Source organism: Bradyrhizobium erythrophlei (assembly GCF_042430365.1).
GTDB lineage: Bacteria > Pseudomonadota > Alphaproteobacteria > Rhizobiales > Xanthobacteraceae > Bradyrhizobium > Bradyrhizobium erythrophlei.
This window is the reverse complement of record NZ_JBHMET010000002.1, coordinates 1-43,514: the sequence shown is the minus strand read 5'-3', so window position 1 is coordinate 43,514 and position 43,514 is coordinate 1. Positions and strand designations below refer to the sequence as shown.

At 62.5% G+C, this 43,514-nt stretch carries 48 protein-coding genes and 1 pseudogene; 24 read left to right on the top strand and 25 right to left on the bottom strand.

Translation table 11 applies throughout. From position 1 onward, the window contains the following. Positions 1-826: 826 nt before the first annotated feature. A complete protein-coding gene (locus ACFFWD_RS00250) occupies positions 827-1,096 on the bottom strand; it encodes a hypothetical protein (RefSeq protein ID WP_376960274.1) in 270 nt (89 codons plus the stop codon). 112 nt (positions 1,097-1,208) lie between these two features. Then, a complete protein-coding gene (locus tag ACFFWD_RS00245) occupies positions 1,209-1,364 on the bottom strand; it encodes a hypothetical protein (protein WP_376960272.1) in 156 nt (51 codons plus the stop codon). Between the two features lie 153 nt (positions 1,365-1,517). Between ACFFWD_RS00245 and ACFFWD_RS00240 the strand changes: the two genes are divergently transcribed. The 6 genes from ACFFWD_RS00240 (at position 1,518) to ACFFWD_RS00215 (ending at position 7,089) form a co-directional block, all read left to right on the top strand. After that, positions 1,518-2,087, top strand: a complete 570-nt coding sequence (locus ACFFWD_RS00240; protein WP_376960270.1) for a cytochrome c oxidase subunit 3 family protein — start codon at positions 1,518-1,520, stop codon at positions 2,085-2,087. Position 2,088: 1 nt separating this feature from the next. Continuing rightward, a complete protein-coding gene (locus tag ACFFWD_RS00235; RefSeq protein WP_376960268.1) occupies positions 2,089-2,355 on the top strand; it encodes a cytochrome C oxidase subunit IV family protein in 267 nt (88 codons plus the stop codon). Between the two features lie 102 nt (positions 2,356-2,457). Further along, positions 2,458-2,910 carry a c-type cytochrome gene (locus ACFFWD_RS00230; RefSeq protein WP_376960266.1) on the top strand — a complete coding sequence of 151 codons (453 nt, stop codon included), beginning with the start codon at positions 2,458-2,460 and terminating at the stop codon, positions 2,908-2,910. A gap of 40 nt (positions 2,911-2,950) precedes the next feature. After that, complete coding sequence (locus tag ACFFWD_RS00225; protein ID WP_376960264.1) at positions 2,951-4,297, top strand: cbb3-type cytochrome c oxidase subunit I; 1,347 nt, start codon at positions 2,951-2,953, stop codon at positions 4,295-4,297. Between the two features lie 62 nt (positions 4,298-4,359). Beyond that, entirely contained in the window at positions 4,360-5,172 is an 813-nt protein-coding gene (locus ACFFWD_RS00220) for a CbbQ/NirQ/NorQ/GpvN family protein (protein WP_376960262.1), read from the top strand. A gap of 3 nt (positions 5,173-5,175) precedes the next feature. Continuing rightward, a complete protein-coding gene (locus tag ACFFWD_RS00215; RefSeq protein WP_376960260.1) occupies positions 5,176-7,089 on the top strand; it encodes a nitric oxide reductase activation protein NorD in 1,914 nt (637 codons plus the stop codon). A 271-nt stretch (positions 7,090-7,360) separates the two neighbouring features. Here ACFFWD_RS00215 and hemN read toward each other — a convergent pair whose 3' ends face one another. The 4 genes from hemN to ACFFWD_RS00195 form a co-directional block, all read right to left on the bottom strand. After that, a complete protein-coding gene (hemN, locus tag ACFFWD_RS00210; RefSeq protein ID WP_376960258.1) occupies positions 7,361-8,713 on the bottom strand; it encodes an oxygen-independent coproporphyrinogen III oxidase in 1,353 nt (450 codons plus the stop codon). A 193-nt stretch (positions 8,714-8,906) separates the two neighbouring features. Beyond that, entirely contained in the window at positions 8,907-9,767 is an 861-nt protein-coding gene (locus tag ACFFWD_RS00205) for an SUMF1/EgtB/PvdO family nonheme iron enzyme (RefSeq protein ID WP_376960256.1), read from the bottom strand. A 63-nt stretch (positions 9,768-9,830) separates the two neighbouring features. Next, on the bottom strand, positions 9,831-10,958 hold the full coding sequence (gene nirK / locus ACFFWD_RS00200; RefSeq protein ID WP_376960254.1) for a copper-containing nitrite reductase: 1,128 nt from the start codon (positions 10,956-10,958) through the stop codon (positions 9,831-9,833). A gap of 217 nt (positions 10,959-11,175) precedes the next feature. Further along, positions 11,176-11,898, bottom strand: a complete 723-nt coding sequence (locus tag ACFFWD_RS00195; protein WP_376960252.1) for a Crp/Fnr family transcriptional regulator — start codon at positions 11,896-11,898, stop codon at positions 11,176-11,178. A 183-nt stretch (positions 11,899-12,081) separates the two neighbouring features. Between ACFFWD_RS00195 and ACFFWD_RS00190 the strand changes: the two genes are divergently transcribed. Next, positions 12,082-12,543: a pseudoazurin gene (locus ACFFWD_RS00190; RefSeq protein WP_376960250.1), complete on the top strand. Its 462-nt coding sequence runs from the start codon at positions 12,082-12,084 to the stop codon at positions 12,541-12,543. A 4-nt stretch (positions 12,544-12,547) separates the two neighbouring features. Here the strand turns inward: ACFFWD_RS00190 and ACFFWD_RS00185 are convergent, their stop codons facing one another. Next, entirely contained in the window at positions 12,548-12,742 is a 195-nt protein-coding gene (locus ACFFWD_RS00185) for a hypothetical protein (protein ID WP_376960248.1), read from the bottom strand. A gap of 373 nt (positions 12,743-13,115) precedes the next feature. Here ACFFWD_RS00185 and ACFFWD_RS00180 point away from each other — a divergent pair, with 373 nt between their 5' ends. The 5 genes from ACFFWD_RS00180 to ccoG are packed head-to-tail and all read left to right on the top strand — an operon-like array spanning position 13,116 to position 17,909. Then, positions 13,116-14,294, top strand: coding sequence for an NnrS family protein (locus tag ACFFWD_RS00180; RefSeq protein ID WP_376960246.1), 1,179 nt, complete (start codon positions 13,116-13,118; stop codon positions 14,292-14,294). A 7-nt stretch (positions 14,295-14,301) separates the two neighbouring features. After that, a complete protein-coding gene (locus ACFFWD_RS00175; RefSeq protein ID WP_376960244.1) occupies positions 14,302-15,639 on the top strand; it encodes a hypothetical protein in 1,338 nt (445 codons plus the stop codon). A gap of 11 nt (positions 15,640-15,650) precedes the next feature. Then, entirely contained in the window at positions 15,651-16,160 is a 510-nt protein-coding gene (locus ACFFWD_RS00170) for a DUF2249 domain-containing protein (protein ID WP_376960242.1), read from the top strand. Next, positions 16,157-16,471 (top strand): metal-sulfur cluster assembly factor, encoded by a 315-nt coding sequence (locus ACFFWD_RS00165; protein WP_376960240.1) that lies wholly within the window; start codon positions 16,157-16,159, stop codon positions 16,469-16,471. Before ACFFWD_RS00170 ends, ACFFWD_RS00165 begins: the two co-directional genes overlap by 4 nt. Before the next feature lie 10 nt (positions 16,472-16,481). Next, positions 16,482-17,909 (top strand): cytochrome c oxidase accessory protein CcoG, encoded by a 1,428-nt coding sequence (ccoG, locus tag ACFFWD_RS00160; RefSeq protein ID WP_376960238.1) that lies wholly within the window; start codon positions 16,482-16,484, stop codon positions 17,907-17,909. A gap of 1,317 nt (positions 17,910-19,226) precedes the next feature. Here the strand turns inward: ccoG and ACFFWD_RS00155 are convergent. Next, complete coding sequence (locus ACFFWD_RS00155; RefSeq protein ID WP_376960236.1) at positions 19,227-19,673, bottom strand: c-type cytochrome; 447 nt, start codon at positions 19,671-19,673, stop codon at positions 19,227-19,229. Positions 19,674-19,732: 59 nt separating this feature from the next. On the opposite strand from ACFFWD_RS00155, the gene ACFFWD_RS00150 reads away from it, so the two are divergent. After that, on the top strand, positions 19,733-20,254 hold the full coding sequence (locus tag ACFFWD_RS00150) for a hypothetical protein (protein ID WP_376960234.1): 522 nt from the start codon (positions 19,733-19,735) through the stop codon (positions 20,252-20,254). A gap of 182 nt (positions 20,255-20,436) precedes the next feature. After that, positions 20,437-20,595 carry a hypothetical protein gene (locus ACFFWD_RS00145; RefSeq protein WP_376960232.1) on the top strand — a complete coding sequence of 53 codons (159 nt, stop codon included), beginning with the start codon at positions 20,437-20,439 and terminating at the stop codon, positions 20,593-20,595. Between the two features lie 319 nt (positions 20,596-20,914). Here the strand turns inward: ACFFWD_RS00145 and ACFFWD_RS00140 are convergent, their stop codons facing one another. The 8 genes from ACFFWD_RS00140 to ACFFWD_RS00105 form a co-directional block, all read right to left on the bottom strand. Then, a complete protein-coding gene (locus ACFFWD_RS00140; protein WP_376960230.1) occupies positions 20,915-21,094 on the bottom strand; it encodes a hypothetical protein in 180 nt (59 codons plus the stop codon). 10 nt (positions 21,095-21,104) lie between these two features. After that, a complete protein-coding gene (locus ACFFWD_RS00135; protein ID WP_376960228.1) occupies positions 21,105-21,338 on the bottom strand; it encodes a DUF6894 family protein in 234 nt (77 codons plus the stop codon). Between the two features lie 285 nt (positions 21,339-21,623). Then, positions 21,624-23,183, bottom strand: a complete 1,560-nt coding sequence (locus ACFFWD_RS00130; RefSeq protein ID WP_376960278.1) for an oleate hydratase — start codon at positions 23,181-23,183, stop codon at positions 21,624-21,626. Positions 23,184-23,388: 205 nt separating this feature from the next. Beyond that, on the bottom strand, positions 23,389-24,066 hold the full coding sequence (locus ACFFWD_RS00125) for a helix-turn-helix domain-containing protein (protein WP_376960226.1): 678 nt from the start codon (positions 24,064-24,066) through the stop codon (positions 23,389-23,391). A gap of 171 nt (positions 24,067-24,237) precedes the next feature. Continuing rightward, the gene (locus ACFFWD_RS00120; protein ID WP_376960225.1) at positions 24,238-24,405 is read right to left on the bottom strand and encodes a hypothetical protein; all 168 of its coding nucleotides are present in this window, start codon (positions 24,403-24,405) and stop codon (positions 24,238-24,240) included. A 21-nt stretch (positions 24,406-24,426) separates the two neighbouring features. Then, positions 24,427-25,149 carry a CBS domain-containing protein gene (locus ACFFWD_RS00115; protein WP_376960223.1) on the bottom strand — a complete coding sequence of 241 codons (723 nt, stop codon included), beginning with the start codon at positions 25,147-25,149 and terminating at the stop codon, positions 24,427-24,429. 56 nt (positions 25,150-25,205) lie between these two features. Continuing rightward, positions 25,206-25,562, bottom strand: coding sequence for a c-type cytochrome (locus ACFFWD_RS00110; protein WP_376960221.1), 357 nt, complete (start codon positions 25,560-25,562; stop codon positions 25,206-25,208). Positions 25,563-25,578: 16 nt separating this feature from the next. Then, entirely contained in the window at positions 25,579-26,409 is an 831-nt protein-coding gene (locus ACFFWD_RS00105) for a universal stress protein (protein WP_376960219.1), read from the bottom strand. A gap of 163 nt (positions 26,410-26,572) precedes the next feature. On the opposite strand from ACFFWD_RS00105, the gene phbB reads away from it, so the two are divergent. The 4 genes from phbB (at position 26,573) to ACFFWD_RS00085 (ending at position 30,086) form a co-directional block, all read left to right on the top strand. After that, positions 26,573-27,298 carry an acetoacetyl-CoA reductase gene (phbB, locus tag ACFFWD_RS00100; protein ID WP_376960217.1) on the top strand — a complete coding sequence of 242 codons (726 nt, stop codon included), beginning with the start codon at positions 26,573-26,575 and terminating at the stop codon, positions 27,296-27,298. A 6-nt stretch (positions 27,299-27,304) separates the two neighbouring features. After that, entirely contained in the window at positions 27,305-27,793 is a 489-nt protein-coding gene (locus tag ACFFWD_RS00095) for a CBS domain-containing protein (protein WP_376960215.1), read from the top strand. Beyond that, positions 27,790-28,056 carry a hypothetical protein gene (locus tag ACFFWD_RS00090; protein WP_376960213.1) on the top strand — a complete coding sequence of 89 codons (267 nt, stop codon included), beginning with the start codon at positions 27,790-27,792 and terminating at the stop codon, positions 28,054-28,056. The genes ACFFWD_RS00095 and ACFFWD_RS00090 overlap by 4 nt, the downstream gene beginning before the upstream one ends. 284 nt (positions 28,057-28,340) lie before the next feature. Beyond that, positions 28,341-30,086, top strand: coding sequence for a PHA/PHB synthase family protein (locus ACFFWD_RS00085; RefSeq protein ID WP_376960276.1), 1,746 nt, complete (start codon positions 28,341-28,343; stop codon positions 30,084-30,086). A gap of 72 nt (positions 30,087-30,158) precedes the next feature. On the opposite strand, the gene ACFFWD_RS00080 is transcribed toward ACFFWD_RS00085, so the two are convergent. The 4 genes and pseudogenes from ACFFWD_RS00080 to ACFFWD_RS00065 all read right to left on the bottom strand — a co-directional run bounded on the left by ACFFWD_RS00080 (position 30,159) and on the right by ACFFWD_RS00065 (position 33,586). Next, on the bottom strand, positions 30,159-30,410 hold the full coding sequence (locus ACFFWD_RS00080; RefSeq protein WP_376960211.1) for a hypothetical protein: 252 nt from the start codon (positions 30,408-30,410) through the stop codon (positions 30,159-30,161). 75 nt (positions 30,411-30,485) lie between these two features. Next, positions 30,486-32,060, bottom strand: coding sequence for a bifunctional aminoglycoside phosphotransferase/ATP-binding protein (locus ACFFWD_RS00075; protein ID WP_376960209.1), 1,575 nt, complete (start codon positions 32,058-32,060; stop codon positions 30,486-30,488). Next, positions 32,054-33,039: pseudogene (locus ACFFWD_RS00070) on the bottom strand (zinc-dependent alcohol dehydrogenase family protein). The gene ACFFWD_RS00075 and the pseudogene ACFFWD_RS00070 overlap by 7 nt, the downstream one beginning before the upstream one ends. Positions 33,040-33,175: 136 nt before the next feature. Further along, complete coding sequence (locus ACFFWD_RS00065; RefSeq protein WP_376960207.1) at positions 33,176-33,586, bottom strand: hypothetical protein; 411 nt, start codon at positions 33,584-33,586, stop codon at positions 33,176-33,178. A 171-nt stretch (positions 33,587-33,757) separates the two neighbouring features. On the opposite strand from ACFFWD_RS00065, the gene ACFFWD_RS00060 reads away from it, so the two are divergent. From ACFFWD_RS00060 to ACFFWD_RS00050, 3 genes are read left to right on the top strand one after another with little or no spacing between them, the layout of a single operon-like run. Further along, the gene (locus ACFFWD_RS00060; RefSeq protein WP_376960205.1) at positions 33,758-34,879 is read left to right on the top strand and encodes an MlaE family ABC transporter permease; all 1,122 of its coding nucleotides are present in this window, start codon (positions 33,758-33,760) and stop codon (positions 34,877-34,879) included. A gap of 2 nt (positions 34,880-34,881) precedes the next feature. After that, positions 34,882-35,619: an ABC transporter ATP-binding protein gene (locus ACFFWD_RS00055; protein WP_376960203.1), complete on the top strand. Its 738-nt coding sequence runs from the start codon at positions 34,882-34,884 to the stop codon at positions 35,617-35,619. Between the two features lie 15 nt (positions 35,620-35,634). After that, positions 35,635-36,741: an ABC-type transport auxiliary lipoprotein family protein gene (locus tag ACFFWD_RS00050; RefSeq protein WP_376960201.1), complete on the top strand. Its 1,107-nt coding sequence runs from the start codon at positions 35,635-35,637 to the stop codon at positions 36,739-36,741. A gap of 20 nt (positions 36,742-36,761) precedes the next feature. On the opposite strand, the gene fixJ is transcribed toward ACFFWD_RS00050, so the two are convergent. From fixJ to ACFFWD_RS00035, 3 genes are all read right to left on the bottom strand, one after another. After that, on the bottom strand, positions 36,762-37,370 hold the full coding sequence (gene fixJ / locus ACFFWD_RS00045) for a response regulator FixJ (RefSeq protein WP_376960199.1): 609 nt from the start codon (positions 37,368-37,370) through the stop codon (positions 36,762-36,764). Beyond that, positions 37,367-38,797 (bottom strand): PAS domain S-box protein, encoded by a 1,431-nt coding sequence (locus tag ACFFWD_RS00040; protein WP_376960197.1) that lies wholly within the window; start codon positions 38,795-38,797, stop codon positions 37,367-37,369. Before ACFFWD_RS00040 ends, fixJ begins: the two co-directional genes overlap by 4 nt. 338 nt (positions 38,798-39,135) lie before the next feature. Continuing rightward, positions 39,136-39,504 (bottom strand): hypothetical protein, encoded by a 369-nt coding sequence (locus ACFFWD_RS00035; protein WP_376960195.1) that lies wholly within the window; start codon positions 39,502-39,504, stop codon positions 39,136-39,138. Positions 39,505-39,714: 210 nt separating this feature from the next. On the opposite strand from ACFFWD_RS00035, the gene ACFFWD_RS00030 reads away from it, so the two are divergent. Together ACFFWD_RS00030 and ACFFWD_RS00025 are read left to right on the top strand one after the other, a co-directional pair. Further along, positions 39,715-40,464: a CBS domain-containing protein gene (locus ACFFWD_RS00030; protein ID WP_376960193.1), complete on the top strand. Its 750-nt coding sequence runs from the start codon at positions 39,715-39,717 to the stop codon at positions 40,462-40,464. A 170-nt stretch (positions 40,465-40,634) separates the two neighbouring features. Further along, positions 40,635-40,934 carry a PilZ domain-containing protein gene (locus tag ACFFWD_RS00025; protein ID WP_376960191.1) on the top strand — a complete coding sequence of 100 codons (300 nt, stop codon included), beginning with the start codon at positions 40,635-40,637 and terminating at the stop codon, positions 40,932-40,934. Positions 40,935-41,080: 146 nt separating this feature from the next. On the opposite strand, the gene ACFFWD_RS00020 is transcribed toward ACFFWD_RS00025, so the two are convergent. Next, positions 41,081-41,230, bottom strand: a complete 150-nt coding sequence (locus tag ACFFWD_RS00020) for a hypothetical protein (protein ID WP_376960189.1) — start codon at positions 41,228-41,230, stop codon at positions 41,081-41,083. A 309-nt stretch (positions 41,231-41,539) separates the two neighbouring features. Between ACFFWD_RS00020 and ACFFWD_RS00015 the strand changes: the two genes are divergently transcribed. Next, a complete protein-coding gene (locus ACFFWD_RS00015) occupies positions 41,540-43,009 on the top strand; it encodes an NRAMP family divalent metal transporter (RefSeq protein WP_376960187.1) in 1,470 nt (489 codons plus the stop codon). A 93-nt stretch (positions 43,010-43,102) separates the two neighbouring features. Here the strand turns inward: ACFFWD_RS00015 and ACFFWD_RS00010 are convergent. After that, on the bottom strand, positions 43,103-43,514 hold a 412-nt coding region (locus ACFFWD_RS00010; RefSeq protein WP_376960185.1), incomplete at its 5' end, for an ABC transporter ATP-binding protein.

The window sequence follows — 43,514 nt, the reverse complement described above, 5'->3', positions numbered from 1 at the left end:
CAGCGCCACCCTGCTCCAAAGCTCCACAGGAACCCGAAAGCATCACAAGCTCTCAGGGTGGATTGGAATCGATGTTTCCTCCTTTATCAACACTGAAATGCGTCCGTCAGGCCAAATCTCGACGCGCGCAACTTTACCGCCGCTGTCGAGGACGCCTCTAACAGCGCGCTTAACGTCTGCCTCGGTAAATCGGGCTCTCGACATCCAAGCCGGTGGGTACGCGATCGAAAGAGCATTCGGCCGTTCATTCAATCATGACGTTCAGTGGTCACTCCACTGAAAGTAGAAGAAGCTTAGTGCATGTTGGGGTACCTAGAAGGCCCGAGGATCGGAGCAAGACAGCGAGATCACAGAAGAGGATAGCGATCATTTTTCCTTGAAATCGTGCCGGGGGGCAGCCTGAAGTTGGACCTAGTCGTCGTTGCGTGGCTGGAGCTAGCTCGAACTTCCCAATGATGGATTGGAGCGAGAGTTCAATTCTTTCAGGCAGTTAGAAGGCCGCGTGTGCACGACGTGTGCACCGGGAAATCAAGAAAAATCTATCGACGGCAAGTCTGAACGGTCGGTTCGAGGCGCGACGCAGACGCGGGGCTCGACGCGATCGAACTGACGAAAGCAGAGAAGCTGATTTAGCTTGTCGGCATTCCGAACCGACCTTGGTAGGGGGCTGCTATTCAAGGCAAGGACGAGAACGCTGATGTCGGGGGGTCGAGTCGCTCCCCCGCTACCAAACCTGCGATTTTCCGCGCCAATCTACGATTTTCTGCGACTCCTTACGCTCAATGGCAGCGGTTGGCGCACGACGCTCTTCAGTATCGGATTGACGCTAGGGCAGGAAGAGTGAACCTAGCGCGAAATGGGCGTCGGTCGCTCCCAGGCTAGACGACTGCTCCCCGGCGTCGGCGACGCCGAACTCGTCGGTGGCCGAGATGTCGGCCACCCGTGCGGTCACGCGGAGGATGCGCTCAAGGCCAGGGCGAACTCGCGCGAGGGCAACGGCGACATCGCGATCCTTCTGCGCGCTGCGGATCCAGGCGAAGCTACTATACTCGCGGTCCTGCAGTCTCGGCTTGCCATTCGGTTGGAGCCAGGACACGAGCCGGAAGCTCCGCCACGAACACGCGCACTGCCTTCTCGAAGAAAGGCATCGCATAAACCGAATAGCGGACATCCTTCGCGTTCGTGGCCATCGCCTGGGCTTCGCAGATCTACTGGGTCGTAAACAGCAGCACGGCAATCGCGACCGAGAACGCGACCGCCGAGACGGTCGCGACAGTGGACAGGACGCCCATCGCTCTTAGCGCGCCTGCGAAGAGGACAATCAAGGGCGTCGCGGTGAGCAGGCCTATCTGCGCTTCGCTCATGAATGCTTCCCTGTTTGGCAACATGTTCGCCTACGCGCCTACGACACGCGGTCCCGGACTCTAGCGGACGGAACCCTTCCGTCTTTGCGCGGCGACAATGATCGCAACCGTTGCCCTTTGTAGTGATGGCTCGGCGAGCAGCCGGGAGGATCGATGCCAGCTCAAGAATTCGAAACCGAGAGCTGGGGCGTCCTCGCCGGGCTCCCCGGCGAGCCGATGATCTGGGTCCTGATCTTCAGCGAATTCGCCGTATTCGGCCTGCTGCTTGGTGCGTTCGCGGTCGCCCGGTTCATCAACCCGTCCGTATTCTCCGCTGGACAGGCGGTGCTCGATCCGAGTTTGGCGGGCCTGAATACGCTGGCACTGGTGACGAGCGGCTGGGCTGCCGCACACGGGGCTCTGGCCGCGCGCCAAGACCGGCGTCATGCCTGCCGTCGCTGGCTGGCGCTCGCAATCGGGCTCGGCGGCGCATTCGTCGCGATCAAGATCCTGGAATATATCAACGAGGTCGCCGCCGGTGCGGGACTCGAGACCAGCACATTCTTCACGGTGTACTTTCTTCTGACTGGCTTCCATCTGCTGCATGTCCATCTCGGCATGGTGATCCTAACCCTGGTTGCGCGGGGAGCGGACGCTGCCGCGGTCGAGACCGGCACCTCGTTTTGGCACATGGTCGATCTCGTCTGGATCGTGATGTTCCCCATCATCTATCTGGTGCGCTGACATGATGGACCGGCATCCCCTCGAAACCACACTCATCGTTCTGATCGGCCTTGCGATTGCGACGCTTCTCGCGTCCCGGCACCTGATGGCAGGTCCTTTCGGCAGTGCCGTCTTGCTCGGGTTCGCGGCTCTGAAGGGGCGCCGGATCGTGCTTGACTTTCTCGGCCTTCGCGCGGCGCCCGCCGTCTGGCGCGGGCTGGTCACCGCCTGGGTGCTTGGAGTGGCATCGTTCGCCTGGGCAGCCTCAGCCGCAAGGCTGTTGATCTGACGGGGCAACCGCTCTTGTGCTTGCTCCAGCACAAAGAAGCATTCGGCCCGCCCGAGTACGCTGACGTCACCCTCGCACCAACAATAACGGAAAGGACGGGTGATGGCTGAACGCCTCACGAAAACGGCCGCTCGGAACATCTTCTACGGCGGATCCGCCTTCTTCTTCGTGATCTTCCTCGCTCTGACGGCCCACAGTCACTACTACATGGTGAGATCTTCAACGAACACCGCGACGCTGACGGATTCCGTGGCCCGCGGCAAACACGTCTGGGAAAAAAACTCATGCATCAACTGCCACACGCTGCTCGGCGAGGGCGCCTATTTCGCGCCTGAAGTCGGCAACGTGTGGGATCGCTGGGGCGGCAGGGAAGACCCCGCCTCCGCGCGCGAGACCTTGAAGGCGTGGATGCAGGCGCAGCCGAGCAGCGCGCCCGGACGGCGGCAGATGCCGCAGTTCAACCTGACCGATCAGGAGCTCAACGATCTCGCCGACTTCCTGCAATGGACCGACACCATCAAGCGCCAGAACTGGCCGCCGAACAAGGCCGGTTGAGCGCCGCGTCCCGACAGCCCTTCAACGAGAGAGCCTTTCGATGAAATATGAGACCCAGAGAGTAGCGATGCTGTATTTCTACGGTGCGCTAACGCTCTTCCTGGCCCAGGTCGCGTTCGGCCTGGTCGCCGGGACCATCTACGTTCTTCCCAACACCCTGTCCGTCCTTCTGCCGTTCAACATCGTCAGAATGATCCACACCAACGCGTTGATTGTGTGGTCGCTGATCGGCTTCATGGGCGCGACCTATTATCTGCTGCCGGAGGAAACCGAGACCGAGTTGGTCAGCCCGTTGCTGGCAAGGATCCAGTTCTGGATGTTCTTCGGCGCAGCCGGCGCCGCCGTGGTCGGCTACCTCTTCCACTATCATGAGGGCCGCGAATTCCTCGAGCAGCCCTTCATCATCAAGGTCGGCATCGTTGTCGTCTGCCTGATGTTCCTGTTCAACGTGACGATGACGGCGCTGAAGGGACGCAAGACCACGGTCACCAACATCCTCCTGTTCGGCCTGTGGGGCGTCGCGATCTTCTTCCTGTTCGCCTTCTACAATCCCGCCAATCTCGCCGTCGACAAAATGTACTGGTGGTACATCGTCCACCTGTGGGTTGAGGGCGTCTGGGAGCTGATCATGGCCTCGGTGCTCGCCTTCCTGATGATCAAGCTCAACGGCATCGACCGGGAGGTGGTCGAGAAGTGGCTCTACGTCATCATCGGCCTCGCCTTGTTCTCAGGTATTCTCGGTACCGGCCATCATTTCTATTGGATCGGCGCCCCCGGCTACTGGCAGTGGATCGGCTCGCTGTTCTCGACGCTGGAGGTCGCGCCGTTCTTCACCATGGTGATCTTCACGGTGCAGATGACCTGGAAGGCCGGCCGAAAGCATCCGAATCGCGCGGCACTGTTGTGGTCGGTGGGCTGCTCGGTAATGGCGTTCCTGGGCGCCGGAGTCTGGGGCTTCCTGCACACGCTGTCGTCGGTGAACTATTACACCCACGGCACGCAGGTGACCGCGGCACATGGGCATCTCGCCTTCTTCGGCGCCTACGTCATGCTGAACCTGGCGATGATGGCCTACGCGATCCCGCAGCTCAAGGAGCGGGCGCCCTACAACCAGTGGCTCAGCATGGCGAGCTTTTGGATCATGTGCACGGCCATGATGGTCATGACCTTCGCGCTGACCTTCGCCGGCGTGCTCCAGGTCCATCTGCAGCGCGTGCTCGGGCAGAGCTTCATGGAGGTGCAGGACCAACTCGCCATGTTCTACTGGGTCCGGCTCGGCTCCGGCGTGTTCGTCGTGATCTCCGCCGTGATGTTCGTCTGGGCCGTGCTGGTGCCCGGGCGGCAGAAGCAACCGACCATATCGGCCGCCTTGCAGCCGGCCGAGTGATGAACGACGCGGCGGCCGCGTCTCTCGCGGCCGCCGTCCTTTGATTTGTCCGGAGAGCCACCATGAAACCCGCGCTTCAAGCCGTCGCCAGCTCCTTGCCGGAGATCCCAGCCTACGTCCCGAGTGGCAATGAATGCACGTTGTTCGAACAGGCATGGCGGCGTGGTTTGCCAGTCCTGCTGAAGGGGCCGACCGGATGCGGCAAGACCCGCTTCGTGGCGCATATGGCCGCGCGTCTCGGGCTCCCGCTGCACACCGTCGCCTGCCACGACGATCTGACCGCAGCCGATCTCACCGGGCGCTACCTGCTCAAGGGCGGCGATACGGTCTGGACCGACGGTCCGTTGACCCGCGCCGTGCGCGAGGGCGGCATCTGCTATCTCGATGAGGTGGTGGAAGCCCGCAAGGACGTTACCGTGGTGCTGCATCCGTTGACCGACGACCGTCGGATCCTGCCGCTTGAGCGGACCGGCGAGGAGCTGGTCGCACCGCCCGGCTTCACGCTGGTCGTCTCCTACAACCCCGGCTACCAGAGTCTCCTGAAAGCGCTCAAGCCGTCGACGCGGCAACGCTTCGTCGCGATCGAGTTCGACTTTTTGCTACCGGAGCAGGAGATCGCCGTCGTATCGGCCGAAAGCGGGCTGTCGACGGATTGCGTGCGGCCGCTGGTGCAACTCGCCGGACGTCTGCGCGCGCTGAAGGGGCACGATCTGGAGGAGGGCGTCTCGACTCGGCTCATCGTCTACTGCGCCACGCTCGTTGCCGCGGGCGTTTCCGTCGGTGACGCCGTCCTCGCTGGAATGATCGAGCCACTGACGGATGACGGCGACGTCAAGGCCGCGCTGCTCGAGGTCGCCCGGGCGATAATCGGGTGAGCTATGCTCGATTTTCTCGAGTTGGAGGAGACGGTCGGAAGGGCCTGGCATCGGCTGGTCGGTACGACCGCGAGCTATCCGGTTCACCCGGAGCATGCGGTCGCGCTTGCTGACATCCGGGGCCAGATCGGGGTCATGTTCCGTGCGCTTGGTGGCGAGACGGGCGTGCAGATCGCGGGTACCAAGGCGCGCAAGTCCGGACACCGGCTTGGATGGCGGCAGCGCATCGGACTCGGCGATGAAACCCTCGATCACCCCGGGCGCGATGGCGCCACCGTGTTCTTACCCGACCGCATCGCTGTCTTCCCCGACCGCGCGCTCAACGTACAGCTTTATCGCTGGTGGGCCGCGTGGTTCGCGATCCAACCAGCCGCTGCGCTCGACGATACCGATCCGCTGCGGCGTGATCTGCTGACCTTGCGCCGGGCGTACGAGGCGTCCGCTCTGGTCGTCTCGCAACTCCCTGGCCTGGCCAAGCCTCATGCGCAGCTCGCCGCGGCGATAGCCGATGCACGGCCGCGGCGACCGTTGCCGCGCACCGAGCGGGAGGTGGAGGGCATCGTGATGACGCTGCTCGGCGCGGCTGCGCCGCCCAAAGGAACTCTGTGGGCTGCGGTGATCGGTGCCGGCGAGCTGTCGGGGAAGGCGCCGACCGGCTACCGGCCGATGCTGCCCTGTCCGCTGTGGGGCGATTGCTGGACCCGGGAGGCAGTCGCGGTTCAGGGCGATGATGATGAGCAGCCGCCAAGTCCGAGCGACGAGGCCGGGCCCGACATACGTAAGCGCTTCGCGACGCGCGAGCGCGAGGACAGCACCAATCGCGATCCGTTCATTCTCAATCGCTTCGAAAAGATCCTGGCCATGGCGGAGATGGTCAACGTCGACCGTCCGTCCGACGACAGCGACGATGAAGACGCACGCAAGGCCGCCGACGACCTCGACGAGCTCGCGATCTCCCGTCGCAAGGGCAAGCCCGCGACCAAGCTGAAATTCGATCTCGACCTGCCGCCGGAGGCCGTCGACGCCGCGCGGCTTGATGCCGGTCGGCTCTATCCGGAATGGAACTATCGCAGCGGCAGGTACATGCGGGATCATTGCCGGGTGCTGACGTCCGACGCGAGCGAGGCCGGTGCAAGCTGGTCTCCGGACGAGGCCATGCGCCGCCGGATCCGCCAAGTGAGGCGACAGTTCGAGGTGCTACGACCGCGCCACGAGCTCATGAGGGCGCAGCCGGACGGGCACGAACTCGATCTCGACGCGCTGGTACGCGCCCGTTGCGACCTCCGCGCCGGCAGCGGAACGCTCGACCGCGTGCATCTGGCGACGCGACCACAGGGCCACGATCTGGCAGTCACGCTGCTGGTCGACGTCTCGCTGTCCACGGACGCCTGGGTCGCCGGCTATCGCGTGCTCGATGTCGAGAAGGAGGCGCTTCTGGTGCTGGCGCATGGGCTCGCCGCCTGCGGCGATCACCACAGCATCCTGACCTTCACCTCGCGTCGGCGTTCATGGGTACGGCTCGAGACCGTCAAAGCCTTCGACGAGCCGATCAGCGCGTCGGTAGAGCGGCGCATCGGAGCGCTGAAGCCCGGGTACTACACGCGCATCGGGGCGGCGGTCCGCCACGCCGCCTCCGAGCTCGCCCCGCAGCCGCAGCGGAAGAAACTGCTGATCGTCCTGACCGACGGCAAGCCGAACGACGTCGATCATTATGAAGGACGCTTCGCGGTTGAGGACACGCGCAAGGCCGTCCAGGAGGCGCGCCGGCTCGGCATGGCTGTGTTCGGCGTCACCATTGATTCTGCCGCGCAAAGCTATTTCCCGACGCTGTTCGGGCGGGGCGGATATGCGATCGTGGGCAACATCCAGCGTCTGCCAACCGCTTTGCCAGCCCTGTACCGCCAGCTCACGCAGTAGTTCCCTCGAATCTCTCGATAGCAAGAAAGGGGCCCGGCAAAGAGATCGCCGGGCCTTGAGTATCGAGACAACCTCAAGGGAGTATGAGGCGCTCGTCTTAGTGGCTCAATTTAGCATCAGGCGGTCGGGGATAACTTGAGCCAGCGCAAACAGAACAGCGGAAAACCGCCGGAGATCGAGGTGCGGGGATCGCAAACGGGCGGCTGACCGGGTCGACGCGACCGAGCCGGATCCGAACGATCGCGCCGCGATTTGGTGCGTCGCGGACGCCTCAGACCGCGCGGCTATGGGTGGCCGCGGACCGCGCTAGATGGGCATCGAATGCAGAAGCAACGCTGCGAACCAGGAATTCGGCGCCGTTGGTGACCGAGAGCCGGTCGTCGCTCATCGTGACGACGCCGTCCGCGATGAGACTTTCGATCCGCGAATGATCAATGACGGCCGACGCGGGATTACGGCCGTGAAATCGCGCGATCTGGGGCAGGTCCACGGCCATGTCGCACATAATGCGCTCGATGATGTCGGCGCGGAAGCGGTCATCCTCCGTGAACGCGTAGCCCTTGGCGGTGGGAAGACGGTCCTCGGTGATGCACGCGAGATAGTCGCGGGTGGCCACGACGTTCTGGACGAACCCTTGAGGCGTCCGGCCAATGGCGCTTGCGCCGAGACCAATGAGGGTCTCGGCGGAATCATCGGTGTAGCCCTGGAAATTCCGACGCAGCCGGCCTTCCCGCTTCGCCACGGCGAGATTGTCGCCGGGTAGGGCGAAGTGGTCGAAACCAATGCGAACGTAGCCGGCGTCGATCAGGGCTTCCGCGATGGTTTCGGACTGCAAATGCCGCTCGATGCTGTCGGGAAGGGTGCTTTCGTCGATCTTGAGCTGGTGCTTCTTGAACGACGGGATGTGCGCATAGCCGAACACCGAGAAGCGGTCGGGGCGGAGCTCGACGCACCTGGCCACGGTGTCGAGGCATGACTCCACCGTCTGGAAGGGCAGGCCGTAGAGCAGATCGAAATTGAGCCGACCGACGCCCGCCCGGCGTAGCCGTTCGACGGACTTGGCCGTCTGCTCGAAGCTCTGCAGTCGGTTGATGGCGCGCTGCACGACGGGATCGAAGCTCTGCACGCCCAAGCTCGCGCGGTTGACGCCGCAGAAGCCGAGCGCCTCCGCCATCGGTTCGGTCAGCGTGCGCGGGTCGATCTCGACGGCGATCTCGGCGTCGGGCTCCACGAAATATGAGTAGCGCAGCGCGCCGACGAGGTCGGCGAACGTCTCGGGCGTCATGATCGTCGGCGTGCCGCCGCCGAAGTGGATGTGGGAAATCGGGAGCCGCTGGCCGATGGTCTCGGCGATGAGGTGCGCTTCGCTTCGCAAACCCGACGCGTAGATGGCGATAGGGTCATCGCGCTTGGTGACTGATGTATGGCACCCGCAGTACCAGCACATGGACCGGCAGAATGGTACGTGCAGGTAGATCGAGGCTGGCTGCCGGACAGGGATCGAAACGAGCCATCGCCGATAGTCGGCTTCGCCGATCGCAGGCGCGAAGTGCGGGGCCGTGGGATAGCTGGTGTACCGGGGGAGCCGATCCTGTCCGTATTGTCTTGCGAGGTCCGAGCGCATGTCTACCTTCCGTTTGCGACAGACATTGCAAGAAAACGCGGAAACGAACGTTGCGTCAGGTCAACCTTCGCGGCGTTAGAATGGCTTGACGATTACCAGGATCACTACGGCGACCAGGATGATCGTGGACGTCTCCGCAACGACGTGGCAGATGACGCGGCGCTTCCAACAGCCGCTTCCGATGGTGTCGGACTCAGGTTCGACGCAGCAGCTTCGACATGTGACGAACGGTGCTCGCGATCGTCGACGGGAGCTCGACGACGAGCCGGAAGCCGAGATTGGTCGGTGGAACACCAGCGGCGCAGCCGCCCGACTTGGGGTCGCGAATAAAGTCAGTCATGTAGGTGCGATGGGCCCCCTCGACGACGCGGACGCCGCAGTTCGTGTTCGTGACCCGCTCGCGTGCGTCGTCCATTGACGACCGAACGAAGCAGGTGTCCGTCCACTCCCAGACGTTGCCGGCCATGTCATCCAGCCCCTTGCTGTTGGTGCCGAACGTACCGCCCGGCTGCGGCGCCACAGCCTGAGGCTTTTCCCGGGACGACTCCGCTTCGTAGCGAGCGATCCAGGCCTGCGCCGGATCGGCTGGGTCGACCAGCGGCAACGCCTCGTCGCGCGCCTTCTCGGCGGCGGCGAACGTCCATTCCTCGTCGGTCGGCAGGCGATGGACAATGCCGGTCTTGCGCGTGATCCAGGCTGCGTAGGCCGAGACGTCGTGCCAACTTACACCGGTGATGGGCACGTCCTTCGGGCCCGTAGCGGCCACCACGCGCGGGCAGGCGCCCTCGTCGACGCAAATGGCGTATTCCGCAGCCGTGACCTGCCGCTTCATGACGAGGAGGTCGTCTGTCAGGCGGAGTTCGCGCAACGGCCCTTCGACGGGCCTGCCGCCGCGCGCGAAGTCGCCGGCAGCGCGGTAAGTGAAGGAAACCGGAGAAAGACGGCTTGTGCCGTCTGGATCATGCGACGGCGCGGGCGTCAGGACGGTGGCCAGGACAGGTGCAGCCAGCGCGCCGGCGAGCATCGCGGCCTTCACCTTCATCAGCATCAGCATGGTATCTACTCCTTGGAGAAACGGCCCGCGGTCGAGACCGCGGGCCGCCATGTTCGGCACCACCTAGCGGGTGACGGCCACCGGTTCGGCGGCGCCGACCCTGTCGGGCGGGATTGGGCCGGGAGGCGAGAGCTGCTTCATGAGATCCTCGTTCCACTTGCCGTCGACCTTGAAGTGAGCTGCAGCTCCGAGCTCGACCGCCTCGATCAGGTTGTGATTGACGTAGGCGTAGATGCCGGGTTCGCGGAAGGTGTAGAGCGCCGCGCCCGCCGAACCGCCGCGGACAAACCAGGTCTCGAGATCCCGCTCCGGCGGGTTGTTGAACTTGCCGGTCTCCCAGACGTAATCGCCGTGGCCGCCGATGAGGTGCGGGCGGGTGTCACGGTTGGCCTGCGAGTGGACGATCAGCACGGTCTCGCCGACCTTGGCGGTCATCGCGTTCTTGCCGGTCAGCGAGCCGACGCGGCCGTTGAATACGACGTGGGTCGGGATGAGCTTGCGCATGACCTCCGTCGTGTCGGCATAGGACTCGCCGACCGTCTCATAGGTCTTGTACTTGCCCTTCTCGTCCTTCGGCACGTAGAGGTCGTTTTCACCGATGTAGTAGATCTTGTCGTAGTGCAGCGGCTTGCCGGCGCCATCCTTCAGCCCGTCGCGCGGCAACACCATCACGGTGCCGTGCATGCCGGAGACGACATGCCAGGGGATCATGCCCTCGGGGGCGCAGTGGTAGACGAACACGCCCGCGCGCGTGGCCTTCCAGCGCAGCATGACCTGCTCGCCTGGGTTGACCTTGGTCAGCGCGCCGCCGCCCAGCCCACCGGTTGCCGAATGCAGGTCGATGTTGTGCGGCATGGAGTTGGTTTCGGGGTTGACCAGCGTCAGCTCCATGTAGTCGCCTTCGTGCAGCACCATCATCGGGCCCGGCATCGAGCCGTCGAACGTCATGGCCCAGAACTTGGTGCCGGCAGCGTCGATCACGACCTCCTTTTCGCGGATCGTCAGCTTGAACTCGACGATCTTCGGTCCCGACTTGGTCGCCTGTTCGTGCGAATGCACCTCGGGCGGCGCCACCAGCGTCACCTTCTCGCGCGGCAGCTTGAGATCGTCCGCTGGCCCCGCCATGGCCGGCGCGGTCATCATCAGCGCCGCGAGCGCGGCGCCCATCAAAGCAGTCCTACGCGTGAGCATGATGCTCTCCATCGAGTGAGTGATCTAATTCGATGGGTGGATCATGAGCGATCCGGACGCGAGGCTCTTTGCTCTGGAACAACGAGCGCGACGGATTCACAGGTCAGTGCGATCGCCCCAATTCCATTCCGTCGACGAGGTGCGCAAAGAGCACGACATCGACGCCAATGCGTTCCTGACAAGCGGGCTGGATGGGGCGAAGGCCACCTGGGAAAGTCTAGATCCCGCGCTTGCGGACCTGAGGGGCTTCTTCGCCTTCGGCCAGGGCGTGAAGCCGATGAGCATCGCACAGCACGATGCGCTGTCTGCCGCCCTCAACCAGTCCTTCGCTCTCCCAGGCGCTGAGGATCCGGCTGACCGTATGCAGCGTCGTGCCGGTCATCTCGGCGATGTCCTGGCGGCTGATCGGGAAGTCGATCTCGACTCCGGCATCGACCTTCCGCCCCGCCTGCTTGGCCAGCCGCAGCAGCGCATGCGCCACGCGCTGCTCAACCTGCTCGTTCGAAATCTCCATGACGCGGGTCTGGGTATCCTGCAGGCGGCTCCCGACCGTCTGGAGCGCGCTGGAGGCCAGGCTCGGATACCTGGCGATCAATCTCTGCCAGGATGACGACGGCCAGGCGAGCGCAATGCTATCCACGGCGGCCACTGCGGTCGCTGGATAGTGCGTCAGGTTCATGGCCAGCGCGACGCCGAAGAGCTCGCCGCCGGAGACATAGCGGACGACCGATTGCTGGCCCTGGGGCGTGGTTTTCTCGACGCGGAGATGTCCATGCAGGAGAAGGAAGAACCTGTCCGCTTCCGCGCCCTGGTCGAAGACGGCGGATCCTTTGGGGTAGCGGATCGAGCGCGCTTCGCGCAGCAACTCGTCCTGCTCGGCGGGCGAGAGCCCAGCGAACATCGGCAGATTCGCGACCAGTGACCGGTCAACAGCGGCCATCAATTCCTCGTTTCCAAACCGCCATGGAGAGTATCGGGACCCCGCGCAAGCCTGAACGGTCCCTGCTCATAGCCTAAGGAACCTGCCCGGAGATTGCGCCAGCGCAACTTCCGGATCGCGCGGAGGGCCTATCTGTCGCCACGGAGCCCGGCCTTTCCGGGCACAAGTTCCAAGGAAAAGGAAATGAAGAAGACTGCGATGCTGGCCGCGGCCGTAGCGGCTCTGATCCTGGCCGGAGGCGCTGTCCGTGCCGCCGAAGTCGAGGTCAAGCTGCTGAACAAGGGGCCCGACGGCGGCGCCATGGTGTTCGAGCCGGCCTTTGTGAAGATCGTCCCCGGCGCCACCGTGAAGTTTCTCTCGACCGACAAGGGCCACAATGCCGAGTCCATCAAGGGCATGCTTCCCGAGGGCGCAACGCCGTTCCAGGGCAAGAACGGCGAGGACACCGCCGTGAAGTTCGATCAGGAAGGCGTCTACGGCGTGAAATGTCTTCCCCATTACGGGATGGGCATGGTTGCGATGATCGTTGTCGGCTCTCCGACCAACCTCGATCAGGCCAAGGCCGTGCCGCAGGTCGGCAAGGCGAAGCAGGTGTTCGCGACGCTGTTCGACAAGCTCGAGGCCAGCAAGAACGCGTCCAAGTGACGGCCTATGGCCGCCAAATCCGCCAGTGTGTCGGATGGACGACCACCGCCTCGTCCGTCCATACATTGTACCAGATGCCGGACTTGCGCCGGCCCGGGAATCGCAGCGCCTCGATTGCTCCAATACGATCGCGACCGAGCTCAAGGTCGCAATCCTCCGGCGCGAGCGCGATCGGAAGCCAGCCGCCACAGCTAATCATCGGGGATGCCCCTCGCGGCGACCGGCTACTGACGCGGCTTCTCGTCGACCGAGCAACAGGAGCAGCAAGCCGACTGGCTTCGGGGCACGACCGTGATCGGCGTGTCTTCGTCGATGCGGCGCAGGAGGTTCGTGGCGACCGTCTCGATGAGCTTCCGCTCGATGCTGCTTTTGCTCCGATCCCGTCCGCGCAATCTCTGGAAAATTCGCATCTCGTCCTCCGTTGGTGAGGTCCCGGAGATTGATGGGGCAGACCAATCGAATCCTTGTCGCAGGTCAAACAGTCGTGCGAACGACGCCGTAGTTTGTGCCCCGACAAAGAGATAGCGGTCGCCTCGACCTACGATGTCTCCAGTTGATCGGGAATGACGTCCATGGCGACGATGCAGAATTTGAGGGCCTACCGAGGGCCTGCGCTATTTTCATACGGGTTCCGCCCCTTTTTCCTCTTTGGCGCGGTCTACGCCGGCGCCACGATTCCGCTCTGGCTTGCGGTGTTCGCAGGCCAGGTCTCGCTTCCCACCGCGTTTGCCCCGCGCGATTGGCATGTGCATGAGATGTTGTTCGGCTACGCCAGCGCCGTCATCGCCGGCTTTTTGCTGACCGCTGTTCCAAACTGGACGGGGCGCCTGCCGATCCAGGGCGCCCGGCTCGCCATCCTGTTTGCGTCCTGGGCGATCGGGAGGCTGGCGACGTCCTTGTCCGGCATCATCGGCTGGGAACTCGCTCTGGTACTGGACGCGATGTTCTTGCTGCTGCTCGCGGCCGCCGCGGCGCGCGAGATCATCGCGGGCCGTAAGTGGAGCAATCTGAAGGTGGTCGCGATCGTGACGCTGCTCGCGATCGTCAACATCGCCTTCCATGTCGAAGCGCATTTGTCCGGCCTGGCCGAGTATTCATCGCGCGCCGGCGTGGCCCTGGTCGTCACGCTGGTCTGCGTGATCGGAGGGCGGATTGTGCCGAGCTTCACCCGCAACTGGTTGGCGCGCCGCGGGCCCGGACGGCTGCCTGTTCCGTTCAACCGCTTCGATGCTGTGGCGATGCTCGCCGGCGTTTGCGCCATGATCGTCTGGGTGATCTCCCCGTCGGGCCGGCTCGTGGCGGGCGCGCTCGCAATCGCCGGCTTGCTTCATCTCGTCCGGCTGGCTCGCTGGGCCGGGTACCGGACCATGCCGGATCGACTGGTGCTGATCCTTCACGTTGCCTACGCCTTCGTGCCGGTCGGCTTCTTCCTGTCGGTCCTGTCTGCTCTCGATCTCGTCGCTTCCGGAGCAGGCGTGCACGCCTGGACCGGCGGCGCGATCGGGTCGATGACGATCGCCGTCATGACGCGGGCCTCGCTCGGCCACACGGGGCAGGCGCTGTCCGCCTCCGCCGCTACCCAGGCGGTTTACGCCGCGATTGTCTTGGCCGCAGTGGCACGCGTTTGCGCTGCGCTCGGTCCGAGCCATTCCATTCCGCTCTTGATGGTTTCCGGCGTCGCATGGGCAGTGGCCTTCCTCGGCTTCGCGGTCGCCTACGCGCCCCTTCTATGCCGAGCCAGAAAGCTCTGAGGTTGCGATGATCGGCGCCAGCATTTCACGATGGACGATGAGCTACTTCGCGGCGGCGCTGGCGTGGCTGTTCGTGGCGTTGGCTCTGATGGTCGTCGGCATCGGCTATCCCGCGGCCGATATCCTCTCGCCCGACACGCTCGTTCTGGTTCACGCCGTCTCCATCGGGTGGCTGAGTCTCGCAATGTGTGGGGCGCTGTTCCAGTTCGTGCCCGTCCTGGTCGCCAGGCCACTGTTCTCCGAGAAGTGGGCCTTGCCGGCTCTGGGCCTCCTGACCGCCGGTCTCATCTTCATGCTCGGCGGCTTCCTGTCTTTGGGCGGTCGCGTGCCGCCGGCACTCTGGCTGCTGCCATTGGGCGCTGCCCTGCTGGTCGGAGGCATCGGTCTCGTTGTCGTCGACTTGGGCCTGACCGCGTGCCTGCGGCCCACGGGGCCGGCCCGCTTCGTGCTCGTCGGCTTGGCCTCGCTCTGCGCGACCGCGGCTTTCGGCGCGGTGTTCGCGTTTGCACTCGCAGGGTGCGCGGGATCCGTGGGGGACTTGCTTCTCGCGAATGGCATTCCGCTGCACGCCATCGCAGGCCTCGGTGGCTGGCTGACGTTGACCGCGATGGGCGTGAGTTACCGGCTTCTGGCGATGTTCATGCTTGCGCCGGACACCGACGATCGGCAAAGCCGCCAAACGCTTGCTGCCGGCGCTCTCGCGGTCGCCGTCACGGTGGCGGGCGGAGCGCTCGCGATCGGTCTTGCCGCCGGGTTGTACATCGTGTTGTCAGTTGCCGGCATTCTCGGTCTTGCGTCGGCCGGCTTGTACGGGCGTGACATCGCCGGCATCTTCAGCAACCGGAAGCGTCGGCAGCTTGAGCTCAACATGCGGATGGCGACGCTGTCGTTCGCGAGTCTGGCGGGCACGGCCCTGCTCGGGATCGCGCTCGTCTCGGTCGGCGCCTTCGCCACCCATGTCGGCGCCTTCACCTTCCTCGCCGTTTTCGGGTGGCTATCCGGTCTGGTGCTCGCCAAGCTCTACAAGATTGTCGCGTTCCTGACTTGGCTCGAGACCTACGGCCCCGTCATGGGACGGGCGGCGACGCCCCGGGTCCAGGATCTCGCCGCGGAGGGCAGGGCGACGAAGTGGTTCGTCATCTATTACGTGGCCGTCTGGGTCGGGACGGTGACGCTGATGGTCGGGGAGCCGAACGCGTTGCGGATGGCTGCGGCGGCCATGGCCGTCGGCGTCGCCGGTATCGTCCACGAAATCATCCGAATCCGGCGGCTCGCCGACGTCGCGAGCCCGCTGCGTCTGCCCGGCGGGGCCGTCGTGCCTCACCTGCTGTTCGCGAGACACTGAGAGAGGAAATCATGACCGAATACATCGATGTCGACGTTCGTCCCATCCTTCGTGCCGGAGGCGAGCCGTTCTCAGTGATTATGGCCGCGCTCGACCGTCTCGAGCCGGGGCAGGGACTCCGCCTCTACGCAACGTTTAAGCCGGTTCCGCTGTTCGCGGTGATGGCGAACAAGGGATTTGCGTCGTCCGAGCAAGCGCTCGACGGCGGAGAGTGGGAGGTGCTGTTCACACCGGTCGCCGCGAATCCTGAATGCGCGCGCGCCGCCGACACCAACTCGGGCTTCGACAACTGGCCGGAGCCCGCGGTTCAGCTCGACAACCGCGATCTTGATCCTCCGGAACCGATGGTCCGGATTCTCGCGGCGGCGGACAAGCTGGGCCCGGGCGAGACGCTTTCAGCGCTGCTGCGGCGGGAACCGGTCTTCCTGTTCCCGCAGCTCGAGAAGCGCGGCTTCCATTGGCTTGGCGGCTTCACACCGGACGGGGTGACCTACGAACTGACAGTGAGGGCTCCGTTGTGACCAAGGACCTCGTCCAGCGCATTTACGACGCGCTGCGCGTCGTGATCGACCCGGAGCTCGGGCACAACATCGTCGACCTCGGCTTCATCTACGACATCTCGATTGCCGATGACGCCGTCCGCATCGTGATGACCGCGACCACGCCGTTCTGTCCGGCGAGCTCCTTTCTGAAGGAGGGCGTGGAAAACGCCGTCGTCGATGTTTCGGGTGTCGGCTCCGTCGATGTGGAGATGACGTTCGAGCCGTCGTGGTCCCCCGCCCGCATCGACCCGGCTGTCCGGGACTCGCTTGGTTTCGCAGCGGTGAACTGAAGGGCGGACAATGGCGATCACGATCGAGATCGATCATGCGAAGACGCGTGCCAAGGCCGCGGCAGCAGCTGGCCAACCGGTCGTGCCCCAGGCCGTGAAGGGGCCGATCCGGCGCATCAAATGGGGCGTTGTTCTGCTCGCGCTGTCGATCTACTACGTGACGCCGTTCATCCGTTGGGACCGTGGCCCTCACGCACCCGATCAGGCGGTCCTGCTCGACTTCGCGAACGGACGGCTATACGCCTTTTTCGTTGAGATCTGGCCGCAGGATCTCTACGTGGTCACGGGACTGCTGGTGCTCGCCTCGACAATCCTGATCCTGACCAATGCGCTGGCTGGGCGTCTGTGGTGTGGCTTCGCCTGTCCGCAGACCGTTTGGACTGATCTGTTTCTGCTCGTCGAGCGGTTGGTCGAGGGCGATCGGCGCCAGCGCCTGAAGAACGTCGGTGCGCCGCTGACGACGAAGCGCGCGATCCGGATCGTCGCGAAGCATGCAGCCTGGTTACTGATCTCGCTGGCGACCGGCGGCACCTTGATTTTTTACTTCACCGACGCGCCGCGCCTGCAGCGGGACTTCGCATCCGCCGACGTCTCGGCCAACGCGTTGACCTGGATGCTGGTCTTCGCCGGAACGACCTACGGCCTGGCCGGCTTTGCGCGCGAACAAGTCTGCACCTTCATGTGCCCCTGGCCGCGTCTGCAGGGTGCGATCTGGGATCCGGAGGCCTACACCGTCAACTATCGCGACTACCGCGGCGAGCGGCGGACGTCGGCGAAGAAGGCCACGGAGATGCGGCTTCAGGGCAAGCCTGCGGGCGGTTGCGTCGATTGTGGCCAGTGTGTCGCGGTGTGTCCGATCGGCATCGATATCCGCGAGGGGCCGAATTTCGCATGTATCAATTGCGGACTGTGCGTTGATGCCTGCGACGGCGTGATGGCGAAGCTCGGTCGGCCGCGCGGCCTGATCGACTACGAAAGCTGGAGCAACATCGAGCGCGGCCGCCGACGGGAGGCGCCGGTCAACCGTCTGGTTCGACCGAAGACGATCGGCCTGACGGCGGCGTGCGTTGTTCTCGCCGGTGCGATCACGCTCGCATTGGCGACAAAGACCGCCGCGTCTCTCTCTGTCCAGCACGATCGGGATCCGGTCGCTGTCAGCCTCTCCGACGGCTCGCTGCGCAACGCCTATACCATCAAGCTGCTGAACAAATCCTTGAGTCCGCATTCGTACACGCTGTCGGTGACCGGGATCGACGCCAAGATGGCAATCATCGGAAACGAGACGTTGACGCCGATCGAGGTCGCCCCCGATGCGTCCGAGTCACTGCGGGTCACACTGACGGCGACGGATCCAGGGCAGGGCGACATCGTGTTCACCGCCCGGGACGAAACTGGCGCGACGGTTCTTTCCGCCAAGGACAAGTTCGTCGAGCGTTAGGTTTCGCTCTCGTCGCGGAATTTGCGTCGCAACAACGTCGAATAATGCAAAGATCTGAGACTTTCTCGAAGCAGAATCCGGCGGGAGTCGCACGGAGAAGATTCATGAATGCGATTGCAATCAAGGTCAACGTAGCCCATAAAGCGCAAGGTCTGCGATTGTCCTTGCGAGCCTAGCGAACCCCTCCAGTACATGGATACCCCTTCCATGAATGATAGGCACTGGGCCTTCAATCTTCGACGGAGAGGAGTGCGCGGTCGACAAATTTCGCGGGCAGGATTACTTGGTTTTGTCAACGTGGCCGTCTCGGCGGGTGGCTAGGTGCCGCGCGAGGCAATCGAGTCTGGAAATCTCGCTCGGTATTTTAAGAGCGTTCCATCAAAATACCTTGTGGCGGCCGATGGCGCCCGCTGTGCTGGATGGCGCTTCGAATGCGGGTCGCTCGGCTTTCTTTGAGATGGGCTGTTCTCTCGCGACCGCGTGCAAGGTCGATCGGCAAAAGATGCGCATCGGCTAACAAAAGCCCACAGCGAGCTTTATTTGTAAACGTTCGAGCAGTTTTGGAAGGTACTCAGTATTGCGGCACTCGGGCAGTAATCCCGCCAGTACTGCCACCCGGGTTCGGCAAATTCGTCTGCAAGATCCAACTCGCACCGTTTGCGCTTCTCACACCTTACGCAAAGCTGCTGAAGTGCCCGGACCGTGGCGGGCTCAATGTGGGTGACTTCGTATGAGGTTGGCATCTAACCCTCCTCCCTTTCGGTATCCATGGAACATGAATAGTAAATGCTGCTTTGGCGCATTGATCCAAATCAAGTTGGTCAACCCATGGCTGAAGATGCTTCGGTCCCCAAACCGGCGCGGGCGAGGCGTGCTGGTCTCACGCATTCATGCTCCGCAGACGCTGACGCGTGTCCGATCACGTTAACAAGACCATCGACGTAAGCCCCAAATCGCGTCTCACTGATATCCTTCCCTCGGCGATCCATCTCAGCCTCTTCGATCTGAGTGAATCTGCTTCAGTTCCCGATTCTCAGCCCGCTCAGCTGCGGCTTTCTGACTCTGCATTAGGTGAACGTCCGCCGTGTTGTCGGTCTCCGAGACCAAGTCCTAGACCGCGCGACTGTGCGTGGCGGCGGACCGCGCGAGATGCGCGTTGAATCAGGCTGGCCGGCCGGTTCAGGGCGTCGGCCTTCTTATCACTGCAACTATGGCGGTCAGAAACGCCCGCGCAATCAAGCTATCGGCGATATATTAAGGTTCAAGAAGATTGACTGCGCCCGGCGGGAAGGTCAAGCAATCTAATGCTCGTCGTTGCTACTTTTGCTGAATACGACTCAGATAGTCGATAACAGCGAGGATCCGGGTTCGCACGACGACTCCTCGCAATTCTCGCGATGGGTCAAGCGCGTCATAAGTCGGATCAATAGTGTGAGGCACGTTCATAATGGGGTTGAATCGTTCCCCCCAAATTGGCATTTCACGAGTGCCGTGAGCGGAAATTGTTTTCGATCCGTATATGGTTTCATAAACAGCGTTCGTGGGGAAGACCCCGTTGTTTTTCTTGGCCAAGATCGTCAAATCGGGAGGCGGTACCTTGAGCTGCTCGCTGACAGGTCCTTTGCCCTTTCCATCCGTACCATGGCAGGTTGCGCACGAAGACTGAAATTCTGCCTTACCTGCATCGAGGTCTTCAGCTTGAGCCGCAGCAGCGAAAACAGCGGTAAGAATGGCAGTCATCAACCACTTCAGACTGGTGATCATATCGCGCTCCCGGCCCCAGTTTTCGAATAAATCTTATACGGTCTTGAGTTTGGTTCAGTTTGACGCAGGTCAATACGACCTTCATGCCGCAGATCACGACGGTCCCTGCGTTTCTTTCACTTCGACCCAACCTTTGCGCCCGCCGGCGAAACGGCTGTGACCTGCTTTCTGCCGACACGCAATTTTGCCTTCTGGGTCGATCGGCAACGCAGCGATCCGGTTCGCTACCAGGCAAACAGCACAGGATCGCGGAGGCGGTCATCGCGCTTGTTGAAGAGATGGTACCCGATTTCCGCAACGCTATCGAGACGATTGACGTATATTCGCCGACAACCGTCATTCGTTACACGGGCAACTGGCAAGGCAGCGCGGAGGGCTGGCTGTTGACGCCCGGAATGGGGTTCAAGCCGCTACGCAATACTGCCCGGCCCGCGAAGGTATTGACGGTAGGGCAATGGGTCATGGCTGGAGGAGGCCTGCCGTCTAGTCTTCTGACGGCGCGGCTTGCGATGCGAACGCTGCGCAAGGAGGAGCGTATTCCATTCCTGCCGGCTTCTGCAGCCCTCAACCGCACGGCATAAGGAGCACAACAGGGCATGCGCATCCTGATTGTCGACGGTCATCCGGACCGCCGCGAAGAGCGGTTCTACCACGCTTTGGCCTGCGGCTGCCGGTCGGCGTCCGCGCAGTGCGATGACGCCCTTGGCGAGATTGCCGGCTCGCTGGTACGATGCGGCCTTGAGCGGGGAGACCGAAGCGTCCAATGCCTCAAGAGATCGCCAAGGCAAATATTAAACACTTCAAGAAGCTTCTTGAAACGGAAGCGGACTCACAGAAGCGCCGAATGCTTGAAAGGCTGTTGGCGGAAGAAGAGCTAAAGCTCGCGGCGCTCAAGAAGCGGAGCGAGAGAAAAGAGGGCTAGCGGAGTCATCCCACTCGCGCCAATGCGTTGGGTGCACACTGACGGACGCATTTGTCCTGGCGTTAATCCAGCCGCGAAGGACACGCCTGCAAGGAAAAACGAGCCTGTAAATCCCGCTGGCTTCGATCACTGCCAATTCCAGGTCACGATCGAAAGGTGCAGTTGTAATGGCCCGCCACTCCATGGCGGAATGGTCCGGCAACTCGCTAGGCTTGGAGTGGATCCTCATGAAATCCTGTTCCCATCGTGGCTGCGCACAAGGTGGCTGTCCTCTGCTGATGCAGGTCATAGCTATAAGCTGCGAACATGGCGGCGTCGGTCAAAGCGACTTGGTCACCGCACGGTCTAGATGCTTTGCATGCCATTTTGGGCCGGGTCCCCGCAGGTAGTGAAGCTCGGGCCGGTAGGGATCGCGGGCACGTTCGATCACCTTGCGCCATTTCGTCATGATCCCATCGAAGCTCTGGCGAAGTGGAAACAGATACGATTGTGCGAACATGGCATCCTCCTCAATGCGGCTTGCCGAGCACGGCTGCGAACGGCAGCGCAAAGACGTCGTCGCTGTCGTTATCGGTCATGTGGAGGATCCAGCCGCGCCAATCCTCACTGCTCGGCGTCATGATGAGGGACCTGACGAGGGCCTCTGCATGATCGCGCGCTTCCGCCAGGTCATCCATGGCGGTGCCGCTGCGATCGATCAGCACATCACGAGCGTTGGAGTAGTGGAAATAGACCTCGGTCATGTTCCGTCTCCTGTGGGTCTGTGAGCATGATCACCTGTATCACCAGGAAAATCGGCTGAAAATTCGGGTCGTTACCCTAAGGGGGGATACGGAAGCGCCGGGAAAGGCGAGCTACATCGGGCACTTGCGTAACCTGGAGAATTGCCGTCGAGCAGACAACAGGGGGTCTAATAGGGCCATCGCCGTACCGCCGCATGGTTTCCAGCCAACGCTCGCGCCTGGTCTCGGACGCGATCATTTTCGAAAAGTTGGGCGAGCGCGCAGAGGGATCGAGGTAGTCGCGCTCTACGCAAACGCCGTTTCCAGCGTATCGATGAGAACTGGGATCGACCTGTCGTGCCGAGTGATGGGTGGGATCGGACGAGCGATCTTCATCAGCTGATAGACCGCGATCTGCGCCGCCCGCACCGAATATTCCACCGTGAACACGACGTCGTCGGGAATTTCCACGAACTGGCTGATGAAGGCGAGATTCCGGGAAGTCGCCGGGACCGGCAGCGGCCGGTCAGACTTGTTGCGCGGCATGAACATGCTGGTGATGTAAGGCATCCGGCAGGGGATGCAGCTGGCTGTCTCGAATACCGCGGGATCGAAATTCAAATGCCCGCAGAGCTCGCGCAGGATCTCGGAGCCGCCGCAGTCGGACATCGGCTTGGCGACGAAGTCGCCGACACGATCCGGATGCAGCGCATAACCCCAGAACACATGGACATCGTCCGGCTGGTGGAGGAAATGCGGCTGATGGTACAGCACGATCGACATCAGCCAGCGCGAATCCTTGAATGTAACAAGCCCGCCGGTGCCGGCGTCGTTGCCGGTGAAGGCGTTGATCTGGTCGAAGAAGCTCCGATCGCGGCAGGTGACGGTGAAAGATTCCCAATAGGATTCCGGAATCGAGCAGTTGAAGGCGGCCGGATTGCCGAACTCGGGCCGTCCCGCGGCAATGTTTTCCCACAGCTCCCACCCCTTGCTGTCGGCCTTGGTCAGGCGTTCGGGAGGTTCAGTCATCGACCCGAGGCTTGATGCATCGGTCATCGAGCCGTTCTGGAAGAACACCAAATCGCCCGTGCCAAGCGAGATGGTGCTGGGGTTGCCGCTTCCCTCGAGGGCGAGACTCGTTACCGAAAGCTTGCCGTCGGTTCCTACAAATTCCATGTCGGTGACGCGGGTGTTATCGAGAAAGTGCACGCCCTGCTTTTCGAGCCAGGTCGTCAAGGGTCGAACGATGGCGTCGTATTGATTGTAGACCGTGCGTTTGACACCGCCCAAGGTCTCGATCCGCGGAAACTCGTTCATGAAGCGGTGAAGATAGCGCTTGAGTTCGACCGCGCTATGCCAGGGCTGAAAGGCAAACGTCGTCTGCCACATGTACCAGAAGTTGGTTTCGAAGAATGTCGGCGACAGCCAGTCCGTGATGCGGCTGTTGCCGAGTCTCCCTTCAGAAGCCTCCGTCAGCCGCAGCAGCTCCATACGCTCATGCATCGAAAAGCCCATCGTGGTGACGTCCACTTTGGAGCAGTTGCGGTCGACGAGGCGGGCTCGTGAATGCGCCTTGTGCTCGAGGTTGAAGTTGACGGTTTCGTCCCGCACCGTCAGCCCCGGGTGCTGCAGCGAAGGGATGCTCGCGAGCAGATCCCATGTGCATTCATAGTGGTCGGTCGTCAGCATGCGGCCGCCGCGCAGGGAATATGACCCGTCGGCAAGCCTGGCGCCGTCGAGGCTGCCACCAAGCAAGGGAAGCTGCTCATAGATCGTGATGTTGTCTCCTGCGACCCCGCCATCGCGGATCAGGAACGCGGCCCCAGCCAGCGATCCGATTCCGCCGCCAATAAAATATGCTCTCAGGAGGCCTTCTGTTCAAGGTCGGCAAGCGAAGTGAGTTGCGATAAGCTCCGCCCCCGCTGCCTGCTCGGTAAGGCAATCACGGCAGCGATCACGCTTTCGAAGGACGCGTGGCTCCAGACGGTCGACGCCAGCGAATGTCGGTACGGGGTTGTGGCTCCGCGATTTGAACATGCGACATCTCACCTGACCCGAGCCGCACGGGTGCTTATGCCGGAGCGAGGCGGTTCAGCTTCGAGGGATTGCGCAGCTCGACGCGGCGAGAGGTCGGCAGGGAGATCGCGCCGATCTGCTCGAGTTGGGTGAAGGTACGCGACACGGTTTCAATGGTCAGGCCGAGATAGTCGGCGATATCCTGCCGCGACATGGGAAGTTCGACGGCGGCATCCTTCGCGGCGCGGCGCGCCATATCGAGCAGGAAGCCGACGACCCGTTTTTCCGCGCTGCTGATCAGGAGCATCAGATGCTCCTGAAAGCGGCGCAGCTCCTGCGCCGTCGTGTCCCACAGCTGGCGTGCGAGATCCTTTTCGTGGCTGGCGCGGACCATGAGCGCGCTGCGCTTCACCAGCAGCACCTGGGTCTCGCGGATCGCCTCGGCGGAAGCGATATGGGTTTCGCCGGCCTCGAAACCGAAGATGTCTCCGGGCAGGTAGAACGCACCGATCTGGCGCCGCCCGTCTTCCAGGATCTTGTAGGTTCGCACGGCGCCGGACACCACCTGATAGAGGTATTCCGCGGCCTCGTCCTCGCCGTAGATTTCGGCATTGCAGGCAAACCGCATCGGCGTGCCGATCATGCCGAACGGCCCTCCGGCACGGGATTGCCCACGGTCGACACTGGTCAAACAACGGCTGATTTCGAGGGAAACGGCGGCCTGGGTCTGCATCGCGGCACTCCATCGCGGTAAGAACGATGAATGCAGATTGACCCCGTTTAACGAACTGGAAAATTTGGGTGTTTCCCCTAAGTAGAAACCACCTAAGTAATTATACGTAGGTCCTTGCGAGAAACGCTGGTTCTCCGCGCGTTTGTACCGGGACGCGCAGTCGGGGCGTTGTCAGGCCGCATCCTTTTCGGGGTAGGAGGCCTGCGTGCTGGATTGATCCTGGCTTTGCTTCTCGCGTTGCCAGCGCGTGGTTCTATGGTCGGTCAAGGCCAGCACGAACGCGAACGATGAGAATATGATGCAGACGATGGCGACGACAATGAGTGAGTCTATCGGCATGTTATGACCTCCGGCTCTTGGCTAGTTGGCCGCCTTGATGTCTTCGCGCAGTTCCACGCAGTACCCGGAGTAACCGTCGACGAAGCAGAGATGATCGCGAACATCTTTGACGCCGGAGGTGTTTTCGGCCAGCACGATCGTGGCCTGGCGGGTGCGGTCATCGAAAATCAGGCCGTACAGATGCACAACGCCGTTGCGCACCGAGACCTGGAATCCGGCCGGTCGCCAAGCCGCGACATTGATTTCGCGCACAATACGTTCGCGGATATGACTGTCGTCAGCCGTCGGATCGGGGACCTGATGCGCCATTGACGCGACCGCCTGCAGAATGTCGGCGCAGGTCACGATCCCGACCATGGCCTGGCCGTTCATGACCGGTAGGCGCTTCACGCCGTGCTTCTGCATAAGGTGCACGATCTCATCGAGCGGCGTCTGTTCTTCGACCGTGATCGGACTTGCCGTCATTACGTCTTCGACCTTGCGGCCGTGCTCATGGACAAAATCGGTGGCAGCGCGACCGACGCCGGTGAACAGCTCGAGCCAGGCTGAACGCTTGCGCCCCGTGCCGATCTCGGCGCGCCGCAGGAAATCTCCCTCGGAAACCGTGCCTATGAGCTTACCCTTTTCGTCCAGTACCGGCAGGCCGCTGACGTGACAACGCAACATGATTTTGGCGGCGTCCAGAATCGATGTATGCCGACTGACGCCAATGACGTGCTTGGTCATGATCTGATGGGCGCGCATGTCGAACCTCCCAATGCAAATAATAGAGCCGTGCTCGAGTGGCACATTGACCTGGCTCAACGGCCCGCTTTGCTATCCTCCAGCGATTTCAGGAACAGGATGAAATCGTTGACCTGGTCCGGCTCGAAGCTGAACTCGGGCATGGTCGGATGGCCGGTGACGATTCCTTCCGCGAGCGCTTCTTCCAGCATTTCGACTGGGTAGTGCTCATGCAACGTTCGGAACGGCGGGGCGATCGTCAGTGGGCTCGGGCTCACCTTGTCGATCGCGTGACAGCGGGCGCAGTAGAACCGCGCCAGCCGGCGGCCCTGTTCAAGATCGGCCACGACCGGCGTCAATGCCGCACCAAGCGTGATGACGGCGGCCACGCCGCAGCAGACCGCATGCAAGAAAGACCTTGCAGTACGTCCCATTGCTGGTCGCTCGCGATCAATGCGACATCAGGACCGGGACGGTCATCGAGTGAAGCATTTCCCGCGTTACCCCGCCCAGCAGCGTTTCCTGCAGCCGAGAGTGGCCATATCCGCCCATCACCAGCAGATCGAGGCTCTCGTCCGAAGCACTCGACAGGATGGCCGGTTGGATCTCTGACCGGTGCGACGGGAAGGAGGCGACCTTCGCAGGCAGCCCCGACCGTGCGAGGTACCGTACCAGCTGGTCGGTGGAGCTGTCCGGGATCGCGTCCGGACCGGTGATGGAGATGACGGTGAGGGCATCGGCCTCACGAAGAAACGGCATCGCGTCGTGTAGCGCGCGGGAGGCAAGCCGGCTGCCATCCCAGCAAATTCCGATTCGCCTGGCCGAAAACGTGCCGCGGAACGTGTACGGCATGTACAGCACGGGCCGGCCGGCTTGGAAAAGGATTTCCTGCGGGATGACGTTGTCATAGCTGTCGTGGTCGCTCTGTGGCTGTGTGACGACGGTCAGATCGTGCAGTCGCGCGCTCGCGCAGATGATCCCGCGCGCTTCAGCGGGAATCGCGCTGATCGCGCGGGACGCATAGGAAATGTCCGTGTTTCGTGCCTCAAGGTCAAAGATGCGCAGCGCGGTTTCGGCACGCTCCAGCGCCCGCGAATGCTCGACCTCGAAGATCGAGGCCACCGCTGCTCCGCCCGCAACGAGCGGGATGTTCGTCGTCTCGTAGCCGATGGCCATTGCGTCGAGGTGCGCGCCCGTGCTGGCTGCAAGCGAGATTGATCCGTCCACCGCGGGACGCACCGACAGCTCGGTGGGAATGTGGACCAATACGTTCCTGAACATTGCCGTTCTCCATCGGTGAAAAGGCTATTGTCCATCGAAGCACAGGCCGGCGCGGGATATATTGATCTGCCTCATATGCGATTGTCGGGTCCGTTTGAGCCAGATCAAGCCGTCCGCGGCGGACTTCGCGCAATGGTCTCATCCTGAGTGATGGGGAACCAGCATGGCACGTGTCGCATTGGTAACGGGCGGAAGCAGAGGAATCGGCGCGGCCATTTCGTGCGCCCTCGCTGCATCGGGATGTCGGGTGGCGGCGAGCTACGCCGGCAATTCAGATGCTGCGCGTCGTTTCCACGAAGAGACCGGAATTCCCGTCTTTCAGTGGGACGTCAGCAGCTTCGAGGCTTGCGCGGCCGGCGTCCGCGACGTCGAAGCCAAGCTCGGACCGATCGACATCCTGGTCAACAATGCTGGAATCGTGCGCGACAGCACGCTGCACCGGATGACCAGGGCGCAATGGGATGCGGTGCTCCGGACCGACCTGGATTCGCTGTTCAACATGTGTCGACCCCTCATCGAGGGCATGCGGGCGCAAAAATTCGGGCGGATCATCAACATTTCGTCGATCAACGGGCAGAAGGGGCAGCTTGGGCAGACGAACTACGCGGCGGCGAAGGCAGCCGAGCTCGGCTTTACACGCGCGCTCGCGCTCGAAAGTGCGCGGTTCGGCATTACGGTGAACGCGATCTGCCCCGGATATATCAACACGGGGATGCTGGCCGCGGTGCCGGCAGATGTTATGCAGAAGGCCATTCTGCCGCAGATTCCGGTGGGGCGACTTGGGCAGCCCGAAGAGATCGCTCGAGCCGTCGTGTTCCTGGCCGCAGATGAAGCGGGCTTCATCACCGGTTCGACGCTTTCGATAAATGGCGGCCAATACATGTGCTGAGGTGGGATGATCATGTTGGCAACTGATGTGGTGCGCACGTCGTTCGCGACGATCAAGCCGAATGCACCAGTGCTCGAAGCCGTCCAGCTTCTGTTGGAAACCGATCAGCGCTTCTTGCCGGTCATCAATGACAATGGCGATCTCGTCGGTATGCTTTCGGAAGGCGATTTCCTCCACCGCGACGAGCTGGGCATCAATCCTCCGTCCGGAAACTGGCTGGAAGCGCTCCTCGGTATAGACGAGAACAATCCCGAGCGCCAACGCATGCACACGCTGCGGGTCGGTGCTCTCATGAGTCCCACGCCGATCACCGTGGATGTCGATGCATCTCTCGATGACGTTGTCGCGCAGATGGATATTTACAACATCGTTCAGGTCCCGGTCGTCAGCGCCGGATCCGTCATCGGTATCGTCAGCCGTCGAGAACTGCTTGCGACGCTTGCGCTTCGATTGAGCGAGGAGACTGCAAAGGATAGCACTGGACCCCATTCATGAGCGATAGGACATCTCCTCACACGCATGCCGTCGTCTGGATCGATCACCTTATTGCCAAGATATTTTCCATGGGACTGACGGGCGTCAGCGCCACGGCCGTGCACGCGCAGCTGTCATCCCGGCATCTTCATCACAAGGCGAGCACGATCGGCTCCGGCCGCGTCCAAGATGATTCGATGTTCCTCGTCAGGGTAGGCGAGGCGCCGGACGGCTGCTCGGACCTGCTCATCATTGGGCCCCGGGCAACGAGAAGACGGAGCTGATGAACTATCTAAAGATCGTGCGGCCGGATCTCAGTCTTCACGTAGGACCGAGCGACCATTCGACTGACCGGGAAATCGTCGCGCTGGGACGAAAGCGCTTCCACATCGATTGAGCGACCGATGCCTGCGATCCGGATGCGTCACGATGCAGCAATTGACCCAGCGCAACGTCGCAAAGGAGCGAGCCCGTTTACCTTGCTCCGAGGAGGCAAGCGATGACAATCCAGACAGTTCCCGACCACAGCGCACGTCCCGCCAATGACGACACGGTGCATGCCAAAGAGATGGCGCCGGCGTCGCTTGAGAACAATGCATTGACGGGTATCGATACCATCGACCGCCTGGTCCATGCGGAGCTCGCGCGATGGACCGGTGGGCTCTCGCCGGCAGGCCTCGCGCTCGCCTTTGCCGACTGGCAGCTCCATCTGGCAGCATCTCCCGGCAAGCGGATTGAGCTTGCATTGAAGGCGCTCGGCGATGGCTCGCGTTTCGCCCGCATGGCGTCGACGCCGCATGCCGCCTGGCAGCCTTGGCTCATGATCAAGCCTCAGGTGGGTGACAATCGATTTTCCGATCCAGACTGGCAATCGCCGGCATTCAATCTCATGGCGCAGTCGTTTCTCCTCAGCGAACGGTGGTGGCGATCGGCGACGGGTGGCCTGCACGGCGTCTCGAAAGGGAATGCGGCGATCGCCGATTTCGTCATCCGCCAATGCCTGGACACCATCGCGCCGTCCAATTTTGCGTTCAGCAACCCGGAGGTGCTGCGTCGGATTATGGATTCGGGCGGCGGCAACTTCGTCTCCGGATGGCACAACTGGCTGGAGGACTGCAAGAACCTGCTCGGCTCCCGGCCGTCCGAAGGTGACCGTTTTGTCGTCGGTAAGGACGTCGCCGTGACCAAGGGCAAAGTCGTCTATCGAAACGAACTGATCGAGCTCATCCAATACTCGCCTGTCAGGGCGGACGTCTGTCCCGAGCCGGTGCTTATCGTGCCGGCCTGGATCATGAAATATTACGTCCTCGATCTCTCGCCACACAATTCGCTCGTGCGCTTCCTGGTGGAGCGCGGCTTCAATGTGTTCATGATCTCATGGCGCAATCCGACGCCGATCGATCGCGACCTGGATCTCGAGCACTATCGCACCCTTGGGGTCGATGCCGCGATCGACGCGATCAATCAGCTCGTTCCGGAACGTGAGATTCACGCCGCGGGCTACTGTCTTGGCGGCACGCTCCTGGCAATTGCCGCGGCTCGGTTGCGCAAGGAGGGTCCAGCCTGCTTGCGATCGGTGACGCTCCTTGCAGCCCAGGTCGACTTTACCGAGGCGGGCGAACTGACGCTCTTCATCAGCGAAAGTCAGGTCGCGTTCCTCGAGGACATGATGTGGCAGCGCGGCGTACTCGAAGCGGCGCAGATGGCCGGCGCATTCCGGCTGCTTCGGTCGAATGACCTGATCTGGTCGCGGCTGGTGCGTGACTATCTCATAGGCGAGCGTACCCCGCCCAGCGACTTGATGTCATGGAACGCCGACGCGACGCGCATGCCTTACCGGATGCATTCGGACTATCTGCGCAAGCTATTCCTCAACAACGACCTGGCCGAGGGCCGATATTTGGCGGATGGGCAACCGATCGCGCTCTCCGATCTCCGCGCTCCGATGTTCGTGGTCGGCACGGTGCGCGATCACGTCGCGCCCTGGCGGTCGGTGCACAAGATCCACTTGGTCGCCGAAGCCGATATCACCTTCGTGCTGGCGAGCGGCGGCCATAATGCCGGGATCGTGGTGGCGCCGTCAGAGGAGGGGCGCAGCTATCAGATGCTGGAGAAGAAGGCGGACGGCCCGTATGTCGGTCCTGACCAGTGGCTGAAGAAGGCAGCACATCGCGAGGGATCGTGGTGGTTGGAGTGGGTTCGCTTCCTAACGGCCCATTCTGGCGCGTGGATTCCGGCCCAACCGTCGCTCCACGCGGTCCAAGGCGGACCACCGCTGGAGGATGCGCCGGGGCAATACGTGCTGCAGCGCTGATCTGCCCGCGAAGGAAAGGCGGGATGATGTCTCATCCCGCTCGATAGACGTGATGGAGCGGATCGGATCGATCTAACGGCCTTCGATGTCGGCATGGCGGCGGCTGTAGTGCAGGAGCAGCAATCCCACCGCAGACAGGGCCGACACTGACGCTGCGATCCATGCGATTGAGGTGACGACAAAGGCGGCCTCGAACCGCCAGATGGATTGCGGCTCCGTGGAGGCTAGCGGCAGAACATCGGGGAAGAACCAATTGTAGAAGAGGACAAGCGTCAGCGAGAAGATGGCGCTTCCAACAAAGAGAAGGGTCAATCGCCGTTTCATAGATTCCTCCCGCTAATGCTGAGGATGCTGCCAGAGTTCACCGGACCAGCCAATTCCAGGAATCCCCTTAGGGACTTACTGCTTAACTGGATGGAGTGAAGCCTCTCGCAGGCGGGACGTGCTGCGGTCGAGAGTCGTCGCAGGCGAACCGGACGCGTCCACGATCTCCCAGCCGATATCACCGGTGTCAATGCTCTCCTGGTCAAGGGCTACGTTAGGCGTCGCGTCCGACGCGTCATGTTGCCGCGCGGCGACACGCTGCAGCCGTGTGCCGGAATCGGTGGTCAGAAAGATGCCGTGGAACTCGACCATGGTGTCGCGGGCGGCGACTTCTGCGGCATCGCGTTCCGACGGCTTCAGGAATGCCGCATCGAGCACAACGGAAATCCCCTGGGCCAAGGCGCGTTCGGCCCGCTCGATCATTGCCCGATAGACGCGATCGGATGCCTCGGGAGTATAGGTCGCGGGCGGCAACGTCGTATGTTCGGCCACGCCGTAAAGTTCCTTGCGAATGACATCGGATCGCAAGACCAGCGCGCCTGGCGGTGGTGCGATCAGGCCCGCGATGTCGCGCGCCAGCACGCTCTTGCCGGTGCCAGACCTTCCGCCAATCACGAGGAGGCACGGCGACTCCGGCGCGACCAGTTGCAGCGCGAGGTCGAAGTAGCGCGCCGCATTGACTGCGATTGTCCGATCCTGCGGACGTTGCTGATGCTGGGTGAAGAGCACGTTGGCCCGGATCGCGGCGCGAATCGAAAGAAACAGAGGCAGCAGCCGCAATGCATCCGAATGCGCGTGCCAGGCAGTTTGCATGTAGCTGTTAAACAGTCTGTTCGCGGGAGCCTTTTGCCCAAAGTGCAAGAGGTCCATAAGGGGAAACGCGAAGTCGTAAAGGACGTCGGTTGTCGCGATTTCGGGATCAAACTCGATGGCATCGAACAGGACCGGCCTGCCGTCGATCAGGACGATGTTGCCGAGATGTGCATCACCGTGACAGCGCCGGACTTGTCCCGCCGCCGCGCGGCGTCGCAAGAGATCCAGATTCCGCGCGAGCTCCCGGTGGCTCAGTTCGTGCAGCTTGTCGATCCTTTCGCGGGAAGGGGCGGCCTCGGCGCGAAATCGCTCCGTGTTGCGGTCGATGATGCCGGGGAGGGAAGCAAGCCAGTTCGATCCGCCGCTGATGGTCGCTTTCAGGTGGGACTCGAGCAGAATGGCGGCCAGGGCCTCTGCGAGGTCCGGTTCGAGGGCGACTTGCGCGGCCAGGCGGTCGAGCGTCTTGCTCTCATCGAAGCGGGCCATTTCGACTGCCCACTCGACCACGGGGCCGCGACCTCCAATGGCCAGACCATCGCCCTCACGGGTGATCGGCACAATCCTACGATAGATCGTGGGCGCATAACGCCGGTTGATCGCAATCTCGTCTTCGCAGGCACGCCGCCGTTTCTCCAGGGTCGAAAAGTCGAGATAGGGGAGCTTGACCGCGCGCTTGATCTTCAGGACACGGTCGGGCTCGAGGAAGACGACCGAGCAATGGGTGTCGAATCGCTGCACCGTCGCATCCTTACCGCTCGCACAGGACAGGAACGACAACACCGCGGCCTGGTCGCCTTCATTTGCGCTCAGGCCGATGGATGTCGCCGGTGTCAGCATGGCTTCAGAACGGCGGTGCCGACAAGCTTGCCATCGCGCAGGCGCGACAGGGCCTCATTGGCCTGCTCAAGCGGGAAGACGGTGACATGGGTCTGAACTCCCACCCGCGCTGCGGCCTTGAAAAAATCGATGCCGTCCTGCCGGGTGAGATTGGCGACCGAAACGATCTGCCGCTCACCCCAGAGGATGCTGTAGGGAAAGCTGGGAATGTCCGACATGTGAATGCCGGCGCAGACCACGCGGCCGCCTTTGCGTAGCGCGCGCAGCGCAAGCGGGACGAGAGGACCCGCGGGCGCGTAGATGATTGCGGCATCCAGTTCAACGGCGGCCGCTCGTCGGAGGCGCCTGCCCAGGACGCGCCGACCGACAACGCCAGATGCTGGGCTTCAGCGTCGCCCGCGCGGGTGAAGGCGTAAACCGCCCGGCCTTGCGCGCGCGCCACCTGCGCGACGATGTGCCCGGCCGCGCCAAAGCCGTAGATGCCGAGGTTGCTGCCTTCACCGGCCATCACCAGGGAACGCCAGCCGATCAGGCCGGCACACAGCAAGGGTGCAAGTTCGGCGTCGTCGCCGCCCTCATCGAGCGGGAAGCAGTAACGCGCGTCCGCGACAAGGTGGCTCGCGAAGCCGCCGTCGCGCGTATAGCCGGTGAATTGCGGATGATCGCAGAGATTTTCTTTGCCCTCCCGGCAATAGGGACAATGCCCGCAGGTCGAGCCGAGCCAGGGTACGCCGACACGCATGCCGAGACGCGCGTTGCTTACCCCGTCACCGATTGCGTCGATACGGCCGACCACTTCGTGGCCGGGAACGATCGGGTAAGCGATGTCAGGCAACTCTCCGTCGACGACATGCAGGTCGGTCCGGCAGACTCCGCAGGCGCCGATCCTGATGCGTACCTCGCCCGGACCGGGAATTGGATCCGGTCGCTCCACAAGTTGCAGCCGCGCGCTGAGCGCAGGCAGGATCATGGCGAACATGACAGAACTCGCTCGGGCCTGTGATCTTTTTCATCCTATCACATTCGTCTCGTTTTGATCTCGGTCAACGCCGGCGGTCGAGAACATCACGATGCAGAATATGGGGGGCAGACATCCTGATCCGGCCAAGTCGGGATCAAAGCGGTGTAACGGCGACGACCCGATAGGGATGCATGCCGTCGGCCTCGCGGACGGACACATATTCGCCGAGCCGGAAGCGTTCGTCGCCGAAGTGATATCCAGCCTCGTCTGCCGCCACGCCCGACACGTCATAGTGAAAGCGCCAGCCGCCGCTGGGGTCATGCACGAGATGGCCGAGTTGGTCCTCCTGACAGGGGCGTTGGCGGACGACACGGCAGGCGTCCCGATGGGTTTTCCAGACCTCGGCGTCGATCCGCGACACCCTGTCCAATGGAGCGACCATGATATAGGCGATCGCCGACGCGCCCTCGGGATGATCACGTTCGCGCGCGCGTTCGAGACGAATATGCCTGAACGAGTGCGGCAATGCCGTGTTTTGCAGCGGCTTGAAGGCGACGCGGTTCATTTAAAATCTCCTGAGTGGCCTGGTGTGTTCAGGCTGAACAGTGTCAATGCTAGCCGTGCGCCCCACCTAGCTGTTGATGTGGGTCAAAATCACCCGGTAGGGTCGATTGCGTTGGGTCAAAGCATCCGCCTACAGCCACCCTAGGATGATCCATAAACGTGGAGTGGCCCCTTGACCAACGTGCCGACATTGACAGCGAATCCGGACGATCCGCGCGTATTCAGCGCACGCGGCGCCTGGAACGTCGCCAATGTCGAGGTGCTGGAGCGTCTCTGCGAGCGGGTGGCGCGCGTTGATATCAGGGCCATCGATCTGCGCCGCGTGACCGCGCTCGATACGGTGGGTGCCTGGCTGCTCGAGAGGATTGCCCGCGGCGGCACCGCGCGATCGACGAGGGCGGTCCTGACCGGCGTCGAGGGTCCCTACGGCGATCTGATGGCGGAGGTACAACGGCTGAACCAGGCTGGGCCTGCTGAGCGGAAATCCGTCAACCCTGTCTTGCAGAAGCTCGATCAGCTCGGTCGCGGTGGCGAGCGGCTCGTTTTTTATTCCGCTGCCTTTCTCCATATGTTTGGCGCCTTTAGTTCGGCCCTGCTCGACGTTCTCCGGCACCCTCGATCGTTCCGGCTGACGTCGACCGTCTATCAGCTCGGCCGGGTCGGCTGGCAGGCCGTGCCGATCATGGCACTCATCACGTTCCTGATCGGCGCAATCATCGCCCAGCAGGGCATCTTCCATTTTCGTCGCTTCGGCGCGGAGTCCTATGTCGTCGATATGGTCGGCATCCTCGTGTTGCGCGAGATCGGCGTTCTGATCGTCGCCATCATGGTGGCCGGACGATCGGGCAGCGCCTACACGGCCGAGATCGGCGCGATGAAGATGCGCGAGGAGATCGACGCCCTCAGCACCATGGGCCTCGACCCCGTCGCGGTCCTGATCCTGCCGCGGATCCTGGCGCTGGTCGTGGCGCTGCCGATCCTTGCCTTTCTCGGGGCGCTTGCGGCGCTCTATGGCGGTGGGCTCGTCGCCTGGCTCTACGGCGGCATGAGTCCCGCGATCTTCATCGCACGGCTGCATGACGCGGTCTCGGTCACTCATTTTGAGGTCGGCATTATCAAGGCGCCATTCATGGCTATTGTCATCGGGGTGGTCGCGGCCGTGGAGGGACTGAGCGTCAAGGGCAGCGCGGAATCGCTCGGAGAGCAGACGACCGCGTCGGTGGTGAAGTCGATCTTCCTGGTGATCGTGCTCGACGGGCTGTTTGCGGTGTTCTTCGCCTCGATCGGGATGTAGTCATGACGGACACACCGGCGATTCATATCCGCGACCTCGTGGTCGGCTTCGGCAAGAAGACGATCCTCGATCACCTTGATCTCGACGTGAAGCGGGGAGAGATCCTCGGCCTCGTTGGCGCGTCCGGGGGCGGAAAATCGGTGCTGATGCGGACGCTGGTCGGCCTGCTGCCGAATCGCAGCGGGCAGATCGAGTTTGCCGCTAACGATAGAGGTGATCGGCGCTGGGGCATCCTTTTCCAGCAAGGAGCGCTGTTCTCGGCATTGACGGCGCGCCAGAATATCCAGTTTCCTCTGCGTGAGAATGCGCGCCTTTCGCCGCGGCTGCTCGATGAGATCGCGGACGCAAAGCTCGAGATGGTCGGTCTCACCCGCGAGGACGGGGACAAGTTTCCTTCCGAGCTTTCTGGCGGCATGACCAAGCGCGTCGCGCTCGCGCGGGCGCTGGCGCTCGATCCCGCGCTCCTGTTCCTGGACGAGCCCACCTCCGGCCTCGATCCGATCGCCGCGGGCGAGTTCGATGCTCTGATCCGGACGCTGCACCGGACGCTTCGTTTCACGGTGTTCATGGTGACGCATGATCTGAACAGTCTGCAGGCCGTTTGCGATCGCGTGGCGGCGCTTGCCGACGGCAGGATTGCAGCCATCGGGCCGCTGTCCTCCGTGCTCAAGTCCGATCATCCCTGGGTCAAGGCCTACTTTCATGGCGCCCGCGCCCAGATGCTGGGTCTGGGCGCCTAGACGGGAGCGATGCATATGGAAATTCGTGCGCCCTACGTTGTTGTCGGTGCCTTTGTATTGTCGGCGGTCGTCGCCGTGTTCGGCTTTGTCTACTGGCTGAACAATGTTGGGGGTATCGGCAAGCGGGAGACCTACCAACTTGTCTTCAACGGTCCGGTGCCCGGGCTCCTCGTTGGTGCCGGCGTCCTCTTCAACGGCATCCGCGTCGGCGAGGTAACCGCGCTCGAGCTCGTCCCGGGTCGTCCGCGCGACGTCCGTGTCACCATCGCAGTCGCGGAGCGCACCCCGGTCCATGCCGACACGCGCGTCGACCTCGACTTCCAAGGTCTGACCGGCGTTCCAGTGGTTGCGCTGGAGGGCGGTGACAATCCCGATGCGCCGCCGGTGCGCGGACCGCTGGTGGCCGAAAAAGGCGCCGGGCAAAGCATGACCCAGGCTGCCCGCGACGCTTTGCGCCGGGTTGATGCGGTATTGTCTGAGAATGCCGGGCCGCTGCGCGACACGATCGGCAACCTCAGCACGTTTGCGGATGGGTTGGCGCGCAACACGCCGAAACTCGACGGCATCGTCGCAGGGTTGGAGCGCATGACCGGCAGCGGTACGCCGCGCAAGGTGGTCTACGATATTCACGCCGTGGACAGGTTCGAGCCGCAACGCGGCGCGACGCTGCCAACGCCGTTGGTCATGGCGGAGCCGACCGCTATCACCCGCCTTCAGACCCAGCGTTTCCTGTTCGCGCCAGACGAGGGAACGCACGACTTCGCAGAAGCGCTGTGGAGCGACAGCCTGCCGGCGCTGGTGCAGGCGCGGCTACTGCAGAGTTTCGAGAATTATGACGTCGCACACGCCCCGCTGCGCGCCGACAGCGGCGTCGAGGGCGCGTCGCGCCTGCTCATCGACCTGCGCCGCTTCGAAATCGAGCTTGGGCCGCAGCCACAGACGGTCATTGCCCTGTCGGCGCGGATCGTCGACGCCAACGGGCATCTGCAGAGCGCGCAACTGTTTCAGGAGTCTTGCGCGATCGACACGCTCGCTCCCGCGAATGCGGCGGTCGCCTTCGATAAGGCGTTCGATGCGCTGGCGCGCAAGCTGATCGCGTGGGCGGGCAGTCGGGATGAGTGACCTGTCCGTGGGTTGGGGTCTCAGAGCCCCGCCGCCATCGCGATTCGCATCAGTTCCGACATGCTGCGCGCGTTGGTCTTGGCCATCAGGTTCGCGCGATAGACCTCGACTGTGCGCGGGCTGATCCCGAGATCGTGCGCGATGACCTTGTTGATCTTGCCGGCGACCAGTCCCTGCAGGACGTCGCGCTCGCGCGGCGAGAGGTCGGCAAGGCGGGCTTCCGCCCGGAGCCTGGCCGCGTCGTCGGCCGGTTTCAGCGGATGCGCGTCCAGCGCTTCGCGGATCGTGCGCAGGAGCGCCTCGTCCTCAAACGGCTTCTCGATGAAGTCGACCACGCCGGCCTTCATCGCTTCCACCGCAAGCGCCACGTCGCCATGACCGGTGATGACGACAACGGGACAGGCGACGCCGTCGGCCTTGAGTTTGCGCACCAGTTCGAGCCCACTCATCCCGGGCATACTGATATCCGAGACGATGCAATCGAGCTGGCCGCTCGGGAGGTGGCCCAGGAACTCGGTCGCCGTCTCGTGCGTCACCACGGCGAAGCCGTTGACGTCGAGGAGGAAGGCCAGCGAGTCCCGCATCGCCGGGTCATCATCGATCACATGAATGGTGCGTCGCGTCGTCATACCTCTTCTCCGGCTTCCGCAAACGGGAGTATGAACTGAAAAACCGAGCCGCCGCCGGCATTGGGAAACGCGTCGATGTGACCACCGTGGGATTCGATGATGGTTCGACAAATCGACAGTCCAACACCCATGCCCTGTTCCTTCGTCGTGACAAAGGGCTGAAACAGGCGGTCAGTGATTTCGGGGCTGATGCCCGGACCGGTGTCGGCAACCGTGAACCTGACCGCACCTCCGGATTTGGCGACGCCGACGGTCAATTCGCGGCGCGGAGAGGACGCCATCGCCTCGATCGCGTTGCGGATCAAGTTCAGTGCGACCTGCTGGATCTGGATCTTGTCGACGATGATCGAGGGTATGTCACGGTCGCTGCGGATTACCACGCGCACGCCTTGCTCCTTGGCGCCGAGCAGTGCCAGCGCCACGGCCTCTTCAAGCAGTGTGACCGGATTCTCCAGCGAGTGCTGTGTTTCGCCCTTTGCGACAAAGTCGCGCAGGCGCTTGATGATGTCGCCGGCACGTAGAGCCTGTTGCGAGGCAAGCTCAAGCGCATCGCAGATACGCTCGGCGTCGGGTTTTCCGGATGTCAGCAGTGCCTTTGCACCGCGCATGTAGTTTGTGATGGCGGAGAGCGGTTGATTGATTTCATGGGCGATGGAGGACGCCATCTCGCCCATCGCCGTCAGCCGCGACACGTGAACTAGTTCGGATTGCAGCTCCTGCATCCGCCGCTCCTGCGCCCGCCGCTCGGTGAGGTCCCGGATGAAGCCGGTGAAGAAGCGCTCGCCGCGCACCCGGGCTTCGCCCACCGCGAGCTCCATCGGGAACGTCGAGCCGTCGATTCGTTCCCCGACCACGATGCGGCCGATACCAATAATACGCCGCTCGGCGGTGGCGAGATAGCGTTCGATGTACTGGTCATGCTCGCTACGATAGGGTTGTGGCATCAGGCAGGACACATTCTGGCCGACCACTTGGTCCGCCGACCAGCCGAACAAGCGGACCGCGGCGGCGCTGAATGAGCGGATGATGCCGTGATCGTCGATCACGATCATGGCTTCCGGCACCGTGTCCAGGATTGATTGCAGATGCGCTTGCCGATACCGCGCCTGCTCCGATTCCCGCAGCAGCCGATCGCCCATGAAGCCGAGGATGGGACCAAGTAAGGCAAAACCTACGATATCGATCAGGTTCGCGGGATCGACGACGAGGCCTTTGCCAAGGAATGCGGCGCTGATGCCGATGCAGAGCAGGGTGGCAAAGATTGCCGGTCCGCGGCCGCCGGCGAAAGCGGCAAAAACGACGACCGGGACGTAGATGATCGTGAATGTACGGTCTTCGAAATAGTCATGCAGCATCACGCGCGCTATCAGCGCGAGCGCGGCTGCTGCCGCGGCAGTGCCATAACGGTACAAGAAGCGGTCGGACATATCGCCGTAACGCCTTGGTAATATTGGAAGAATACAACGTTTGCGGGCTGGAGGCTACGGCTGAGGGACGAGCAAGTTTGCAAGCACGAAGGTACGACGTGGCCGAGCCTATTTGACCCAGGCCCGCCAATGTGTCGGGTGCACGGCAATACGGTCTCCGGTCTTCGCCTTGACCCACCCCCCGAGGACCCGCCGGCAGGCGAAGATGACGTTGTGAATGCTATTGTCCTCGATCACGGCGAGTTCGAGGTCGCGGTCATAGGGGGCTGTTTCGATCCGTTCCCAGGTCGCGTCATTGTTGCCCGCTGGGGGCGGCTGCGTATGCCGGATCGGCAAATTCAGGCGGCTTTCCGCACGGTCTCGGCCGCTTCGCAGGCCCGCCGCGCTAACAGATTCAGCTCGATGTTGCTCAACGATCGCATGGTCTCGATCGCGTAGATCGCGTCCTGCGCGGCGCGCTCTGTCACGCCCTTGATCCAGTCCTGTAGGCCGGTGATCTTCTCGGCGGTCGAGGTTGTGGAGTTGATCTTGCGAAACAGCTCCCACGCTTCGTTCGACTCGATCTGGGTCTGCTCGAGCCAGTGCCGGTTTGCCTCGATCAGCTTTTCGGAGAATTCCGACTGGACCGCGATCGCGCGCTGCGCGTAGCTGTAAATTGCCGCGGCGGCGGCGCCTGCGTCTGGACGGTTTTCGTTGTGGTCGGTCATGTTGAACGTCCTTCGTTAATAGAAGTTATTGTCGCACAGTGACAATCGGCGGCGTTGATTTGGGTCAACGCGGCCACCCGTTGTCGCTTTCTGGCTGGAGAAGAATGGGAGGGGCACGACCGCCGTCGGGAGGCTTAGCTGCCTTGATCCGTATCAAGACAGTTGGTGCGCGTTGATGCGAACTTGATCAAAACGCGAAGGAGGACCGCAATGCGTGCGCATCAGATCATGACGAGACATGTCATTGCGGTTGAGACCGATACGTCGATCCTCGAGGCCGCCAGGCTAATGATGGATCACCATATCAGTGGCCTGCCGGTGGTCGACGCGCGCGGCAGGCTCGTCGGCATCATCTCGGAGAGCGATTTCCTGCGGCGCAGCGAAATCGGCACGCAGCGCCGGCGAGCACGCTGGCTGCAATTCTTCGTCGGTTCCGGCCGGGCGGCAGTTGACTTCGTTCACGAGCGGGGGCGGAAGGTCGGCGAGATCATGTCGGATGATCCGGTCACCGTGACGGAGGAGACCACGTTGCAGGACCTTGTTATGCTAATGGAGAAGAAGGGGATCAAGCGTCTGCCAGTGACGCGCAACGGGCAGCTTGTGGGTATAGTGACGCGCGCCGACCTTCTGCGGACGGTCGCCTCGCTTGCCCGCGAGATCCCTGACCCCACAGCGGACGATGAGCACATTCGCGACCGCGTAATGCGGGCGCTCGACGCCGCCGACTGGCGCCCGCTCGGTCTCCAGGTCGCGGCCCGCAACGGCGTTGTGCACCTGCACGGGGTCATTACGGACGACCGCGCAAGGCAGGCGTCAATTGTTGCAGCTGAGAATGTCGCCGGTGTCAAGGAAGTGCACGACCACCTGCGCTTCGTCGACACCTATTCCGGCTTCTATCTCCAATCTACCGAAGACGAGCAGGCGGCCGCCGCGAGGGCTGCAAAGGAGGCTGCAAGTTGATCGTCCGCCTTGTCGGTGGCCTTCGTGCCGGGCGCTTCATTAGCTCGCCATCATTGCGGCGGAGGCTCCGCTGCTGCGGATAAATCCTGTCCCGCAACCGTGCCCACCCGTCGTTGGCTGAAGAGACCCGTTCTGCGGATTGGTCCAGATAATTCCAAGAGTTTGCAAGAATGCGCCCTGAGAAACGTAGAGCGTCACGGGTAAAATTCACACGGGGTGTTGAAGTCGATATTGCTGCTAGCGATGGAACGTGGAAGCGCAGGTGCTTGATGCTGGATGCATCGGAGTCCGGTGTAAAGCTCAGAGCGCTTGAGCCGATCGCAGGTCTCGACGTGCGGAAATTTCTTCTTCTGTTATCCACGACCGGATCAGTTTTCAGGCGCTGCGAGCTAACCTGGGTGATGGATGATCAAATCGGAGCCAGGTTTGAGAATACCAAACAGTCGACACGCCGCCGGTTGATAGTGTAACTGCCCGTAGCTGGGCGGCCCCGCTCCCGATTAGACCGAGTCTCTTCTTTCGGGAAGTCTTTTTGAGGCAGATCAAACGCACGTTCGGCGTGAACGGCAGAATGGACAATTAGGAAACCCGCCCACGAGAAGAGGGTGCTATGCCTTCATTTGACGTTCGGTTCATCAAGACCGTTTGCGACGATACCGGTCACGAGCATCGTGCCTGCCAGGCCGCGTTCAAGGTCGATGCCGCTTCGCTCAGTAAAGCGGCGCAGCAGGCGGAGACCGATTTCTGCAAGCAAAAAGGTGTCCATGATTGGACCATTTTCGCCGATGCGATGGAGCTTCGAACTCCGCCGGCGTTACCGCCGTCCTGGGGCGGCTAACCTCCGGTTTGCTCGCGACGGTTCGCGGCTGTTGATGCACCCGGGAAGACCGGCAGCGCGCAAGTCATCGCGCGTCTGGGTGTTGACAAGACCGTCCCTGGTTTCGAAATCGATGACGATTGGTGAAACAGGCCTGATCTCGGCGACATTGAGACGAAATAGGCGGGGCCGACGCATCCAACGCGCGGCGAGAATCGAGGCACATCAATCCGCAAAGCGGGATGATTTGGGTCAGCCGTGCGTGCCGTTCATGCGGGACGAGGCTCTCAGCCCGGCCGCCGGGGCGCTGCATATTCTCGAAAAGGACGGAAAGCCGGAGTTTCCATGGACGAGCCGACGGAGACGCAAGTTGGCGGACACCTGGCCGGCTCCGCTGGGCGGACGCCTGTATGCAGCGCGGCGTTGCCTGCAGAATACGAGACCGCGCGTCGTGCGACCATGTTTCGGTTCGCTTGGGAGCGATTGAAGGATCATCCACTATCGCGACTGGGGCCGGGGCTCATCACCGGCGTGGCTGACGACGACCCTAGCGGCATCGCCACCTACTCCCAAGCGGGCGCACAGTTCGGCCTGAACATGCTGTGGACGATGCCGCTGGCCTTCCCGTTCATGGCTGCGATTCAATCCATGTGTGGGAGGATTGGACGGGTCACCGGCCGCGGTCTGGCGGCGAACATTAAGGCGACATTCCCGCCTCTCGTCCTCAAGGGCGTTGTTTTGCTCCTGTTGATCGCGAACACCCTCAATATCGGGGCCGACGTCGCGGTCATTGGGGAAGTCGGCGAGCTCCTGATCGGTCTCGATCGGCATGCGATGGCGGTCATCTTCGTCGTTGCGACACTTCTGCTTCAGATATTCGTGCCGTATCACCGCTATGTCTTCTTCCTGAAGTGGCTGGCCCTCTCGCTGCTGGCCTACGTCGCGGTGCTGTTTACGGTTCATGTTCCCTGGGGCGAGGTCGCGCTGCGAACGGTATGGCCACGGTTGCAACTGAGCTCGGATACCGCGGCAGTCGTTGTCGGCGTCTTCGGGACGACCATCAGCCCGTACCTTTTCTTCTGGCAGGCATCCGAGGAAGTCGAGGACATGCTTGCACAAGGGAGCGCTCCGCTCGTGCAGGATCCGGCTGGCGCGCCCAAGGAGTTGCGGCGGATCCAGTGGGACACCTGGAGCGGCATGTTCTACTCGGACATTGCGGCCTACTTCATCATCCTGGCGACCGCCGTGACGTTGCACGTGGCGGGAATCACCAACATCGAGACCGCGGCCCAGGCAGCCAGCGCGTTGCGGCCGCTTGCCGGAGATTTTGCCTTCATCCTGTTTGCAATCGGCATCGTCGGCGTCGGTCTGATCGGCGTGCCGGTTCTCGCGGGCTCCGCGGCCTATGCGCTCGCCGAAGCCATGGGTTGGAACGAAGGCCTCGAGAAAAGAACACAGGATGCGCGTGGATTTTACGGCGTGATCGCGGTCAGCGTCATCGCAGGATTATTCATCTCGTATTCGCCGATCAGTCCGATGAAGGCGCTGTTCTGGAGTGCCGTGATCAACGGGGTCGTCGCGGTCCCCCTGATGGTGGTGATTATCCTGCTTGCCTCGAGGCCTTCAGTTATGGGCCCGCACACCTCGGGCTGGCCGGTCATCATTCTCGGCTGGATCGCGACACTCGTGATGGGACTGGCCGCGATCCTGATGCTCGTGCCCGGGTAATCCAGCCAATCGTGGATATCGCAAAGCGGCCAGCCCGGAGGCGCCGCTCAGGAGGCGCATCCGGGCTGTCGGCCGCCGCACCGGCAGCTTACGTCATTCCGCCGGTATTCTACTCTGCGTGATCGTCATACTCGTCCGCTCGTCCTTCTCCAGGCGTCCATCCACGACATGGAGCCGACGGTGCATTTGCGCGGCAAGGTTGATGTCATGCGTCACCGCGACAACGGTTTTGCCGCGCTCGGCAACGAGGTCGCGCAGAATGTCGAAGACCTGCCTGGTCGAGACGGAATCGAGGCTGCCGGTCGGCTCATCCGCAAGGATGACCGGCGGGTCGTTCGCGAGCGCGCGCGCAACCGCTACCCGCTGACGCTGGCCGCCTGAGAGCTGATCGGGCCGCTTGTGAAGATGGTCGTTTAGTCCGAAGGAACTGAGCAGGTCCGCAGCTCTAGGAGCCTGTCTGAGTAGTGACTGGTCAAGAGGGTGCGAGTCTGATTCCCTACGTAGC

What these genes read in the sequence shown, in the direction of transcription:
- ACFFWD_RS00245 (WP_376960272.1), bottom strand. Translation starts at nt 1,364, where the DNA reads ATGAGCGAAGCGCAGATAGGCCTGCTCACCGCGACGCCCTTGATTGTC.
- ACFFWD_RS00240 (WP_376960270.1), top strand. Translation starts at nt 1,518, where the DNA reads ATGCCAGCTCAAGAATTCGAAACCGAGAGCTGGGGCGTCCTCGCCGGG.
- ACFFWD_RS00235 (WP_376960268.1), top strand. Translation starts at nt 2,089, where the DNA reads ATGATGGACCGGCATCCCCTCGAAACCACACTCATCGTTCTGATCGGC.
- ACFFWD_RS00230 (WP_376960266.1), top strand. Translation starts at nt 2,458, where the DNA reads ATGGCTGAACGCCTCACGAAAACGGCCGCTCGGAACATCTTCTACGGC.
- ACFFWD_RS00225 (WP_376960264.1), top strand. Translation starts at nt 2,951, where the DNA reads ATGAAATATGAGACCCAGAGAGTAGCGATGCTGTATTTCTACGGTGCG.
- ACFFWD_RS00220 (WP_376960262.1), top strand. Translation starts at nt 4,360, where the DNA reads ATGAAACCCGCGCTTCAAGCCGTCGCCAGCTCCTTGCCGGAGATCCCA.
- ACFFWD_RS00215 (WP_376960260.1), top strand. Translation starts at nt 5,176, where the DNA reads ATGCTCGATTTTCTCGAGTTGGAGGAGACGGTCGGAAGGGCCTGGCAT.
- hemN (WP_376960258.1), bottom strand. Translation starts at nt 8,713, where the DNA reads ATGCGCTCGGACCTCGCAAGACAATACGGACAGGATCGGCTCCCCCGG.
- ACFFWD_RS00205 (WP_376960256.1), bottom strand. Translation starts at nt 9,767, where the DNA reads ATGCTGATGCTGATGAAGGTGAAGGCCGCGATGCTCGCCGGCGCGCTG.
- nirK (WP_376960254.1), bottom strand. Translation starts at nt 10,958, where the DNA reads ATGCTCACGCGTAGGACTGCTTTGATGGGCGCCGCGCTCGCGGCGCTG.
- ACFFWD_RS00195 (WP_376960252.1), bottom strand. Translation starts at nt 11,898, where the DNA reads ATGGCCGCTGTTGACCGGTCACTGGTCGCGAATCTGCCGATGTTCGCT.
- ACFFWD_RS00190 (WP_376960250.1), top strand. Translation starts at nt 12,082, where the DNA reads ATGAAGAAGACTGCGATGCTGGCCGCGGCCGTAGCGGCTCTGATCCTG.
- ACFFWD_RS00185 (WP_376960248.1), bottom strand. Translation starts at nt 12,742, where the DNA reads ATGATTAGCTGTGGCGGCTGGCTTCCGATCGCGCTCGCGCCGGAGGAT.
- ACFFWD_RS00180 (WP_376960246.1), top strand. Translation starts at nt 13,116, where the DNA reads ATGGCGACGATGCAGAATTTGAGGGCCTACCGAGGGCCTGCGCTATTT.
- ACFFWD_RS00175 (WP_376960244.1), top strand. Translation starts at nt 14,302, where the DNA reads ATGATCGGCGCCAGCATTTCACGATGGACGATGAGCTACTTCGCGGCG.
- ACFFWD_RS00170 (WP_376960242.1), top strand. Translation starts at nt 15,651, where the DNA reads ATGACCGAATACATCGATGTCGACGTTCGTCCCATCCTTCGTGCCGGA.
- ccoG (WP_376960238.1), top strand. Translation starts at nt 16,482, where the DNA reads ATGGCGATCACGATCGAGATCGATCATGCGAAGACGCGTGCCAAGGCC.
- ACFFWD_RS00155 (WP_376960236.1), bottom strand. Translation starts at nt 19,673, where the DNA reads ATGATCACCAGTCTGAAGTGGTTGATGACTGCCATTCTTACCGCTGTT.
- ACFFWD_RS00145 (WP_376960232.1), top strand. Translation starts at nt 20,437, where the DNA reads ATGCCTCAAGAGATCGCCAAGGCAAATATTAAACACTTCAAGAAGCTT.
- ACFFWD_RS00140 (WP_376960230.1), bottom strand. Translation starts at nt 21,094, where the DNA reads ATGTTCGCACAATCGTATCTGTTTCCACTTCGCCAGAGCTTCGATGGG.
- ACFFWD_RS00135 (WP_376960228.1), bottom strand. Translation starts at nt 21,338, where the DNA reads ATGACCGAGGTCTATTTCCACTACTCCAACGCTCGTGATGTGCTGATC.
- ACFFWD_RS00125 (WP_376960226.1), bottom strand. Translation starts at nt 24,066, where the DNA reads ATGCAGACCCAGGCCGCCGTTTCCCTCGAAATCAGCCGTTGTTTGACC.
- ACFFWD_RS00120 (WP_376960225.1), bottom strand. Translation starts at nt 24,405, where the DNA reads ATGCCGATAGACTCACTCATTGTCGTCGCCATCGTCTGCATCATATTC.
- ACFFWD_RS00115 (WP_376960223.1), bottom strand. Translation starts at nt 25,149, where the DNA reads ATGCGCGCCCATCAGATCATGACCAAGCACGTCATTGGCGTCAGTCGG.
- ACFFWD_RS00110 (WP_376960221.1), bottom strand. Translation starts at nt 25,562, where the DNA reads ATGGGACGTACTGCAAGGTCTTTCTTGCATGCGGTCTGCTGCGGCGTG.
- ACFFWD_RS00105 (WP_376960219.1), bottom strand. Translation starts at nt 26,409, where the DNA reads ATGTTCAGGAACGTATTGGTCCACATTCCCACCGAGCTGTCGGTGCGT.
- phbB (WP_376960217.1), top strand. Translation starts at nt 26,573, where the DNA reads ATGGCACGTGTCGCATTGGTAACGGGCGGAAGCAGAGGAATCGGCGCG.
- ACFFWD_RS00095 (WP_376960215.1), top strand. Translation starts at nt 27,305, where the DNA reads ATGATCATGTTGGCAACTGATGTGGTGCGCACGTCGTTCGCGACGATC.
- ACFFWD_RS00090 (WP_376960213.1), top strand. Translation starts at nt 27,790, where the DNA reads ATGAGCGATAGGACATCTCCTCACACGCATGCCGTCGTCTGGATCGAT.
- ACFFWD_RS00085 (WP_376960276.1), top strand. Translation starts at nt 28,341, where the DNA reads ATGGCGCCGGCGTCGCTTGAGAACAATGCATTGACGGGTATCGATACC.
- ACFFWD_RS00080 (WP_376960211.1), bottom strand. Translation starts at nt 30,410, where the DNA reads ATGAAACGGCGATTGACCCTTCTCTTTGTTGGAAGCGCCATCTTCTCG.
- ACFFWD_RS00075 (WP_376960209.1), bottom strand. Translation starts at nt 32,060, where the DNA reads ATGCTGACACCGGCGACATCCATCGGCCTGAGCGCAAATGAAGGCGAC.
- ACFFWD_RS00065 (WP_376960207.1), bottom strand. Translation starts at nt 33,586, where the DNA reads ATGAACCGCGTCGCCTTCAAGCCGCTGCAAAACACGGCATTGCCGCAC.
- ACFFWD_RS00055 (WP_376960203.1), top strand. Translation starts at nt 34,882, where the DNA reads ATGACGGACACACCGGCGATTCATATCCGCGACCTCGTGGTCGGCTTC.
- ACFFWD_RS00050 (WP_376960201.1), top strand. Translation starts at nt 35,635, where the DNA reads ATGGAAATTCGTGCGCCCTACGTTGTTGTCGGTGCCTTTGTATTGTCG.
- fixJ (WP_376960199.1), bottom strand. Translation starts at nt 37,370, where the DNA reads ATGACGACGCGACGCACCATTCATGTGATCGATGATGACCCGGCGATG.
- ACFFWD_RS00040 (WP_376960197.1), bottom strand. Translation starts at nt 38,797, where the DNA reads ATGTCCGACCGCTTCTTGTACCGTTATGGCACTGCCGCGGCAGCAGCC.
- ACFFWD_RS00035 (WP_376960195.1), bottom strand. Translation starts at nt 39,504, where the DNA reads ATGACCGACCACAACGAAAACCGTCCAGACGCAGGCGCCGCCGCCGCG.
- ACFFWD_RS00030 (WP_376960193.1), top strand. Translation starts at nt 39,715, where the DNA reads ATGCGTGCGCATCAGATCATGACGAGACATGTCATTGCGGTTGAGACC.
- ACFFWD_RS00025 (WP_376960191.1), top strand. Translation starts at nt 40,635, where the DNA reads ATGCGCCCTGAGAAACGTAGAGCGTCACGGGTAAAATTCACACGGGGT.
- ACFFWD_RS00020 (WP_376960189.1), bottom strand. Translation starts at nt 41,230, where the DNA reads ATGGACACCTTTTTGCTTGCAGAAATCGGTCTCCGCCTGCTGCGCCGC.